The sequence below is a fragment of the Hymenobacter norwichensis DSM 15439 genome (genome assembly GCF_000420705.1).
Classification (GTDB): Bacteria; Bacteroidota; Bacteroidia; order Cytophagales; family Hymenobacteraceae; genus Hymenobacter; species Hymenobacter norwichensis.
In genome coordinates this window covers 803,475-861,026 of sequence record NZ_ATVL01000008.1, presented here as the reverse complement: position 1 = coordinate 861,026, position 57,552 = coordinate 803,475, and the positions used below count along the sequence as shown (strand labels likewise).

The window sequence follows — 57,552 nt, the reverse complement described above, 5'->3', positions numbered from 1 at the left end:
GGGAGCCTTCCTGCACGTGGCAGTAGTAAGAACCCGTCGCTAACCTCGTAGCATCCAGCGGAATCTGGCGCAGGCCGCGGGGCATGGGCCGGTCAAGGAGGCGCACTACTTCGCGGCCCAAGCTGTCGTAGAGCAGCACCTGCACGTGGCCGCCTTCCGAGCTAAACTCCACCGTGGCCCGGTCCCGGACGGGGTTGGGGTATACGCTAAAGCTGGCCACATTGGTAGCGGCCGCCGAAGCCGTGCCGTTCACCACCGCTGGCCGAATGATTTGCATGTAGGGAAACGGACTGTTGGTGGAAGGCAGCAGTGCGTTCAAAGTAGCCTGCGGCACCCGGAACCAATCTTTCAGCAAGCTGGCGTACACCGCCCGAAAGTCGAACTGCATAGCCACTTGGTCGTTGACGCCGGCGTTGGCGGGCAGCACCGGGTTGGTGCCGTGCAGCACTGGGTTCACGCTCGTACCAAACACAATGAGTGGTGCCGCCGCGCCATGGTCGGTGCCTTTGCTGGCGTTGGCTTTGATGCGGCGGCCAAACTCCGAGAAAGTCATGCCCACCACCCGGTCTTGCACATTCAAACGGCGCAAATCGTCCTGGAAGGCTTCCAGCGCCTGCGAGATTTTGCCGAGCAGCGTGGCGTGCGTACCCGTGGTGGTGCTACCGGTAGTGGGTACTTGGTTGGAATGCGTATCGAAGCCACCAAGGTTGCACACATAAATGCGCGTCTGGAGGCCGCCTGCTACCAATTGCGCCACAATCTTAAGCTGGTCGGAGAGGCTATTCTGGCCGGCAGCGGGATAGAGCGGCGAGAGGTTGGTGGCCCGGCCCGCGGCGGCTTGAATGGTGGTGGTGTACACCTGGGTCTGCGAAATAACCTGCCGGATAAAAGTCAGCTCGTGGCCGGCGGGCGTGTTCGGAGCCGCATCTACGCCACCAGAAAGCAGCTGATAGAACGACGTGGTGCTGGCAATGGCCATGCCCATGTTCACGCTAGGTCCCTGCACACAGTTGCTTACCACCGAGCCAATACTGATGGCCAGCGGGTCGGGGTTGGCGGCGCTGGGGTAGCCGGTGGGGTAGTTGGCATACTCGCCGTTGAGGTACCGCCCGGCCCAGCCCGAGGTGATGGTCACGTTGGAATCGGAGCCCGAAGTCCAGATGTCGGTGGCGCGGAAATGCGAGTAATTGGCATTCGGGTAGCCCACGCCTTGTACCACCCCAATTTTGCCGTTGTCGAACAGGTTTTTCACGCCGGCCATGGCTGGGTGAATGCCCGTGGTGGCGCTCAACGGCAGCACTTGCGCCTGCGGAATGGCAATATCGGCCCGCGCATTCATTAGGGCCGAATACTGGTCGGTGGGGATAATCATGTTCAGCCCGTCATTGCCGCCATTCAGCTGAATCAGCACCAGTACCCGGTCGGTTTGGGTGGCGCCTCCGGTGATATCAAAAAGCTCGGGCGAAAACCCGTAAGCCCCAATGGGCAAGCCGCCCAGCAGGGTAGGCAATACGGTAGCAGCGGCCGTAGTCTGAAGGAATTGTCTGCGTTTCATGATGAAGCTATTAGCTGTTAGCCATTAGCTGTTAGCTGAAAACTGCCGCGTCGGCGCCAATCAGGCAACGACAGCCAACAGCTAGCAGCCAATAGCTAACAGCTTGTACATTAAGACAAATGATATTCGGCCAGGCCCATCATGGCGCGCAGCAGGGCGCGTAGCTTGGTTTCGACGGCCGTTTTCTTGGCCGTGTTGTTGGGCGCCGCCAGGTACTCCTGCCATTCCACGGTCCACTCGAAATCAGGTAGGCCGGGCAGCAGGATGTCGTTGAGGTAGGTGAGCTGGTTGGCCGTCAATGGGATGGGCAGCAACAGCTTGGCTAGCTCGGCAATCAGCAGGTTGGGGTCGGAAGCCGTGGCGGGCGGCAGCGTAAGTACCAGCTCCACGGGCTTGATCTTGATGTTGGCGCTGTTGCGGGTGTAGCCGTTGGTGCTGATAAACAGGTCGGTGAGTTGGTTGCGGCGGGGCAGCGTCACGGCGTTGATCCACATTTCGTAATACTGCGGCGTCTGCCAGTAAGCGGCCCAGCCGGCCACGTTGGGCGGGTCGCCGAGGTACTGCTGCTGCACATTCGTGACGCTGTTCAGGTAGTCCCACATGCCGTACTGCGCCACTAGGTTGCTGGCCGCTGGAAACACCATTTGCAGCTGTCGGCAGGTGCCCACTGTGAAATCAAGAGGGCTTTTAATCACGCAGCCCATGTTCACGGCGTCAAAGAAATGCTCACTCGAGAGCAGTACCCTCAGCACCGGTGCCACATTATAGTTGTTGGTAATCAGCAGTTGGGCCAGCGGCTGAATCACCTGCGCTTCGGTGGTGGCGTCAATCACATAGTACACAAACCAGCGGTAAAGCTTGCGGCACAGGAACTCGGCAGTGGCCTGCTGCGCGAAAATCAGGTTGATGAGGGATTTGTATTCCTGGTCGCCGAGGTTGCTGATGGTGGCGTTCTGAAAAGCCGCGCTGAACTGCTTGGTGGTAGTATTGTGGCGCGAAGCGGTGTAGTAGCCGGCAATGGTGGTGGCATTATCGCGCCAGCCGGTTAGCACCTTGGCGGCAGCCTGCACATCGGCTTCGGTGTAAGTGGTGTAGTTGCCCGGCCCGATAAGCGGACCTTTGCCTACTGTAAACAGCTCTAGCAGCTCCCGGCCGTAGTTTTCGTTGGGTGCCGTGGCCGTGCTTTGATTGCCGTTCAAGTAGCGCAGCATGGCCGGAGCCACAGTAATATCCTCAGTAAGCTGCCTGATGTTGCCCAGCGCGTGCTGCCTCAGTAGCGTGCAGTAGTGGTAGCCATAGCGGGCATCGTTGATGTCACCTAACTCAATCACAAAGTGGTTGTGCCAGAACAGCGTCATCTTCTCCACCAGCGTAGGGCTTTGGTCTAATAGCTGGCCCATCCACCACGCCCGTAGTGAGGAACGCCGCACGCCTTCAAAGTTCTGGTCGAATGGCTGCGTCGTCCAGGTCTGGCCCTGCGGCACGCTGGTATCCGTCGCCGACACGTTGAGTGGCGCAACTGGTGCGGCCGGGGCCGTGAGTAATCCATTGACCACCTGCGTCAGCGTTTGGCTTGCAGCCGTGGTGATTTCGGCGCGGGTGGGCCCAAACAGGCAGCGGCGAAGCAAATGCGCGGCCTGGGGGTAGCCCCAGGCCCCGGTGTATGGGTTTAGGCCCGCCAGGGAACGAGCAGCCGTCGGCAACCTGTTGTTGGCGTACCGGCTGATGGTTTCATCGTCGCCTGGCAGGTCGCTGGGGGAGGGGGGAGCTGGTTGCGCCAGCACCGCCGTAAGCGGCTTGGCCAGCGGGGCTGGTTTGCTGAGGAAAGCTCTGCGGTTCATAGGCGGGTGAGCTAGTGTGGTTGATGGAAAAGAGCGCGCGAAATAATCCGGAAGTAACCAATTACTTGCCCCAATAGCAAGCTGTATTCCAATGACTTGATTAAATAGTGAAAGTTTAATGAATTGCTTGTTGGGCCTTGCCTAAACAGCACGATTTCCGGCCCGCGTTGGCTTGCAAAAATGCCCATCAGGGCCTGCAATGGCGATTAATCAAGCTGAACTGTAGCAACAAAAAAAGCCCTGCCTTTTTTCAGGCAGGGCTTCAATAGTAGTAGCAGTGCTAGCCGCTCAGCGGTAACGACGGCGGAGCAGGTTAGCTGTTACCGCGTTTCACTCATAAACTTTCACCACAAACACATAGTCTTGGAGCTTGCGGATTTGCTGAGGGCGGGAGTTGCCGGCCAGCTGGTTGCCGCGCGGCATAGTGTACGAATGACCCGAGCCAACCGCTGCCGACAACGAATCTACAAGGTGCATCAGGTACGACGACTTAGTGGCAAACGCGGCGCTCTGTACGTCCATCTGCCGGCCGCTGATTACGCCAATCAGGTTGCCTCGGTCATCGAGCAGCGGGCCGCCCGAGTTGCCGGGGTTCACCGGAATGCTGATCTGGTAGAAGGCCGAGTCCCCCTCGAAGCCCGACCGGGCGCTCAACGAACCGTCGTTGAACACCAAGTCTTCGCGGGGGTAGCCAATGGTGTACACCTTCTCGCCTAGGTCGGCGGTGCCGCGCTTAAACGAATATGGTAAGCGGCCGAAGCCGTTGAAATCCTTGTCTTTGATGCGCAGAATAGCCAAATCGTGGGCCACATCGGAGAACACCGGCTCGGCGCGGAAGCGCTGTTTGTCGCGGCCCTCAATCAGCAACGAATCGGCTCCCTGAATAACGTGGTAGCTGGTAACCAAGTAGCCATCAGCAGTTAGTGCGAAGCCCGTACCGCTGAACTTGCCATCCTTAACAGGCTGGTCTTCCTGACCTCTGAGGGCCAGGTTCATAGCTCGCTGCGTGCGCTTGATGCGCTCCACCTCACGGCGCAGTACCGTGTAGCCATACAAGGAAGGCTTCTGCGAAGCGCGCCACCACTCAATACCCAACAGCGTAGTGAATACAGCCATTACGGCCACCGATGCGGCTACCATCATAGTAGCGCGGTGCCCCCGCCAAAACTCCCGCAGCTTCTGCTCGGTGCGCGAAATATGCACCGTAGGCATGGTGGGGTGGCCGGTTTCCAGGGTTTCGCCTTCCAGCTTCACGGCCTGCTCGGCATCTATTTCAGCCTGAATGGCGCGCAGCTTATGGCGGGTGTTCAGGCGCTGGCCGTAGCCGCGCAAGGTGCCGCTTACGTCCTCAAACTCGGCAAAGCGCTGCGCTAGCGCCGGGTCGGCAGCCAAGCGGCGCTCCAGATTTTGGCGCGCTGGGGTGTCCAGCTCGCCTTGCCGGTAGGCATCAAATAAAGCGTAGTAATCAGCTTCCGTCATCATAGCAGTAAGGCGGGTGGGTGAGGTCCGCAACGAGTATCATTCAAAAAGAAACAAGGCATGTTGGCTTGCTTCTAAAATTTAGGTTTCCGATTCCTGATAGTTGCTGAAAAAGAGCTTTTTCAGCCGTACCAGGCACTTATACTTCTGGTTTTTGGCATTGTCGGCGTTGGTGTAGCCAAAGTCTGCCGTGAGTTGCTGCATCGACTTGTCGAGCAAGTAAAAGCCTTCTAAAAGTGAACGACACGGCTCCCCAATTAGATCCAGCGCCTCGCTCATGGTAGCAAAGCGCCGGTCCCGTTCTTCGGCTTCCACCAAATCGGCTTCGGCGCCAGTTTCCAGGTAGGGCTCGTGGTCATCGAGCGAGCCGCCGAAGCGGGTTTTCTCGGTGAGCCGCTTCAGCCACAGCCGCCGGCAAACGGCATACAGGTAGGTCTTGATCTGGCAGCTCAGCTCCAAAGAGCCGTCGCGGACCTTTTCATAGAACACCATGATGCCCTCCTGGTACACGTCCTTGGCTTCGTCTTCGGTACCGCTGTTTTGCAGTACGTAGTGCGAAATCATAGGCAGGTGCAGCCGGTAGAGTTGCGCCAGGGCCCGGTCGTCGCCGTTGCGGATAGCCGCCACGAACTCGTCGTCGGTGTAAGAAGCAGTGGCCTTCGCCATTTACTTTAGGTATTAATACGATGAAGGAAGCCCGGTAACCCAGCGGAAAAATAAATTTTCCTGTCGGGTTACCTTTCAAACAGTCCGGTATCAAGGACGTTTTCAGACAAAAAATTTTTCAAACCTACGATCAAATGAACAACCTGCTGAAAGTATCCGCTCTGTTTTTCGCTGTAGCCCTGGCCTCTTGCGAATCGAAGCCGGCTACTACCGAGGGTGCTGCCACCACCGAAGCTACAACTGCTGAAGCTACAGCTCCTGCCACTATGGACACGACGGCCATGGCTCCTGCCACCGCTGATACTACGGCTGCTGCTGCTCCTGCTACCACCGAGGTTAAGTAAGTAGGCGGCCTTTCACAGGCTCACTACCTAATTGCCCGAAAGCCCGGACCTTATCTAATAAGGTCCGGGCTTTTTGTTTAATGCTGGTAAGTAAATCCTAACTGCCTACAGAGCGCGTGAAAGGAGCAAGATGATGTAGCGTTGGAAAAGAAATCAAGGAATATCAAAGTATTTAAATTTAATAATGCAATATTGTAGACACGCCTACGCTAGTTAGGCGGTGCAACTATCCTTGGTCTTTCTCCCCGAATCTTCGTCTTGATTACACGCAGCCTGGGTTTTTCGGAATTGTTGGAGCAATATGAAGGGGCACCCGCCGCTATGCACAATACATGGGGGCACGACCTGCCGGAGCACAGCTTTGTGCTCTCGTTTGTGGTAGTGATAGATGGCCACGTGCTCGGCAGTCTTAACGATATTGCTGTTCAGCTTGGCGGGCACCCTGACATCCGCTATTAAGTATTAAGCAGCAGAGCCAGCAATGCACACTGGAGGGTTAACAGAGTAAGTTGGCCGTTTCCCTGCGCCAGATAACTTAGGCTACAGCTTTTCCTCCAGCCACAGAAAGCCAGCTGCTAGCACAAACAGCACAAAAAACCAAGCCACTGGCCACGGCTCGTTGCGCATCAGGGCCGGCAGGGCTTGGTTGGTGCCCACTAGCCAAGGTTGAGTGGCTTGCTCCCAGCGTTGGGTTTCAGGACCCAGCCAGTCTTTCTCCCCGAAAACGTACAGCCACTGCGCTGGCTGCCCTGTTGCCTGCACTTGATGCCAACCCGTAGCGGTGGGCCAATACGTAGCCGTGCTCCACTCCGGCAGCGTGGCGTCCTGCTGCAAGGGTAGTTGAGTTGGTACCGCCGCCGCTATTGTGGGAGATTTATTAGGGAAATTGCCAGTCCGGCGCAGAACTACGGGCAGGTGTGGACGAGGCCACGGCTCGGTAATTAGCCATGAGGCCGCAGGAGTTAGAGGTGGCGCCGCAGCCGTTAAGAGGCAACTCCAATAGCTGCTATAAGTGGCTGTGGCGTTCTGCAGCAGCCAGGGGTAGGTTTCCAGCAATGCGGAAACCACTACGTTACCGGCTCCGCTGCGCTGGCTGGCCACCACTGCCTGGGTTGCGCCTGTCAGCGTTACCAGCGGCCGCGCCGTACCCGACAGCGCCAAAGTAGTGGGAACCAAGGCTGTGGCTGCCGGTGCTTCAGGCCATGCTAGACGCTGCGGCCGGGCAGCGGCAGCGCCGCTCTGCGCTACTAGCCGTAAGGTAGTTCGGCCAGGAACTGTAGCGGGCAAACTGGCAACATCGGCTAACACTACAAGGCCAATGTTCCCGTTGCGTTGCGCTGCCCGTAGCGCCTGAGCCTCGGCACCCGGCAAAGCGGCCAGTACACCCGCTTCGGCAATCAGCACGTCGTAGCGCACCAGTAAGGCAGGAGTGAGGCGGCTTATGTCGGTGGCCGATTGGTTGCTGAACTCGGTTTGGGTGAGGCCTCGGCTGATGCCCACGCGCCATGCTACGGCGTGCTGACGAGCAGCTAAGTAGTTTTTCAGAAATTTTAGCTCGAACGAAGGCGTAGCAGCTAGCAGCAGCACCCGCAACGGCCGCGTTGGCAGTACTTCGGCGGGCACTGGCTCAGTAACTAGCTCCCGGCCATTCTGCCGCCCAGAAACAGTGGCTACCAGCCTACCAACGGCGCGGGGTACGTAGCGTAGTTGGAACCGCCCCTGGCCGCTGGGCAGCCGTACTGAGTCGCGGGGGGTGCCGGCCACTTGCAGGCGCACCCAGGTTGGCTTCGTCTCACGGCCCGCGAAGTAGCCTTCAACAACTAGAGACTTGCCCAGTTCCAACTGCCGGTTCCAGTGCGCTGCCCGAAACCCCGTGAAGGCCGACCCGCCGTGGCGCACCAGCCGCACCGAATCTAGAGCGGGTAAAGTGGCGGCTGGTACTCCCTGGCCTAGCACATGCAAGCGGCGCAAGGCAGGCATTTGTTCCCGCAAGGTCGTTAAGCTAGCTACTATGGGCGTATCATTGAGCGTTGCCGAATACGTAGCCGGGGCATAGCGCCATATGCGGGTACGCGCCCCAAAGCGCGCCAGCAAGGCCCGTAGCGTATCGGGCTGATAGTGGGTGGTGAGCAGAATAGCCTCGGCCTGGGGCTCCGCCACGCTCCGCTCCGGCGGATAGGCCGTCAGCCACAGTCCTGCAGCCGCTAGAATGCCGGCCAGCAGCCGTGCGCTGCGGCGCCGAGCATCGGGACGCCGCCAGGCCGCCAGCGCCAAGCCCAGGGCCAGCAGTACGCAACCCGCAAGCAGAACATAATAAATAGGAGGCTTAGGCATATCGACTAAGAGCGGCAGATCTTACTGGGTGTTCAAACGTTGGAAATAGCGCTGGCTCAGCCGACCGCCGGGCACCGGACGGGCAGGGGCGGCAGGTGGCACTGGCAGAAGTGCTGTAAGAGCCGCCTCGGCCGGCCCGAAGTCCGTGGAGCGGAGCGGGCGGTTGGCCCGGATATCGGTAGCCAGCCGGCGTAGCGCCCGAACGGCGGTGAGATAGGCGCCAGGGCGTTGTAAGGCGGCCTGAGCTACGGCTTGGCCGGCGCGTTCTAGTGTTACAGCATTAGCAGGAAGAGTAGGCTGGCCGGTGCGCAGGGCAGCCAAAAGGCGCACGGCATCCCGCAACTCGGGCTGGGTGGCGGGCCGGGCAGCCTGATACTGAAGCCGGGGCGGGGCGGCTCCAGCAAGGTCGCCGGAGAGGCGGGCCGTGGCTTCGGGTAGCACGGGCGCTTCAAAGCCAGACTTGCGGACGTAAGCGCGAGTTTGCTGCTGCACTTGCTTGAGCAGGCGCAGGGCGCGGTACTCGAAAGGACGGGCCTCGGCGGGCTTGGCAAGGCGCAGGCGCAACTCGGCTTCCCACATCTGGTTGAGCACGCCGCGCAGCTTGGCTTTCACGGCGGGTTCCAGAAAGTCGGCGGTTTCGGCATCGTCGTGGCGGTGCATGTAGGGTTCCATCAGCTCGGCGGTGGCGCTGGCGGCTTCGCCCTGGTCGGTGAGTGATGGGCTGGCGGCGGCAGAATGGTCGTGGCCGTCGTCGGCGGAGTGGCCGTCAGCTAATTTGGTGGAGTCGGACGCAACAGGGGGAGGAGCTGCGCCGATGCTGTTTTCCGATTCTTCACCCAAAAACTTGCCGTAGCGCAACCGCAGCATCTTTTGGTCGAAGCCCAGGTTGTTGGCTCGCTCAGTGAAAGCAGCGGCCGGTAGACTGGCGCGTTCGGCCATCAGCTTTTCGGTGTCAATGATAATCTGGCGCTGACTGCGGAAGTAGGCCGGCACCACGTTCACGCCGAGCGACATATCCGTAAGCCCATCCTGTACGGTGGTGTCTTCCCACTGCACCAAGTAAGTATCGGAGCGGGTGAGGTGGCGGGCATTGTCGCGGGCTCGCACATAGAAATACACCTCGTCGCCGTAGGTAAGGCCCAGGGCCGGCAGGCGGAGCGAGGTGCTCACCATGGCTTGCCGTGGCTGCCCGTTGAGCTGACCGCTGAGGTTAGTGACAAACTCTTTGAACTTCACCGCCTCACCCTGGCCCTGTGCTACGGTGGCTACCAATTGCGCTTCGGTTAGGCCGTAATCATCGCGCATTAGTACCCGCACCGGTACCATAGAGCTGGCTCCAAATTCAATGAGGGTATAAGGCTTAGGCGTTTGAATTTGCAGGGTGGGCGCCCGGTCGGGCACCACATCAAGGGCGTAATCATCCGACACCTGCCCAGCAAAACGCAGGCGGTACAGGGTGGAGGCCGCTACGGTAGCCTCGGCCACAAACTGCGTTGGCTGGCCCGGTACCACCCGAAACGGAATACGCTTGGTACCCATTTCCAGTACCGGCGGGCTGCTGGCTGGTCGGCTCACCTCTGCCGTCCAGCGCACCCGCGCGCCAGCCGGACAGCTAAACGACAAGCTGGAGGGCGCGAAACTAGCTTGGCGTGTGTATGCTGGCGGCAGCACCAGCAGGCGCGTGCTTAGCAGCTTGGGCGGGGTTGGCTGGCCGGGTTGTACTGGGGTTTCGGCATCCGGAAAGTGCACTGGTAATGCCGCCGAAGCGGTTGTGGTACGGGTTGGCCGTTGCCACCACACGCCGCTAGCTAGCAGCAATAGCAGCGCGGCAGTAGTCAAGAGGGCGGGCTTCCACGAAAACGGCAACAAGTAAGGCTGCTTTGCTTGCCGGGCAGTGAGGCGAGCCAATACTCGTTGTTGCTGCAACTGTTCCAGCAGGTTCAGGGGCGTCTGGCTTTCATTGTGCAGCAACAGGCCAGTGCTATCTTCCAGCTCGGGGTACAGCCGGTCGAGGCGCTGGGTTAGCGCACGAAGCCGGGGCTGCCGCAAACGGTACAGCCAGAAACCAGCCGCCAGTAGCAGTATTGCCCCGCCAACTCCTGAAACTAATGGCCCCGCCGGCCAGTGCCGCGCCCAGGTGCCTAGCGCCAGCACGGCCGCCACCAGCGGGAGCAGCAACGCCACCGTGCGCCGGTTCGCCTCGCGCCGGCTGATGTCGTGCAGCAGTTTCTGGCCAGACACAGAAGAAGTAGCTATAACACTCATGCCGCTGAAATAGAAGGAGTAAGGGCATTCCGCCGATTAGCCAACCACCGTTCCAATACGAATAGCAGCAAGGCCGCCATTACTACCCACGCCCGCAACTCCGTGGTCTGCACGTCTAGGCTGGATTTTCTGGCTACTGCACTTGAAGCGGCGGTACGGCGGCTGGTATCTGGCTGCGCGAAACTGGTAAGCTGATTAGCGTCCAGCTGGCGGGCATCATGCGCGGCGTAAGTAGGCGTCACAACTGAGCGCAGCAACTGCAACAGTAGCTCGGGGAGGGCCGGGCTATCGGGCAGGCCGCTCCAGGTGGACTGCAACCGGGTATGCAACTGATAGATGCCGCCCGCCCCGGTGGGTTGATGCGTGAGTACAGGGCGACCAGTCCCGTCTTGCCATACCAACGCAGTACGGGCAGTTAGTTGGGTAGTGGTATCGAGGCGGGTAATGGCAACGGGCGGCGCAGTGGCTAAGCCCACAAGATCCAACTCGGCTTGCATGGTTGCCCCGGTGCCCGTGGCCTCTTGCCAGAGCTGAGCGCCGCGCTGCACTTGAGTTTGCCAGCTGGCGGGCACCGGCTTTTCGCTGAGCCAGAACAGCCAGTCGGGTGGGGGGCTGCTGGAGAAGGTGGTTGCGGCCGAAGCAGTACGAATTTCCAGCCTCTGAATCAGCCCGATAGAAGCCGCCTGCAAAGCCGCACGCACGTAGCGCCCCGATTCGGCGTGGCTGGCATCGGTATACAGCATCACCCGCAATGGCCCTTGCAGAACGGGCACTGCCGGCTGCCCCGGTTGCCGCAACGTGGCCAGCCGGCCGGCGGTATCCGGCTGATATTCCAGCGCCGGTAAGCCCGGCACGGCCACCGCACTAGCCACTCGGGGTAGCTTCCGCACTACCGTTTGAAACGTAGTGGCTTCTTCCTGGCTCCGGCCAACTATCACCCGTACCGTATCGGGGCCCGACAGCGCCGCGCCGGCCAGCCAAACCACCGAATCGGGGAGGGGAACCGGCTGCCAGGTAAGCTGCGCGGGTAGCGCTGGGCGCGGTCCGGAAAAGTGCCGCAATCCAGTGCCCGCCACAACACGCAACGGCTGATTGGGAAATGAGTCGGCAGCCTGCCGGGCGCGATGCCAATAGTTGTCGGGAGTTGCAAGCTGAAGAGAATCCGAAGTTGCGGCAACTAGCGGTGTTGTCAGTTTAGCTAATGAATCCGGGCTAGCCCAGGCCTGGCTAGATACCGCCCGGAATCCTGGTGCAAACAGCCGTAGCACAAAGCCCTGCCGACGCAACGAATCCACACTGGGGCGCAAAGCAGACAGCACCTCGGGGCGCAATGCCTCGGGCGCCAGCAGCACCATACCCCGCGGCGCGCGGCTGCTCTGGAAGCGTTGCCACAGCGGCCCGGCCACTGCCAGCGCCAGCAAGGCCACAATGGCGGAACGCAGCAACAGCAACCAGAGCTGTTCGAGCCGGAGGTTGCGCAGCCTTCGGTTGGCCCCCGCCACTAGCCACCGCACACTGCCCACTTGCACCGTTTGGCCCGGCCGCCGGTTCCAAAGGTGAATAGCCACCGGCACAAGCAGCCCTAGCAGGGCCAGCAGGCCGGCAGTAAAATTGGCAAGCAGGAAGGAGGTGACGGAGTACAATGCGGCTTGGGTAGGTAATTCAGGCAAGAAAAACGGTGGTCAACTGTCGGCCGTTACGACAGCGCCCGGCGGCGCAGAAACTCCCGCATGGCGCGGTCCAGCGGGTCGGCGGTACTGAGCTGATGGTAGTCGAAGCCGTGGCGGCGGGCTTGCTGGGCGGTGCTGCTGAGCCAGGTTTGCATCTGCTCTTGCCAGGAAGCGCGTTGCTGGTCGGCATCGAGTTGCAGGCGTTGGCCGGTTTCCAGGTCCTCGAACGTGACGGAGCCGCGGTATGTGAACTGCAATTCGTTGTTGGCCAGCAGGTGCAGTAGCAGCACGTCGCCGGAAGTAGCGCGCAGGCGGGTCAGCAAAGCTTCTATCTCGGAATTTTCTTCGTACAAGTCGCTCACGCACACTGTTAGGGCGCGTTGGCGGCGGGCGGTAAGCGGGGCCAGCGTGCCAGCATCGGGGAAGGTGCCAGTAGCTTCAGCCGTTTCCAGGGCGTGGTAGAGGCGCGGTAGCTGGCGGGCGTCGGCGCGGGGTGGCAGATGATGCAGTCCAGCTGGGTGCAATACGGTGAGCCCCACGGCGTCGCCTTGCTGAGTGGCCAGGTAGGCCAGCGCCGCCAGCAATAACTTAGCGTAGTCGAGCTTACGCAGGCCGTTGTCGTCGCGGTGGTTCATGCTGGCTGTGGCATCGAGCAGCAGGTGCACCGTCAGGCTGGTATCCACCTCCGACTCGCGCAGGTAGTACCGGTCGGAGCGGGCCGCCAGGCGCCAGTCGAGGCGGCGCAGGTCGTCGCCGGGCTGGTAGGGACGGTACTGGCTGAACTCCATGCCCACACCGTGCCGCCGGCTGGCGTGCTGCCCGTGCAGGAAGCCTTGCGCCGCCTGCTTGGCTGCCAGCGGCAGGTTGCGCAACGCGTACAGGAGTTCGGGGGAGAGCATGATGTTAGGCTTTGCGAATTAGTGGTAGCTGTCATGCAGAGGCGCAGCCGAAGCATCTCGCGTGGTGTTGGTAACCTATTGTCAGCACGTGAGATGCTTCGGCTGCGCCTCTGCATGACGGCTCTGCTGGTTTTTATATCACACGGCCACTGCCTTCAGCAACTCCCGCACGGCATCGTCGGTGGTGAGGTTTTCGGCCTCGGCGTTGAAGTTGAGTAGCACCCGGTGGCGCAGCACGGCCGGGGCCAGCGCCCGAATATCTTCCAGCGTAGCGGCGAAACGGCCTTGCAGCAGAGCGCGAGCTTTAGCGCACAAAATCAGGGCCTGCCCGGCGCGCGGACCAGCGCCCCAGCGGCCGTAGTCTTTGATGAACTTCACTTCGGAAGTGGCGGGGCGAGTAGCGCGTACCAAGCGGTTCACGAAGCCGAGCAACTCTGGGCTCAAGCTTACCTGCCGCACCAGCTGTTGCAATTCGCGCACATCATTGCCGCTGAGTACCGGGCGAACTTCGGGGCGGGCGGTGCCGGTGGTGCCGCTTAGTACCGCCAGTTCTTCCTGCTCGGTGGGGTAGCCAATGCGGATGTACAACAGGAACCGGTCGAGCTGGGCTTCGGGCAGGGGGTAGGTGCCACTTTGCTCGATGGGGTTTTGAGTGGCCAGCAGAAAAAACGGCTTGGGCAAGGCGTGTTCCTGGCCGGCGTACGTGACGTGGCCTTCCTGCATGGCCTCCAGCAGGGCAGCCTGGGTTTTGGGCGGCGTCCGGTTGATTTCGTCGGCCAGCACGAGGCTGGCGAAAATGGGCCCCTCGTTGAACTTAAACGAGCGGTGCCCGGTGCCGTGGTCCTCCTCCAGAATTTCGGTGCCGAGAATGTCGGTCGGCATTAGGTCGGGGGTGAACTGGATGCGGCGGAACGGCAGGTCGGTGGCGGAAGCCAGGGTGCGCACCAGCAGGGTTTTGGCCAAGCCCGGCACGCCTTCGAGCAGGGCGTGGCCGCCGGCCAGCAGCGCCACTAGCACCTCATCCAGTACTTCGTGCTGGCCTACTATTACTTTGGCAATTTCTTCGCGTAGCGGCGGCAGTTTGGCCAGCAGGCGGGTTACGTCTTGTTCGGTCACGCAGGGAAAGTTGGAAGCGGTTACAAGCTAAAGTCAGAAACGAGAGGGGAAGGCTGCGTAGCGCAGCATATTTCCACGCAAAGCCACTTACTAACGAGGTGCTACAGCACTGAAAACACACGCTAGCAACCGTGGCCCCACCCGAAACGGAGGCTCATAATACGCACCGCTGCCGGGATAATCAGCACGGCCACCTAAATCAGCACCGCCCAAGTGCCAGCAATTTCGTAATCTGGGCTTCATCTGGAAGTGACATAGGAAGCCAACTTTTGCGCCGAACTATCCTTCCAGCTATGCGAAACATTCTTCTACTTTTTAGTGCCACGTGCATGCTAGCCACCAGCGCCTGCCAAGACGACGACAGTACCAGCGCCGCCCAGTACAACACCCTCGACGGCAAAGCCCCGCTGGTTATTGCCCACCGTGGCGCCTCAGGGTTGCTACCCGAACACACCCTGGAAGCCTACCAACGCGCCATCGAACAGGGCGCCGATTTCATCGAGCAGGATTTGGTACTCACCAAAGACCAAGTGCTGGTGTGCCGACACGAACCCATGCTATCGGGCACCACCAACGTAGCCGACTTGCCTCAATTCGCGAGCCGCAAAACCACCAAAATGGTGGATGGCGTGGCCTACAACGACTGGTTTGTGAGCGACTTCACGCTAGCCGAAATCAAGACCATCAAGGCCAAGCAGGCCCTGGCCGACCGGCCCCAGCAGTTCAATGGCCAGTACAGCATCCCTACGTTTCAGGAGGTAATTGACCTGGCCAAAGCGCAGTCGGCGGCCACGGGGCGGGTTATCGGCATCTACCCCGAAACCAAGCACCCCACTTACCACGAAGCGCAGGGGTTGCCGCTCACCCGCAAGCTGATGGAAGCCCTGACGGCGGCCGGCTGGAACAGCAAAGACGCGCCCGTGTTCGTGCAGTCGTTTGAGGTAAGCAACCTGCGCTCCATTCGCAGCCAGTACAACTCCACGGTGCGCCTGGTGCAGCTCTACGACGCATACGACGTGGACGCCAACGGCAACATGGTGATGACTGCGCCCAACGGCCAGCCTTACGATTTCGTGGTGGCCGGCGACCCGCGCACCTACAACGACCTCGCCACCGATGCCGGCCTGGATTTCGTGAAAACCTACGCCACCGGCATCGGCCCCTGGAAGCCCTTCATCCAGCCCTACAAAGCCGCCGACATGGGCAAATTGCCCGCTTCCACGCTGATTGAGCGCGCCCATCAGCGCGGCCTGCTGGTGCACGCCTACACCTTCCGCGACGAAACCCGCTACCTGCTGCCCGCCTACGCTAACGACCCCAAAGCCGAGTACAAGAACTTCTACGACCTGGGCCTCGACGGCGTATTCTCCGACTATACAGCCACCGCCGTAGCCGCCAAACAGCGGCAATAGCGCAGAGTACAGTAAACAGCAAAGCCTCAGCCATGCATGCGCGGCCGGGGATTTTGCTTTGTGTAGCTAGTGAATGTGACTAGCAAACAGGTTGTAACAAACCACAACTTAAAAGGTCGTCATTCCGAGCTTGGCGAGGAATCTCGCGTGCTGAGGTTGCAATAGTAACTCAACCTCAGCACGCGAGATTCCTCGCCAAGCTCGGAATGACGTGCTGTTATAGTTCATTCTTCACTGTTAATCCTCTGACTAGCTCAGGGCTTTGTCTTTGGGCATAATGTCAACCAGCCAGCGGTAGAGCTTTTCGGCGTCGGTTCTCTTAAACAGCTCGGTGCCGGGGTTCATGGTAGCAGCGGTGCCGCAAGCCACACCCATGCGTACCACTTCCCGCATTGATCGGCCGGTGGCCAGCCCGTAGAGCATACCGGCCACCATACTGTCGCCGGCCCCGACGGTGCTGCGCCGCTTCACGGTGGGAGCGGGTACGTGGTCCACGGTGTCTTTGGTGATGAGGCAGGCTCCCTGCGGACCCATCGATACCACAATAATTTCGCATTTGCCGGCCCTGATGAGCCCTTGGGCGGCTTCCCCGACGGCTTCACTATCCAGCTCACTTACGCCAACCATCCGGCTTAGCTCGCCTATGTTCGGCTTGATGAGGTAGACGCCCTCCTGCACCAAGCGCTCCAGTGCCGGGCCTGAGGTATCAACAATTACTTTGGTGTTGTTGGCCTGCGCCATGTGCAGGACTTTCACCAGAAACTCAGGCTCAAGACCGGGCGGCAAACTGCCACTCACCACCAAAAAATCGGGGACGGGATGCAGCGTCTGCAACGTCTCCAGAATCAGGTTCTGCTCGTCGCTGGCAATTTCCCGGCCGGGCATCCCGAAGCGGTACTGCTGGTTGGTGGAGGCATCCACCACAATGAAATTCTCACGGGTCCAGTTGATGGTCGTAATGGGGTGCTGGTCGATGGCTTCCTGCGTGAGCAGATGCTGCAACAGTGTGCCCGCTGGCCCACTGGCCGGGAAAATGGCCAACGAATCCTGCCCAAGCCGCTTCAGCGCCCTCGATACGTTGATGCCGCCTCCGCCCGGCTCGAATTTGGGTGCGTCGCACCGCAGCTTGTGGTCCGGCACTATCTTATCAACAATGGTGCTTTTGTCGACGGTAGGGTTGAGCGTGAGCGTGACGATATAGGCCATGAGGTATGGTATGAGTTGCCAATCAGGAAGTGCGAGGTAGCAAACGGGAAGGTAGCGCCTTGCCGTTGCGCAGGTAATTTCACTCTGTTGTACTTGCCGCACGAAGCTACAGTTGCAAAACCAACTGATTTAGCGTCAGGCTCCTTGGCACTGCGCAAGCAATGGCCAGCAGCCACAGGAAGCGCAAGGTCGACCATAACCCCGTGCCCCCACCCCTGCGTAGGCAGTAGGCAAATGGCAACCTCTCCTTCAACCTTCTGGCGAGTACGCGCAGTCCTGCTGGCACTGCTGCTCTGGGCCCCGGCCACCTTGGCGTGGGCCTGCCGAGTATGCCGGCCGCGGGTGCAGGCCACCATTCACGCCCCTAATTACACGCAGAATCTGCTGCTCGTTCTGCTGCCCGTGGGGCTGCTGCTGCTGCTGCTCGGAGTCGGGCTGTTTTTTGCCTCGTCCTTCACTCGTCGTTTTACCTCGACTTCCCCTGCGCATGGCTGATCAACTGCACCGTTCCCCACTGATTGCCGCCGGCCTGCTGATGGGTGCCGGGCTGGGTGGTTTTGTAGATGGCATTGTGCTGCACCAGATGTTGCAGTGGCACAACATGCTGTCCAACCAACTGCCGCCCGATACGCTGGTGGCTGCCAAGGTGAACATGTTCTGGGACGGGGTATTTCATGCGGCTGTGTGGGTGATGACCGTAATTGGCCTGCGGATGCTCTGGTCGGTAGGTGGTCGGGCCGATGTGCCGTGGTCGGGGCGCACATTTGGAGGGGCGTTGCTGCTGGGCTGGGGCTTGTTTAACGTGGTGGAAGGCATCATCGACCACCAACTGTTGCAGCTGCACCATGTGCAGGAGTATGCCACCAACAAGCTGCCCTGGGACCTGGCATTTCTGGGTTTCGGAGGGCTGCTGCTGGTAGCTGGCTGGGCACTCATCCGGGCCGGCCGCCACGATACAGCAAGCCGTGGCACAGTGTAGTGGTGGTATTTCTCTCTTAACTTTTCTGTGCTATGCCTACCTGGCACGTTGGCTGTTCCGGCTACCACTACCGCCACTGGAAAGGCGTTTTCTACCCTGAAAAGCTGCCGCAGCGCCGCTGGTTCGAGTTCTACAGCCAGCACTTCCGCACGCTGGAGCTGAACGTGACGTTCTACCGCTTTCCGCAGCTGTCGTTCCTGGAAAACTGGTACAACAGCAGCCTTGCGGACTTCCGGTTTTCAGTGAAGGCACCGCGCCTGATTACCCACTACAAGCAGTTCAACGACACCGCCCAACTACTCGCCGACTTCTATGGCACGGTGCAGGAAGGCTTACGCGAAAAGCTGGGCCCAGTGCTGTTCCAACTACCGCCGCGCCTGGCGTACTCCGAAGACCAGTTGCACAAGATCCTCGACAGCCTCGACCCGGCCTTTCGCAACGTGCTGGAATTTCGGCACCCAAGCTGGTGGGAAGGCCACGTGTACCAGGAGCTAGCGCGCCACGGCGTTGCGTTCTGCGGCCAAAGCCACCCCCACCTGCCTGACGAAGTAGTTGCCAACACGCGCCTGCTTTACTACCGCTTCCACGGCACTCCCGAACTCTACAAGTCACCGTATTCTGAGGACTATCTGCGCCGGGTTGCAACCCAAATTCAGGAGGCAACCCACGTGCAGGAAGCCTACCTCTACTTCAACAACGACATCGACGCCTCCGCCATCGGCAACGCCCGGCAATTCGGTGAAATTGTGAAATAGTGAAGTGGTGAGTTTCACGTTTAATTGGCGCGAGTCTGCACAAATGGGGCCATTGGAACATCAAACTCACCACTTCACCATTTCACTACTTCACATCTTACCACGCTACGCCCACCCGGAAGCCAATGGGGAAGTAGAACCCGCTGGCGCCATAGTCGCTCATGCTGCTGGCGTACCGGTTGCCAGAAAGCGTCGAGCGGGAGCTGGATTTGCGCAAACCGAGTCCGGTAAACACATCCAGGAATATGGGTAAGTCGGGCAGGAAAAGCTGACCGCCCAGCACGGCCGCGGCTCCGTACCGGTCGATGGTTTCCTGCTGGCCACGTGAGCGGTACTGATAATACGTCAGGCCGCTGGGTGCTACTTCAGGCTCCCAGCTTAGGGCCTGGAATTGCATCTCGAAGTGCTGGTAATGTGGTCCATAGCTGAAATAGAAACCTTCCAACAGCTTGGCTTGCTTGGTGAGGTAGAGGCGGTGCTGAATGGCCAGGCCGTAACCCCGCACCCGGTTGCTGCTGCCCTCCACCAGCTCAGACGTAAGTGCCTGCACGTTGCCGCGGTAGAACTGAGGCGTAATCACCAGCGCCTGTCGGCCCGCTGGGCCCCACACCTTCTCCAGGCCGAGTTGGTAGCCACCGGTCAGCATTGGAATCAGATCTGCTTTCACACTATACGTACGGGCCGGGGGAGTGGGAGCCTGAGCGTGTGCGGCCGGTTGGCTACCCATTCCCAAGGCGGCCAGCGCTAAAAAACGAAGGTGCATCTACTTGTTCGGCGTAATGGGCAATACACTCAGCGGGGTAAGTACGCCGTTGCGGTAGCGGTACTGGTGCAGCCCGTCGGGCCCGATAGCTAGTAGATGCCCCCGGTGCGGAATTACGTCCGACACGTTCACGTCGAAGGTTTGCAGGGTTTGCAGCGCTGGCGCGTTCTTCGTCCCGAATACTTTCAGCTTGTCTTTGTCGCACACGAATAGCAGGGTGCTGTCCACGCCCAGACCCAGCGGGTGCTGCATGGGGTAGGATTGAGCCAGCCGTGGGGTGCGCAGGTTGGTCAGGTCGATGACCTGGAGCTGGTTGGGGCCGCCGCCGCAGGTGCGGCCGTCGCGCAGGGTCACGTAGGCAAACTTTTCGTCTACAACTACTGGGTCGCAGCTCATAACGTGCTCATAGTAGGCCACCTGCTGAGGCTGCGCGGGCACTGAAGCATCAAAGATGTACATGCCGCGCTGGGTGCCTAAAAACAGATAAGGCGCGCGCGGGTAAATGGTTTCGATGCCGAGATTCAGCGGTACCACCTGTCCGCGGGCCGGGGCCGACGGTGTGGCGAGGTCGAATAGGCGCAGGCTCTGGTTGTCAACTACGTAGAGCGTGTTATTGAGCACCGTGAAACGGGCCAAGGAGCCGCCTTTGCCGTCGCCGGCGGCTTGGTTGGCGCTGGTGGGACTAGCGGCGTCGTTGGCATTACAGGCACCGAGGGCCAAGGCCAGCACGGCCGCCACAGAACTGGTAAGGAGGGTAGAAAGGTAGCGCATAGGTCGAGGTAGGATAGATGAATTATAGTTTCTGCCAACCTACCACTACGGCGTCGGCGGGGCGGTTTGCAAGCTGATATTCAGTGGGAACATCGCCGGTTTCGGGCATGGGCAGTTCCGGTACGGCATCGCGCACGCGGTTGAGCAGCCGCGCCGCCTGCATATTCGACACGTCGAAAGTGAGTAGGTCGGGGCCACTATCGGCGTAGAGCATGTTGCCCTTCATGGCCACATCCACATTGCCCGGAATCCGCAGGAAGGCCACCGGCTGCGGACTGGCGGGATTCTGGTTGTTGATAATGTGCACGCCCTCGTACCGCTCATTGATGAGGATGTACGGGTCGCGGAGGTAGATTTTGCCGGTATTATGCATCTCCTGCGGTGGCAACACGGCCACTGCCTGCTCTAGCTGCGTGCGAGGCATGAGTAGCGGTTTGTACACCGGCACCGGAATCCGGTCAATGGGTTCCACTATCGGGCAAGCAGTTAAGCTTAGGAGCAGCGTGCCGCCCAGCAGGCAAGAGTAAAGTTTATGCATGGTAGGAATAGCTAAGAGTAGATATTCCTTGGAGCCCCCGCACCTCGCAAATGGTTGCATCCTTCCCAAGCTCGGAATGACGGCCTGTTGGGCTCAGGTTCTATTGAGCTTGGATACTCTGGCGTTGCGGTTTGTTGAAATCCGCCTACTGATTATATTCTAATAGCCGCGACCTAGCTGCACGCTGTTTTCCAGCGGTTCGCTTCGCTGAAAGTGGTGCAGGTTGCGGAGCAGGATATCTACTTTGCCTTCGTCTTCGCCGGGTTGGCCGCCGCCGCTATGTTGGGTGAGCAGTACGTTGGGCAGTTGCCAAAGCGGATTGTCGGTGGGCAACGGTTCTTGGCGGGTTACGTCCAATACCGCACCAGCAAGGCGGCCGGCTTGCAATGCTTTCAGCAGGGCGGCTTCGTCAGTGGTGTTGCCGCGGCCCACGCTGGCATAGATGCTGCCAGGGTGCATGGCGTCAATCAGTTCGGCGGAAAAGAAGTTTTCAGCGCTGCCGGGCAGGCAGTTCACCACAATGTCCGTTTCGGGCAGGGCAGTTTGTAGTTCTTCCTTGGAGTGAAGCTGCGCCTTGGGGTCGGTGCGGGCCAGAAAGCGCACGGCGCAGTTAAAGCCGGTGAGCTGCTGGGCCACAGCCTGCCCGATGGCACCGCTGCCCAGAATAATTACACGCTTGTCGCGCAGCAACCCCAATTTCAAGCGAATCGGGGCACCTACCCACTTCTTCTCAGCCTGCAACACGGCCAGTTCCGGAATGTGCCGGTACCAGCCCAGAATGCCGGCCACCATGGTCTCGGCGCAGGGCCAAGCAAAAAAGTCGCCGATGTTGGCTACCTGCGCGCCGGTTTGCACTTGCTGATACCTATCAATGCCAGCCGAGTCTATCTGCCAGAATTGCAAGCCAGCGGGCGGCGTAGTGGTGAACCACTCGGCGGGCGGGTTGCCAAGTAACACCTCGGCCTGCTGAAACGCCGCCGCCTGCTTGGTTTCGGGCAGGTCTTGGCGGAAGGTGGCGGTTATGTCGGCGGGTAGCTGCTGGAGCAGCAAGGCACGGGCCGATTCGGAAAGCGGAGGGTAAACGAAGAGTTGCATCACCTGTTACTATCCGAAAAAGCTTCCAGTAGGTTGCACCATCACATTGAAATGCCACTATTATGCTCGTGGTTAGGCTGCGGCCGCCTGCTTACTTTGCCACTTGTTCTATACTAGTAACCAGCTCCATGACCTCCGATTTTCCCTTCGATACCGAACAGTTCGACCGCCTCATCCGGGCGCGGCGCAGCATTCAGCCCGTGCAGTTTGTGCCCGGCAAAATCATTCCCGATGAGCTGATTGAACGCCTGCTTGAAAACGCGAACTGGGCACCCACTCACAAGCGCACCGAGCCGTGGCGGTTTGTGGTGTTCAGCGGCGAAGGCCGCCAGAAGCTGGCTGATTTTCAGGCCGAGCTGTACCAGCGCACGGCCGGCGACAAATTTCAGGCTGCCAAGTACGACAAGCTGCGGACCTCGCCGCTACTCAGCTCCCACGTCGTGGCCATCGGCCTCAAGCGCCACCCCGACGTGCCCGAAATAGAGGAGGTGGAAGCCGTGGCCTGTGCCGTGCAAAACCTGCACCTTACGGCTACTGCCTATGGGTTAGGCGGTTTCTGGAGTAGCGGCGGTATCACGTATCTGGAGGAAGCCAAGCCGTTTTTCGGCCTCGGCCTCGACGACCAGCTGCTGGGCTTTTTCGCGCTGGGTTACGTGCAGAACCCGCCCGGTAAAAATATCCGCAAGCCTATAGCCGAGAAAGTGACGTGGGTCCGCGAATAAGTGCCTGACATACTCTTTGCGCACAAGACCAACGCCGCACTTCAATTACAAGCAAAAAGCCCCGAACCAGTGTGGTTTGGGGCTTTTGTTGAGGATTATACAACCAGAAAGCTAGTCTTTCTTGGAGTACTGTTGGTACCGCACGGGGTCTTTCTTTTTGTCTTTTTTGCGGCCAATTAAAGCACCACCAACGGCTCCGGCCGCGCCGCCCACAATAGCGCCCGTGGCCCGGTCGCCTTTGCCAGCAATAACAGCCCCGGCTACGGCTCCAGTACCGCCGCCAATGGCAGCGCCTTTGCCTTTCTTGCTCCAGCCTTTCTTGGTTTGCGCGGCCACTTCTGGCGCAGTTACAGTGCCACCCAGCATCAGCACGGCGGACAACATGGCAACATATAGTTTGAACGTTTTCATGTGGGTGATTTTCAGAATGTAGTACTTTAAGCTGAACTGTGTCTTGTAACGCAAAAGCTGAAAATTGGGTTGTACTTAGCAGAGAATAGTGTGTGGTAATCGGCGAAAAAGGACCTAAAACAACGTGGGAATGCGAAGAATAGAAAAAAATAACCTTGAACACCTATAATGTTCAAGGTTATTGGTGGCTTCTGAAACAACCTATTTTACGGCTGCCTGCCCTTCGATTGGCACGGACGAAGTATCCACCGCCGTTGGGTTCTTCACGTGCTTGTCCAGCCAAGTGTTCATCTCCCACAGCATGTGCATAATAGACTCGCGGGCTGCGTAGCCGTGGCTTTCGGCAGGCAGCACCACGTAGCGTACTGTGGCGCCGTGGCCTTTCAGGGCATTGTAGAACCGCTCACTCTGGATGGGAAAGGTGCCGGAGTTGTTGTCGGCCTCGCCGTGAATCAGCAGAATTGGGGTCTTGATTTTGTCGGCGTAGTTGAACGGCGACATCGTGTTATATACCTCTGGTGCTTGCCAATACGTGCGCTCCTCGCCCTGGAAGCCAAACGGTGTGAGCGTGCGGTTGTAAGCCCCGCTGCGCGCAATACCCGCCCGGAACAGGTTGGAGTGGGCCAGCAGGTTGGCCGTCATGAACGCGCCATACGAATGGCCCATCACGGCCACGCGGCTAGGGTCTACTACGCCCAGGCGTTGCCCTTCGTCGATGGCCGCTTTGGCCGAAGCCACCAGCTGCTCAGTATAGGTATCGTTGGGCTCTTTGCTGCCCTCGCCCACTATCGGAATGCTGGTGCCTTGCAGCACGGCGTAGCCCTGCGTCACCCAGTACACCGGGGTGCCCCAGCTGAGGCGCGTGAAGGTGTAAGGCGAGCCTTTCACTTGGCTGGCGTCTTTCTTGTCTTTGAACTCCACCGGATACGCCTCTAGCAGCGTAGGCAGCGGGCCGTCTTCCTTCTTATAAGTGGGCGGCAGATACAAGTTAGCCGTCAAATCCACCCCGTCGGCGCGCTTGTACTTGAGCACCTGCTTTTTCAGGCCGCCCAAGCTGGCGTAGGGGTTGGCAAACTTGGTAAGTGGCGTCAGGCGGCTGTTGCGGGCATCCCGCAGATAATAGTTTGGCACCTCCGTCACCGACTCGCGGCGCGTAACCAACAGGTGCTTGCTAGCATCGAGCAGCGCAACCGGCACCTCATAGAAAGGCGCTTCAGAACGCCACCAGCGGGTGCTTTGCTTGGTGTGCACGTCTAGCTCATCCACAAACGGCCGGTCGCCTTCCGCCGAAGCGCCCGCCCCAAACAGATACACCAGGCTGCTTTTCGAGTCGGTGGCCAGCACCGAGCGGCCCAGCGCGTTGTGCTTCACGTAGGGCGTGCCGGGGTCGGTGTAGCTGTCCTGCGACGACCTATCGAAGAGTACAGTCAACGAGTTCTTGGCGCTGGGGTCCAAAGTCCAGGTAGTTTCGTGGCGGTCCACCCAGCGGTAGCCCTGCACCAGCGCCAGCTTATCGGTGCCCCAGTAGATGCCGGCGTAGCGCATCGGCAAAGCGGCTAGCTCCTGTGGGTTGCCCTCGAATGGGGCCGGGAGGGTAAATACTTTGTCGCGGATGGGGGCGGTGGTTTTGGGGTTGCCGCCGTCTTGGGCTTCCACCCAATACACGGTGGCCGGGGCATCGTCGCGCCAATTGTGGCCGCGCTGCCCGGTGGGTACCGCGTCGAAGCTGGTAGGCACGTTGTCGGCCAGGGGCAACTCGGCCAGCTCCTTCACCACCAAGCCTTCCATACTCAGCACTTCCACCCGTACCGGAAAGCTGCTCACCGGCAAGTTGTAGGAAAACGGCCGGTGGCGGGTTTTGATGAGGGCAAAGCGGCCATCTGGCGAGGGGGCTGCCTGCTGAATAATGCCTGGTGCGCCCAGCGGCTGCATGCGGCCATCGGTGCCCACTTTCACCACCTGGGCTTGCGCGTAGTAGTTGAACAGCCGCTCGTCGGCGGGGCTTTTCAGCAAATCCTGATAGGTGCGGGCGGCGGCCGTGCGGCCCCCGTTCTCCTGAATGGTGGGGCCAGTAGGAGTTGCCGTGACAACTGGGGCTTCGCCGCGCCCGCCTACAATGGCGCGCGCCAGCAGCGTTTTGCTGTCGGATACCCACTCGTACGACGAGCCAAAAATGCCGTTCAAAAACAGGTTAGGCACCAGCCTAGCCGACGCCGCCGCTACGTCTACCAGCCACAGCTCCACGTGGTTGGCGGTGGTGTGGGTGAGGGCAATTTTGGTGTTGTCCGGCGACCAGTTCACTTCACTGATGCGGGCGTTGGTGGGCAGGCCCTGCACCAGCAGTTCTTTGCCATCGGGCAGGCGCTTGAGGCGCAGCGCGGTAGCGTAGCTGACCCGGCTCGGGCCGTTGGTACGCGGGTTGATGCGCAGCCCCGCCAGCCGCAACTCCGGCTGCGACAACTCAGCAATTGTGGGCATGTCCTGCACGTTCAGCATCAGCATCCAAGCGCCATTCGGTGAGATGCTGACCCGCGGGGTTGGCGGCGTTTCCGCCAAGGTAGCAATGGCCTTCGGAGGCATTTGGTACGGCAAGTCCTGCGCCCAACCGGCGACACTAACCGTACTTAATGCAAATAAAAGAAGACGTTGTTTCATAAAACGAATAAATCCAATAATTCAGCAGCTAAGTTCGGTAGAATTTCTGAGCTATAGATAACGTGGATGCTTAATCTAGATACTAAAATATAAGTAAAATGCATTGTAGCGCGATATCAAGTTTCGCGCTACAATGCATTTTAGCTGGTTGCCTAAATAGTAGGGCAGCAACCATAAGAGTTCCGCCTTAGCGTTTGCCGCACCTAGTGATTTATCGGTGCCTCAATCACAATGAATTTGCTTTCGGCAGTACAAGTAATTTCCACCGAAGCCGTTTCCCAAAGCCCGATACTCTCGCGCTGCGCTACCTCTTGGCCGTTCACAGTCAGAGCGCCTTCCATCAAGAAGATAAATACGCCTTTGTTGAGCGGGTTCAGCGTGTAGGTCAGGTTCTGCCCGGCATCATAGAAGCCAAGCGAGAGTTTGGCGTTCTGGTTGATCCAGCAATGCGCCGTGCCTTCCTCATTGCTGACGATGGTGGTGAGCTGGTTGCGGCGCTTCTCGGCCGGGAAATGGCGGCGCTGGTAACGGGGCGTTACGTTTTGCAGCTTCGGCTCCACCCAGATTTGTAAGAAGTTCACCTCGTCGTCGCCGATGTTGTGCTCCTCATGGCGCAGGCCGGTGCCGGCACTCATAATCTGCACCCAATCGGTACTTACTTCCTCCTTGAAGCCCAACGAGTCGATGTGGTTCATGCGGCCCGCCAGCATCACCGAAATGATTTCCATGTTGGCGTGGGCGTGCAACCCGAACCCGTTGCCGGGCTTCACGAAGTCGTCGTTGAAAACGCGCAATAGGCCAAAGCCGCTACGGGACGGATTCGCGTACGGCCCGAAGCTGAGCGAGAAATTGCTTTGCAGCCAGCCGATGTCTTTGAGGCCTCGGTCGGCGGCTTTGATGATGGTGTGTGGCATGGGAAGGTTTGGAATGGGTGAAGAGTGACGGGAGTAGCGTACAGCAAAGGCTGCGCGCTACTTTCGGTTATAGCTTGCCTTCGAAGGCAATTTCGCTGAGGGGTTTGCGCTGCCGCGGGGCTTTCTCGCGGCTCAGGAATGGCTCTTCCAACTGCTCGGCTTCGCCGAGGTAGCCTAGCGCAATCATCACAACGGGTTGCAAACCGTCGGGCAGTTCGAACACCTGCTTGGCCTTCTCCCGGTCGAAACCACCCATGAAGTGCGTGTATAAGTCCAAGGCAGTGGCTTCCAGCGAGAGGTTGCCGTTGGCCAGGCCCAAGTCGTGGATGGCAGCGCCGTTGGGCGTGCCGTCGTCGTTCAGGGTTTTGGCGAGTGCCAGAATCAGGACGGGCGCGTTTTTGGCCCACGGCTGGTTGCCGGGCATCAGGCAGCTTAGCAGTTTCTGGAAATTTTCCTGGTCGGAGTGGTGGGCGTAGAGGTAGCGCCAGGGCTGAAGGTTCATGGCGCTGGCGGCCCAAGAGGCAGCCTCAAATACTTGGTTGAGCGTGTCAGGAGAAACCGGAGTGCTGGCAAACGACCGGGGGCTCCACCGCTTGCGTATGGCTTCGAGAACAGGGTAGGTGGTGGTGGCGTGACGCATGACTTATATAAGTTGTTAGTGCTGGTAGTTGATTGTTGTTCCGAGTACAGCGAGGAATCTAGCGTAGTTATTCTGCTAAACTCAGATTCCTCGCTGTACTCGGAATGACAGCGTTGGTTAGAAATTCATGGGTACTTCCATCAGCAACAGACGAGCGTTGCTGTCGGCTTTAATGGTAAGCGAATCGGTGTCCCACACTCCGAAACCGTCGCGGCGGTGCAGGGTTTGGCCGGCCACGGTGGCGTCGCCTTCCAGCACAAAAACGTACACGCCGTTGCCGGGGCGCTTCACCTGATACTCGGCCGAAAAATTGGCATCGAAATCAGCCATATGAAACCATGCATCCTGATGAATCCAGACGCCGGCATCGTCGGGGTTGGGCGACAGAATCTGCTGGAACTGGTTGTGGCGGTCTTCGGCCTGGAACGTTTGCTGGTCGTAGCGCGAGGGCACGTTGCGCTGATTAGGAAACAGCCAGATCTGCAAAAACTTCACTTGCTCGGTCTGGCTGTGGTTTTTCTCGCTGTGCGCAATGCCGGTACCAGCACTCATCACCTGCACGTCGCCGCTTTGAATGATGCCGTGGTTGCCGGCGCTGTCCTTATGCTCCAAGGTACCCGACAGCGGAATGCTGATGATTTCCATGTTGTCGTGCGGGTGGGTGCCGAAGCCCATGCCACCGGCCACGGTGTCGTCGTTGAGGACGCGCAAGGCGCCGAAATGCATCTGCTGCGGGTTGTTGTAGCCGCCGAAGCTGAAGGTGTGGTAAGAATTCAGCCAACCGTGGTTGGCGTGGCCGCGCGTGTTGGCGGGGTGGAGGAGCGTTTGCATGTCAGGAGGAGTATAATCTTAGGCAAGATTTCCCGCCAAAGGTAGGAAATATATGTACATACATAAATTGGAAAAATAAAGTTCATCTACATCTATATAGAGCTGGGTAAATAGGCGGCGGGAAAGGGCTCCGGTGCAACGAAAGCAGGAGAGAGGGGTCTTAGAAATAGAAACGCTACGGAACGCCCACCTTCACCTTTTCCGGGGCTATTCAACTTCCCATTAACTCAGCAGGCAAGACCACGCCGCATTCCGTAATTTCACCCCTCACTTTTCAACTGCTTAACCATTCCCACATGCTTAGAATGTGCACGCGGCAACTAGCCGCAGTGATTCTGCTTTTCCAAGTGCTGTTCGTGGCGCAAGCCCACGCGCAGTTCGGTCCCGGTACCCAATGGACCAAAGACGGCTACAGCTACATGGACGCCGACGGCGGCGAAATTGTGCAGCTCGATGCCCGCGACAAAGCCAAGCGCACCGTGCTGGTGAGCAAGGCCCTGCTCACGCCGCAAGGCCAGTCGGCCCCAATTGACGTGCGGCGGTTCGCGTTTTCCGAGGATGGCAGCAAGGTGCTCATCCATACCAACACCAAGAAAGTATGGCGCTACGACACTCGCGGCGACTATTGGGTGGCCGATTTGAAGGCCAACACGATGAAGCAGCTCGGCAAAGGCCGGCCCGAGTCGTCGTTGATGTTTGCCAAGTTCTCGCCCGACGGCACCCGCGTGGCGTACGTGAGTGAGCACAATATCTATGTGGAAGATTTGGCCTCGTCGGCCATCAAACCGCTGACTACCGATGGCACCGTGTCGCTCATCAACGGCACCTTCGATTGGGTGTACGAGGAAGAGCTGGACTGCCGCGACGGTTTCCGCTGGTCGCCGAACGGGCAAAGCATTGCCTACTGGCAGCTCGACGCCGCTAAAACCAAGAACTACCTGATGCTCAACACCACGGATCAGCTGTATCCGTTCACTGTTCCGGTGGAGTACCCGGTGGTGGGTGAAGACCCGAGCCGCTGCCGCGTGGGCGTGGTACCAGCCCAGGGTGGCGCTACCACCTGGATGAACGTACCCGGCGACGCTGTGCAGCACTACATTCCGCGCATGGAGTGGGCCGCCAATTCCACCGAGCTGATTATTCAGCAGCTCAACCGCCGCCAGAATGAAAGCAAGCTGATGCTCTGCACCGCCAGCACCGGCGCTGCAAAGCCCATCTACACCGATACCGACAAAGCCTGGGTTGACGCCAAAGCCGAAGCCATTGGCTGGGACTGGATTGAGGGTGGCAAGAGCTTCATCTGGCTGAGCGAGAAAGACGGCTGGCGCCACATTTACTCGGTGGGCCGCAACGGCAAGGAGACGCTCCTTACCAAAGGCAACTACGACGTGATTAGCATGCAGCTCGTGGACGAGAAAAGCGGCCTGATCTACTTCATGGCCTCGCCCGAAAACGCCACCCAAACCTACCTGTATAAAGTAGCCTTGAAAGGCGGCAAAGCCACCCGCGTAACGCCTCAGGAGCTGGCCGGCAGCAACAGCTACGACATTTCGCCGAACGGCAAGCTGGCCTTGCACAACTTCTCGAACAGCGCCACCTTCCCGGTGGCCGATGTAGTAGCGTTGCCCGACCACAAGCGCCTGAGCGGTGGCGAAGTATCGGCGCGGGCTAAGAGCGTGAAGCTGCCCAAGGTGGAGTTCTTCCAGGTGAAAACCACTGACGGCGTAACGCTGGACGGCTGGATGGTGAAGCCCAGCAACTTCGACCCCAGCAAGAAATACCCCATCGTGTTCTACGTGTACGGCGAGCCCGCCAGCCAGACCGTGACGGACCGTTTCGGCACTGGCTTCAACCGCCTCTACTCCGGCAGCATGGCCGACGACGGCTACATCTATGCGTCTTTGGAAAACCGCGGCGCCCCGGCCCCGCGCGGCCGCGAGTTCCGCAAAGCCATCTACCACAACATCGGCAAGCTCAACATCCGCGACCAGGCCATGGGCGCCAAAGAGGTACTGAAAAACTCGTTCGTGGACACCAGCCGCGTGGCGGTGTGGGGCTGGAGCGGGGGAGGGTCCAGCACGCTCAGCTTGCTGTTCCAGTACCCACAGATCTACAAAACCGGTATTTCCATTGCCGCCGTTGACAACCAGCTCAACTACGACAACATCTACCAGGAGCGCTACATGGGCCTGCTGCCCGAAGACAAGCACTACTTCGTGGAAAACTCGCCGCTGAACTACGCCAAAAACCTGCGTGGCAACCTGCTGCTGGTGCACGGCACCGGCGACGACAACGTGCACTACAACAATGCCGAGCAGATGATTAACGAGCTGGTGAAGCACAACAAAACCTTCCAGCTGATGGCCTATCCTAACCGCAGCCACAGCATTTCGGAAGGCGAGGGCACCAGCCGCCACCTGGCCGCTACCTACACCAAGTTTCTGAAAGAAAACTGCCCGCCCGGCGCCAGATAAACTTCTTGTTACAAATGAAAAAGGCCTTCCGATACTATCAGAAGGCCTTTTTTGTGAGTTGCGAGCTGGCTAGAAATCAGTAGGTGCAATCCCGCTACCAGCAAAAGCAGGAGCGGGATGCTAGACAGGCTACTGCTTTAGCAGCCGGCGCGCTACCAGCACTTGCCCTGCTTGATTCATCCATTGCAGCATGTACAAGCCGTCAGGTAGTCCAGCCACCGAGACGGTAGTTTCGGTGGGGGCCGCGGGATACTGCCGCACCAAACGGCCGTTAGCATCGAGCAGGTGCAGGCTGCATGCACCAGCAACCGGCGCTGCCGTGACGGTGGTAGCGGCGGGATTAGGGTGATACAGCGCGGCTTTTGGAGCGGCAGTGGTACTTGTAGCTAGCGGCCGGCATTGCACGGCCGCTATCAGGTAGCGCCACAGGTTGGTATCGAACTCTGATAGCGCTAAGCGTGCGTCGCCGGCTTCTTTGCCTTGGCGCACCACTACTAGCCCCAGGCTGGGCACCACGTAAATCTTCTGGTCGTTTTTGCCGAGGGCGGCAATTAGGTCGGGCGGTGCGGTGGGGACAAGCTGGCCGGGAAAGGTGATTTGCTGCGGACCGGGCAGTTTGTAGGAGGTTTGCCCATTCAGCCACCACAGGTAGCCGTAGCTACGGTTGAGCGTTTGGGAGGGCGTGGTCATCTGGCGGAAATAGGCGGTATCGCGCAGAACGGCGGTGCCGTTCCAGGTGCCGCGGGCCAGCGTCAGCAACCCGAAGCGGGCCATGTCGCGGGCCCGGCTGTAGTACACGTCGTTCACCCACAGCCCATTCATTCCAATGCGAGAAGCTAGCCGCTGATTGGTGTATTGGTTGATGGTAAGCCCGCTGGCCGACGCTACCACGTCTTGCAGCAGGCGGTAGGGGCCGGTGTGGTAGGACCAGCGGATGCCAGCGTCGGCGCGGTAGAGCAGGCAGCTGGCGGTGGTGCTTTCGTTGTCGCAGGGAGTGGGCGGGGTGTCGTCGAGTCCGGTAGTCATGGTGAGCTGGTGGCGTACCGTAATCAACTTCTCCTTGGCCGTGGGTGCCGATGTCCAGCCTCGCCCCAGGGTGCGCGAGGTGCTGTCGGAGAGGCGAAGCAGGCCATCTTGCTGCGCAATGCCCACCAGCGTGGCCGTGAGCGACTTGCCCGCCGAGGCCCAATACCACACCGAATCCTGCGTGTAGGTGCCGTAGTACCGCTCCACCACAATTCGGCCATCTTTGAGCACGATAAACGACTTGGTTTGCTTTCGACCCAAAAAGGCCAGCAGCGAATCAAGCTGTGGCTGGCACCAGCCCAAGCTTTGCGGGGCACTAGTTGCCCAGTTGCCCACTGCTGCCGCCGGTGGGAAGTACAGCGCCGACTGCTGGGCGCGGCTGGGCTGGGCAATGAGCAGGAATAGTAGGAGCAGAACGAGTAGCCGTTGTTTCATACAGGGAAAATAGATGAACTTGTCGGCTTAGATACTGTCTGATTTATAAAGGTTTAAGCGGTTAAGTATTATCCAGTTAGTATTCAAAAAGAAGAGGGAAAACTACCGTGAATCAGCTAGCAGCTGGGAGTCAAGTTGGACTGGCTTCGCTCCTCGTTTGATAATGGACGACTAGGTGCGGTGTCAATGGAGCGAGGATGATGTTAAATTTCCGCCATTCCAACGCCATGCTGCTACCTACTTCCATTCCCGTTGTGTCGCGCTTGGCACCTACGCCCAGCGGCTTTCTGCACCTCGGCAACGCTGTTAACTTCACGCTGACCTGGCTGCTCACGCGCCGGGCAGGCGGCACCCTGCACCTGCGCATCGACGACCTGGACCGCGCCCGGTTCCGCCCCGCTTACCTGGCCAACATCTTCCAGACCCTGGACTGGCTGGGCCTCGACTACGACCACGGCCCCAGCGGCCCCGACGACTTCGAGCAGCACTATTCTCAGCGTCATTTTCTGGCTGATTACGAAGCCACCCTGCAAGCCGCCCGCGCGGCACACCCCGGCCTGTTCTACACGTGTGGCTGCTCCCGCACCGATCTGGCTCGCGCCGCCTTGCCTCTGAGCAGCAACTACCCCGGCACCTGCCGCGCCAAAATCTTGCCGCCAGATGCGCCCGAAACCGCTTGGCGCGCCCACGTTCCTGCGGGCCTTACGGTAGAAGTGCCTGACCTCTGGCAAGGGCCGCTGGAGGTGCCACTGGGCGCGGCGCTGGGTGATTTTGTGGTGCGCAAAAAGGACGGCGCGGCCGCTTACCAAGTGGCGTCGGTGGTAGACGATGTGCGGCTGGGCGTCACGCTGGTGGTGCGCGGGCTGGATTTGCTGCCGAGTACGGCCGCGCAACTGTGGCTGGCTGGTCAGCTGCCCGGTACCGAGTCGTTCCGGCAAACCCAGTTTCTGCACCACGGCCTGCTGCTAACTGAAGACGGGCACAAACTCTCCAAAGCAACCCAAGCTGGCCAGGAGCGTGGTATTGCGGCCGAGGCGGCCCACCCGCGAGTGGTATACGCCGCCGTGGCCCGGCTGCTGGAGTTGCCTAAAGCAGCCGGGGAGTCGTTGGGGGCGTTGCAAGCGGCCATGCAGTAAAGCGGAGGTTCCTCTGCTCTACCTCAATTCCTTCTTGAATTCCTCGGCCCAATGGTCGGCTAGGCGGGTGGGCTCGGGGAGCTTGTAGCCGCGTAGGCAGGCCAACGTGAGGCGGGTGGCGGTGGCTTGGTCGCAGCGGTGGCCGGGGCTCACGAACAGCGGATTGATCTTGTCTTTCGAGCGGATAACCTCGCCCAGCAACTCGCCACTGCGCGCGTCGGTAAGTGGCGTAATGCTGCCTTTCAGAATGCCGGGCTCTTGAAACGTACCCGTCAGCTTCTGCTTGGCCACCCCAAACGTGGGCATGTCGAGCAACACGCCTAAGTGGGCTGCAATGCCCATGCGGCGCGGGTGCGCAATACCATGCCCGTCCACCATCAGAATGTTGGGTTTCTGATGAAGCTTTTCGTAAGCCAGCAGCACGTTGGGCGCCTCCCGAAACGACAGCAACCCCGGAATATAGGGTACTGGCACCGGCCCCACGTTGTACACTTTCTCCACCACTTCCAGCGAAGGAAACCGCAACAGCACGACCACCGACAGGATAGTTTCGGGGGTGGGAAACGAGGAGTCGCAGCCGGCAATGAATTGCGGCTCTTGCGCTAGTGGCTCCTGCCGGACGCGGGTGCGCATATCATCTTGTAGGCGCGTCAGGTCGCGCACAATGAGTGGATCGGGAGCGGGGCCGGGGGGGCGGTAGTAGGCCATAGAGTAGCGGCGTAATGGAGTAACGAAGTAGCTGTTCATACGGTGCAAACCGGCGCGGGTAGTAACTGCCGCCATATAGGCGCTGTTAGCTCAACCATTAACCCACGTACCCATTGCCGCGTTAGGAGACAGAACGCTAAAGGCCTGTTGCGCCTCTCTTTGCCATGTCTTCTAAACCTGAACAACCCGCCGAAACCGGCAGCGGCGCGCATTTCGAGCGGCGCTACTGGGTGGATGTGCAGCACGCGCATCACTCCGCTACTGAACTGATGCAGTATATCCAGTGTAACGTGCCCGATTTCTCGCCGGATTTGCTGGCGGAATTTACAAAATCCAAGGGTACGGGTGCCTGCCTGGAAGTAGGCGACGAGTTTAAAATCAAGATTCTGGGGCCTTGGAACGGCGACGTGCGCGTATCGGAACTGGGGGCCGACTACTTTGAGCTGGTGACGCTGGAAAGCCATCCTGAAGCAGGCCGTATTCGGTTTTCGGTGAGCACCCACGCTTCTTTGCCTAATACCATCCGGTTTGAAATCCATTCCTGGGCCCGATCACGCGACGGCCTGGTGGCCTTCACCTACGACACGCTGGGAATGGGCAAGAAAGTGCAGCAGCAAACCTGGGAAACCTTCTGTTTGCGGGTGGCCTCCTACAGCGGTGGCCTCCAGCTGGGCCCGGTACACGTGGAAACTATCAAGCAAAACGACTCCGAAACTAACGTTACGCAAGATGCCTAAGCCCCGGCCCCTTGATGAGCGGCAAAAAGCCCGCCTTGCCTCCTACGAAAAGGCCGGCTATAACTTCGACCTGAACCGCACCGCCGAGTACACCCGTGAAACCGGCTGGAACGTGGACGACTACGAAACCGAGCTGCCTGCCGAGCAGCCCGGCCCCCCGGAACCGCACGGTGCCTGGGCAGCGGCGCAGGAAGTGTTGCGTAACTACACGTTTCCGCCGCCCAACCTCATTACCGGCATCTTCGTGCCCGACCAGCCGCTGGAACAGCGAGTAATGGTGTTGCGGGCCCAGTTCTTGGGGTTTTCGTTCTGGTTTGGGGTGCGCATCGGGGGCGTGACGGATGAGCGCCGCGCGCTGCCTGAGGGCAGTGAGGAGCAGGTGTGGGGCTACAACTACCGCACCCTGGAAGGCCACTTCGAGCGGGGCCAAATCGACTTCTCGGTGCACAAAAACCTAGCAACTGGCCAGGTATTGTTCCGTATTCATGCCCTGTCCCAAACCGGCCGCATTAGCAACCCATTCTACTGGATTGGTTTCAGGCTGTTCGGCCGGATGCTGCAAAAACGCTTTTCCCGCCAGTCTGTGCAGCGGCTAAAGGCCCAGGTAGAGGATATGCTCCAGAAAGGTTGGCAAGCTCCCGTAGAAGGTGGTTCTACTCCTGTGCAGTCAACTTCCGCGCATGAAGGCGCTAAGCAACAGCTGGATAAGGCCACGTAAGCGGGGAGGTACTTCTGTGCTAATGGGTGCTGTACTGCGTAAGCTACATCGGTTTAAGGCTGCCGTTTCCTAACCCGAAGGTCTCGGAAGAAGTGACCCACTAAACGAAACATATAGAGGAACAGGTAAAACCATAGCGTAGCTACTGCCGCTGATAGGGTAAAAAAGAATACAGCGCCCAACCAATTTACTTCTTGTAGAAACAACACCATCTGTATAAAGTAAGCGGAAGCCTTACTCCTCTACCGGCTTGCCGCCGTGTATCATGTCGGAAGTAATGCCGGGCTCGGTGGTGACTTCGGCACGGAATACGCCTACAATATGGGCCACCACGAAGGCAATAACGAGGTACATCGTGAATTCATGGATTTCCTTTGCGGTGTGCTCGATGCTAGGGAAATAATCTTCGAACACCAGCACTAAGCCTGTTACCACCATTACAGCCAATATCATATAGAAAACCCGGTAGCTGTAGCGTACCCACACGGCCTTGGTTGCACCGGCCTCGCCCTGGGCGGCCCGCTCCTTGAGGCGGGCCAGTTTGGCATCGGTGCGCTGCCCGCCTCGTTGCAGAAAGCTCACCAGCACCCGGTACGCCAGCAGGCAGGCCAGCGCAATACCAATCCAGATGTGCCAGTCCCAGATGCGGTGCGCCACAATGCGCGTAAGGCCGCGCAGGTCGGCGGGCGCCATGGTAACGCCTTTGTCGGCCAGCGCCTTGCTAAACTCCGGGGCTAGTGTTTTTACTTTCACCACAACAAACAGAAACAAGATGGTAGCCAACTGCGCCAGTACCAGCGCCGAGTTCGACCAGTGCCAGATGCGTAGGCTGCGCGAGTTGCGCTTCAGGTTGGGGGCATGCGGGGTAGGAGTAGCGTCGGGTATCATGGCAGTGTGGGGTAGGAGAGGGCGAAGATTCGTTGCTGAGTACAGGTCGGTAAAAGTTCGAGTTTTCTTGCCGCATTCCGAGCATCCCGAAACCTTCCTTTTGAAAAGAGGTTAAACGACTTCGTTCCGCACAATTCTCCAAAACCAACTTTGCTAATGATTGAATCTAAAGGCTATGCCGCTGAAACGGTTAATGCCCCTCTTGCCCCTTTCCAGTTCGAGCGCCGCGACGTAGGCCCACACGATGTTCGTATTGAAATCCTTTTCTGCGGTGTTTGCCACTCCGATGTGCACCAAGTGCGCGACGAGTGGGGCGGCTCCATCTTCCCGATGGTACCCGGCCATGAAATTGTAGGCCGCGTGACTGAAGTAGGTGCGCACGTGAAAGGCTTCAAAGCCGGTGACCTAGCCGGTGTGGGCTGCATGGTGGATTCCTGCCAGCACTGCTCCGAGTGCAACGACGGCCTGGAGCAGTATTGCGACGAAGGATTTATCGGTACCTACAACGCCAAAGGCAAGGATGGCTTGCCCACGTACGGCGGCTACTCCAACAACATCGTGGTAACCGAGAAATTCGTGTTGCACGTGTCGGAGAAACTGGACTTGGCCCGCGTAGCGCCGCTGCTGTGCGCTGGCATCACCACTTGGTCGCCACTACGTCAGTGGAATGCCAAGGAAGGCGACCGGGTAGCTGTAATGGGCCTCGGTGGTCTAGGCCACATGGCCGTGAAATTTGCTGCCGCTATGGGCTGCGAAGTGACGGTGCTCAGCACTTCGGCCAACAAAGAAGCTGATGCCAAAGCCCTCGGTGCCCACAAGTTCGTGGTAACCAAAGATGCGGAGGCTATGAAGTCGGTAGCCAACTACTTCGACCTCATCATCAACACCGTATCAGCTGCTATGGACTTGACGCCTTACGTGGGCAGCCTGCGCCGCGACGGGACCATGGTGCTACTCGGTGTTCCACCAGAAGCCCCACAACTGCACGCCTTCAACCTGATTGCCAAGCGCCGCCGCATTGCCGGTTCGCTGATTGGCGGTATCAAGGAAACCCAGGAAATGCTGGACTTCTGCGCCGAGCACAACGTGATGAGCGACGTGGAAGTTATCCGCATGGACTACATCAACGAAGCCTACGAGCGGATGATAAAGTCCGACGTGAAATACCGCTTCGTGATTGACTTGTCCACGCTGTAAGCAGTTTTGGCGGGACCTAACCCCCAGGCTCCATATCCTGTAAAGAGGTAGAGCCAGCCGACAAAAACACAAGAGCCGCAGCTTTTCAGCTGCGGCTCTTGTGTTTTCATATCTTAAGATAGGTAGTGGGAGTGCGCCAGATTATTCAGCTCCTCCGCTCTCCTAGGAGAAGGGCCAGGGGGTGAGGCCTCCAAAACTGCCTACAGCTTGCTGAACACGTACGGGTCAAATTCCACGTAGTCATTCACGCGCAGTTCCACGGTCTTCACCTTGCCGCCGTCCACAATGAACTTGGCGGGCATTACGCCAAATACGAGGTCGGAGTAAGTGGCGCGGAATTCCTGGCCGTCCATGTAGTCGAGGGTGGCGGTGAGGCCGGGGTGGTTGGGCATCGTAACGAGGAGCTGCTTGCCTTTCTGGCTGACGCTGATGCGGCCGAACAGTGCGTTTTCATACTCGCCCACGTACGCTTTGAGCGGCAATGCCAGCTTGTTCTTTTTGCTCACACGAGCGGCCAGTTCCTTGGTAGGGTCGGTTTGGGTGGCTTCCGCTTGCTGCTTGCGTCTCAGGCCTTGGGCGCTACGGTCCACGTAGGGCACCCCCAAGTAGCTGTCGAGCAATTGGTAGCGCAGCAGCTCGAAGAAGCTTTGGTTGTCGTTGTTGGTAAGTACGGCAATGCCTAGGCCAGCTTCCGGCACAAAACACACGTTGCTGACCTGCCCCGAAGCGCCGCCGGTATGCCAGAAAATCTGTTTGCCGTTGTAGTCGGCCGCTTCTACCCCGAGCCCGTAGGTGATGAAGTGCAACGGGTAAATCGTGGATTTACGGCTGGTGATAATGGTATTAGCGTCGCGGGTTTTGCGTAGCGCTGGCCACGGTACCACTTGCTTGCCTTGGTAGCGGCCACTATCCAGCTGAAATTGCAGCCACTTGGCCAGGTCCGTTACGTTGGATACCATATTGGCTGCGGGCGCCATGTTGTCCCAGTTATCAAAGGCTACTTCCGCCAACGGCCCAAAGGTGTTGGAATACGCGTGGGCAATATTGGGGCGCTGCGCGAAGCCCGCCGAAGCGGCGTAAGTGCTGGTCATGCCTAGCGGCTGCAACAGGTTCTGCTGCACATACGCCTCCCAGGTGGTGCCGCCGGTAGCGGCCGGAATAACCTCACCCGCCGCCACAAAACCCGAGTTGCTGTAGCCATAGTCACGCCGGAACTGGCCGCCGGGCTTCATCAGGCGCATGCGCCGCACAATTTCTTTGCGCTCCAGGTTGGATTTGAAGAAGGTGAAGTCGCCCTGAAACGTCTTGAAGCCGAAGTGGTGGCTCATCAGGTCGCGCACCGTTACCATCTGCGAAGCCAGCGAATCGTAGAGGCGGTAGTTAGGCAGGTACTTGGTTACCTTTTCGTCGAGGTTGATATTCTTTTCGCCATCGAGCTTGGCCAGCGCCGTGCCCGTGAACAACTTAGTGTTAGAGGCAATCATGAACAGCGTGTTGGCATCCACGGGTGCTGGCTTGCCGACCTCACGCACACCGTAGCCTTTTTGTACCACCACTTTCCCATCCTTCACTACCACCACGGCCAGCCCTGGCACCTGCCATTGCCGCATCCCGCGCTGGATGTAGCTGTCGAGGCTGTCGGTGATGAAGCGGTTAGGCGTGGTGGTTTGGGCTAGAGCAGCGGACGCACTGCCAAGCAGCAAGCTAGCTGCCAGCGTTAGGCGGGGCAATAAGGGGAGAGGCATAAGGCAAAGAGTAGCCGTTGAAAAAGGAAAGCTACTCAATGAATGTAAACTGTCATTCCGACGCCGGAGGAATCCAAGTGAATTCTTTCAGCTGGCAAACTCAGATTCCTCTCTCCACTTGATGCGTGGAATGTTGGAATGACAGCAACGCCACTCAATCTTTCTCTACCGGATACCGGAACGCGCCTTCCAACGTCAGGCGTTTGCCGCCGCGGCCCGACTCGCACACGGTACAGCGGAAACTACCAGCCAGCCAGTGCCGCTCCCCATTAATGGCGGTAATGGTCACCGAACCTGGATTGTCGGAGCAGGATTTCGAATAGGCTGCCGTGCTGCCGAAACGGTACGAGGCATCCCGGTTGCGGCCACTCAAAATCTCTTGAAAGCTATAAGTGCCCGTTTGCAGTGGAAACCGGTCGATAATGATGGTCAGGCCCGCGCCGTCGGGGTCATCAGCGCGCACTACGTTGAGTGTGAGTGTTTTTGCTTCACTTAAAAAGAAGCGGGAGCTAATGGTATCGGCCGTTACAGCCTGCCCGTTTACACGCAAGGTAAGCTGCCGTACGAACGAGTGAGGCGCAGCCGTTTGGGCCCGCGTTGGGGCAATACCACTAAGCAACGCAAACCAAAGAAGTGCAACGTGTTTCATGGCTTCAACTTTTGGCAAGAATCAGCCCAACATACGCTTCTTGCCTTGCATAACAGCTAACGCAACGCCCTGTGTCGTATTGCTACCCTGCATGACGTTATAGGGTGAAGACTGGCTACAAAAGTCTATTGATTCACGGCGTCGGCGTCGGCAGTTACTGTAGTAGTTTCAAGGCGGCCGGGATACTGCTGCAAAGCCAGCTCCAGGCAGTCCATAGCCCGGTTGATGGTATCCTGGTTGACCACGTAAGCCAGCCGTACCTGCTGGCGACCCAGGCCCGGCGTAGCGTAGAAACCTGCCGCTGGCGATACCATCAGCGTTTCGTCTTTGTAGTTGAAGGTTTCCAGCAGCCACTGCGCGAAATGGTCGGTGTCATCGACGGGCAAGTGGCAGAGCACGTAAAAAGCGCCGCCGGGGGTGGGGCACACCACGCCGGGCATCTGGCGCAGGCGCGCAACCAGCAAGTCGCGGCGGCTTTGGTACTCGGCTTTGGTGAGGTCGAAGTACGACTCGGGCAGGTCAGTAGCCGCTTCGCCGAGCAACTGGGCCAGGCCAGGCGGACTCACCCGCATCTGGGCAAAGCGCAGAGCGGCCTCTTGAAGCTGCTTGTTTTTGGTAACGAAAGCCCCAATCCGGGCCCCACAGGCACTATAGCGCTTGGAGATGGTATCGAGCAAGACTACATGCTCATCTGCATCCGGCAGGTGCAGGGCGCTGATATAGGGCGAGTCGTAGCAGAACTCCCGGTAGGCCTCATCAGACAGCAAAAACAGATGGTGCTGATGACACAGCGCCAGCACGCCCAGCATTTCCGCCTGGCTATACACGTAGCCGGTAGGGTTGTTGGGGTTGCAAATCATGATGGCGCGAGTGCGCGGCGTAATCACCTGCTCGAAATCAGCCAGCGGCGGCAGCGCAAAGCCGTCTTCAATGTATGACGTGACGGGTACCAGTGTAATACCAGCCGCTACCGCAAACGCCGTGTAATTTCCATAGAACGGCTCCGGCACAATCATTTCGTCGCCGGGGTTCAGGCAGCACATCAAGGCAAACAAAATAGCCTCGCTGCCGCCCGTAGTAACTAGAATATCTTCAGCCGTTACGTCGATGTTGGCGCGCTGGTAATAGTCGGCCAGCTTGCGCCGGTAGCTCAAATGGCCCGCGCTGGGCGAGTACTCCAGCACCCGAATATCCGCCTGCTGCACCGCCGCCAGCACCGCCGGGGGCGTTTCAATATCGGGCTGCCCGATGTTGAGGTGGTGCACCTTGATGCCGCGTCGCTTGGCAGCGTCGGCGAAGGGTGTCATCTTACGAAACGGAGAAGCCGGAATGTTCTGGCCGCGCTGTGATACTTGCAACATGAGTACAAAGGTAGCCCCGCCGTGCCAAAGCCCTAATATTCACCTAGGGAAAGTGCGTTTTAACTTGCTGAGGGCTTGTGGCGACGCGCAAATTAACCGAATAGATACGTGCGTGTTGCCGTGCGTTAGCTGCCCATATATCCGCCTGTTGCGGATATATGGGCAGCTAACGCACGGCAGCTAGTTTGGCGGTCGATAGCACTGCCGGACTAGCCGCTCATTCGACTGCTACAAGGTTTTGTCTGCTGACGGCTCGCGGGCTGGGTCACGCACAATCAGCGTGAGCGTAGTTTGCACATAATCGTTGTTTTTCGTTATCTGGGTTTTGCCCAACGTATCGAAGTCGCCGTTAATGTCGGTAAAGCTGATCACCTGCGTGAACAGGGGTTTGTCCTCCACGTCTTTCAGCAAGTTGCCTACCACCGAGCCTAATTGCAACAACACTTCGGCGGCCCGAGCCGGCCCGTTGGTAATGGCGCCTACCACTTCCGATACCAGGCTGCGGTAGTCGTCGGAGTCGCGGGCCTGGGCCATAATAGCCCCGGTGTCGCGCATGCCTTTCTTGCTTTTTAGCACCGACAGCAGCACGTGCACCTGCGAGGGCACCGGCCCGGCCGGCTCACCTTGCTTCCAGTAATACGCAGTTTTATCAACCGGCAAATCTTCCTCGTCGTCGATGCGGGCAAACCCCGACAAAGTCAGGGTTTGCGGCTCCGGGTTCAGGTTGTCGAACACTACCAGCAGCAAATACACATCAGCAAAGCCGGGGAAAGGAAAGACCTTGGGCGTACGGTTGTTGTTGATAAACACCCGCGACAAACGCACCTCCAGGCCGGTTACAGTTCGGGAGCTAGGAATGCCAGCGGCTTGTAGCAACGTCGCCACCCGCGTTTCTGGCAGCGAAACAGTGGCAATAACGGCATCGGTTGTCAGGTCAAGAGCCATAGCGGATAAGAAAAGTGGAAAGGGTAGAATCGAAGAGAAAACTACTGAATTTCAACCGGACTCCGATGGCAAGTAGCCAGCTGTCTGGGTGGTAGTTCAACTAGCTGCGAAACCATCTAGCCATGTCTAATCCTACTAGCTAACCAGCAACAGAGGTTTCATGAGGATTCCTTGCTAAACCGGATAAATATTGCTGCAACTATTAATACAACAGCCTGGTCCTGAGGGCATAGCAACGGTAAGCGTAGTTTCGATGTGCCAACGCCTAACCGGCTGCGTATAGTGCTCTGGGCTCCTGTGCTGTTTGATCAAATGGCTGTTGCAAAAGCGGGGCTACCAGATCGGCGCAGCGCCAGCCACACAGGCGCCACTCTCCCAGTTGCGCTACCCCGCTAAACAAGCGTACACTCACTCCCGAGTTAATGGAAAAATTATCGAGTATCCTGCTGGTTGGTGACGATTCGACAAACAACTTCCTCAATGAATTGCTACTCAAACAGCTTGGCGTCACCGATCATTTGGTGACTGCGGAAGATGGCGCTCAGGCCCTGCCTGGGGTTGCTAACCAAACCCACCGACCCCCTCAAGCCGGCGCTGGTGCTGCTGGACGTGAACATGCAGGGCATGAACGGTATCGAGTTTCTGGAAGCATATAAACAGCTTCCGCTGGTACAATCCGCGCCCACCGTAATCATCATGCTGACCACCACAATGGATGCGCGCGACCTAAGCCGCCTAGACGAGCTAGGCATTGCAGGCTTGGTTAGTAAGCCACTTACTAGAGAGAAAATCAATGATATTCTTCAGCTACATTTCCGGCGCACCCTAGCTGAATAGTGCCAGCATTTTCTTGAGCGTGCCAACGCAGCAAACACCTTTCAGCAAATAAGCCGAAAGACGCCATCTAGCAAAGCCACCGCTGAGTTGGCCTAAGCCGCAACCAATAGGGCGTGATGTTGGTGGTCGGCGGCCGGAAACGACCCTACGAACAAGCCCCCAACAAGTACGGCCTGGCCTTTATTCAGTGCCGCTTTGCCTTCTGCGTGCGGGATGGTCCGGCCATCAATAGTCGTGAAATCGGGAAGGGCTTGCGGGGTGGAAGCCAAGAAGAGGGCAAGGGCGGTGAGTTCCATAAAGCAACTAGGTGTGGGTGGGAGCGGCAACTATTGATGGCGTTTATGCCATCAAAGGTCGAGATGGGAGCTACTGAGCGAAAGGACATTATAGCTAATTTTGAGACTGGTATTATAGTGAGATAATATAATTAAAATTGTAGGGAATAGCCCACTGATAGGGTATTTAGCGAGTTTAAGCCTGAGTGTTTTTGGGCTGGATTATGCTTCAATTGTGACATCTGTGGTGCCGGAAATAAAATCTGTGCTGGAGGCCTTATCAGCCCGCGTGGCACAGTGGAACGACAAATCCAGTTTAGGCGAGCCAACAACAGCGCCAAGTTTAGGTTACCTATACATGACTACTCCCGCTACACCACAGCCCGAGTTCTGGCTGCGCGGCCCGGTTCCTGCAGTGCCGCCCCTACTGCAACCCGTGGCGCATGCGCTGCTGCAAGCCCGCCAAGAGGTGGAAACTGCCCTCCAAGACTTTCCTGATTTGCTGCTAGCGGCGCGCCCAGCCGGCGTGGCGTCGGTGGGGTTTCATCTGCGCCATCTAGCCGGCGTCCTCAACCGGATGCAAACTTATGCCTGCTATCAGCCGCTCTCGGCAGCGCAGCTAGCTTATCTTGCCGCCGAAAATGACGTGCCCACCACGCCGGGGAGCTCAATAGCCTTGATGGCGCACTTTTATGCCACCGTGGGTGCGTTTCTGGAGTATTTGTCCACCGTGCCTGAAGCCACGCTACCCGAGTTTAGGCCGGTGGGGCGGGCAGGGTTGCCTAGTACGGTTGTTGGGCTACTAGTACACGCTGCCGAGCACACTACGCGCCACGTGGGGCAGTTGCTGGTAACGGCCCGTGTGGTACAGGCAGGACTGATATAAATAACGCTCCATGTTCCGGAAACTAGTATCTCTGCTGATGAAATCAACCCCAGCCCCGGTACCTGTTCCGCCGCTCGCGCCACTTTGCAACACCAGCGAGGAGTGCCAGCACCAATTACTAGCCAAACTGAAAAGCGGCCAGTTCGCGCTATATTCTTCCGACAAGGAAGGCTACCGAACGCTGTGTTATTACCACGCAACATTCCTTTTTGTGGCGGTGGGAGATGATGGTACTAGCGTCCTGCGGCTGCCCACCGACGAGGTGCTGCTAGGCTATGTGTGGCGACAGAGTGCTTACAAGCTCGTGCTGGTGGATGGGCAATATAAGTGGAACTATGACCTGACAGAAGCTGAAAAGCTGGAAACGTGGCAGGGGATTTTGGAGCGCCTGTCGCCTTTCACTGAGAGTAAACAGCGTTTCGTGGCTGGTACCTTGGCGGAGTTTGCTAAGCTGGCCGCACCGCAATAATCATCTTCTTCAAGCTGAAAAATCAGTTTTTTAGCGCTGCGCCAAGCTTAGAGCGGAAGAAAACCGGCCTGCCTGCATCCCAATTCCACACTAGCTTAGGTTCAATAAAATGTTTCAAAAGCCAGAAAGCGCGTTGCCTCTCACGAGTAGAGGTAACGCGCTTTCTGGCTTTTAATGGTGGCTAGGTTAGGGTGCCGACTATCGGCCGATGGTTATTGTGTCGGTAGGGGCTGCGCCGCTGGTGGTAGTGGCCTCCGGGGTTGTTGGCGCAGTGGTAGTGCTGGCGCTTTCGGGGCTGGTGTTGCCTTCCAGCCCGGTTGAATCAGTAGCAGAGCTACTTTCGGTGGTTGTGGTAGCTTCGGTGGTGTCGGGGCTGCCGCACGAGGCAAAAGAGAAAGACGCTACCAAGGCGAGAAACAATGCTTTTTTCATGTATAAGTGTTGTTGTTGAGCAGGCAGCTGTTGCTACGGCACCACTAAAAAGAGCGTCTTCAGGATTAATACTCAACGCCAACGCAGGTAACCCAATTCTGCCACAACACGTGACTAGGCTTGCACAGATTGCTGCTAGTGGTCTATTTAGCCAACTTGTTGCCCATTACTTAATCTACTACATGAGCCATAGCACCCGCTCCGATATCGAGACTGAAGCCGATGTACAACTGTTGGTCGACACGTTCTACCACAAGGTCAACGCTGACGCGTTGCTGGCCCCCGTGTTCAACGACTTTGCCCATGTTGATTGGCCAACTCATCTGCCGAAGATGTATGACTTCTGGAGCGGCCTGTTGTTGCATACCACCCGCTACCAAGGTCGGCCTTTTCTCAAGCACATTCCCTTGCCTATCAATGACTCGCATTTCGAGCAGTGGCTAAGCCTGTTCCTTCGTACAGTGGAAGAATTGTTTGAGGGGCCAGTAGCAGAAACCGCCAAGCTTCGAGCTGGTAGCATTGCGCAAGTGTTTAGCGCCCGCCTACGACCCAACAGCCTTTCCATCCTGTAATTAGCTTTCTAGCTGCTAGAGGCGCTTTGCCATCTTCTGGCAATACCAGGCATCAACGAAAAAAGACCGATTAAAACCAGCGGCACTTCAGGTGCTTGGGGTTTCAATCGGTCTTTTATACAGCTGTAGAAGAAGGATTCGAACCTCCACGGTGTGGTTAGCCGGCCGCCGGACCAGTTTTTCCCGAATCACCACCCCCGAGAGAGGAGGGTATGTCTGCCAGTTTCATCATTCTACAAGGTCTTCCGAACGCCACTTGCGTTCGGAGAATTACAAAAGTAGGCTTTAAAATTTAAAAGGCAAAATAGTGGAACTAAAAAGCAGAAAAAATATCACTGTAGCCGTGTATTGTAGTAATTACTCGCACGTCAAATCAGCTGAGGAGCTGTATACTCATTATTCATTGGAATAGTCTTTTGTGAAGAGAGAGAAGCATTTAGTTAAATGTGTGATGCTTCACTTAACTACGTTGAGAGTCGCTAGGCTTGCTTCAAATAAAAAACGATGGCACCAGCATGTTCGCAAAGCTAATTCATGGTGGCACAGTGTTTGGAACTTGCTGAATACCATTCCCACTATCCGCCTCCATATGAAACACTCCTTACGCCTGTTCTTGGCCGCTTTTCCGCTGCTCGCCGCCTGCCACGACAACAACGAATTACCACAACCTACGCCACCAGTTGTTGAGCAAGGTCAGGTCCGTATCGTCAACAATTTGGCTATAGGAGCCGGTCAGCAGCTGGTGCCAGGTGGCTCTATTCGCTTAGTTGTAGATAGCAAAGAGCTAGGACCAGCCGCGGTGGCAGGCGCGGCTGCACCGTACCAAGCGGTGACGGTAGGCAAGCCAGTGGTGCAGATACTGCTGCCTTATTCTACGGGTAGCGGGTGGGTGCAAATCAATTCGCTCGTCGTGGCCAAAGACAAGCGTTATTCCCTTTTCACGTACAGTGCCGGCACGATGAGCCAAGCTCGGCTGGTGGAAGAACAGGCTCTACCTACTCCCGTTGCCGGCAAAGCCTACGTCCGGGTGCTGAACGTGGCTGCTGAACCGACGCCGGTGCGTATCGAGGAGCCGCAAGCCAGCGCGCCCTTGTACTCGGAAGTGACTTGGGGCAACGTCACGAGCTATCAGGCCGTGGATGCCCGCACGTATACGCTGCAAACTACCCGTACCAATAGTACACAGGCGCAACTGTTCACCCAATCAACTGCTCTAGCGTCTGGTAAGGCCTACACCCTGGTATTGCGCGGGAGCACCTACCCAGATGCCGCCGTCTCCGAGAAGCTCGCCTTTGATGTGGTGGTAGATGAATAGCTGTCTTTTTATCTAGACGCAGAGCGGGCAGCCCCTATGAGTTGCCCGCCCTGCGTTATGGTGGCATGCGGTATGTTAGTATAGTATATAACCAGTGCTAGGCATGTTTAGCGAAGCGTGGCTCGTAACAGATAAATCAGATACGGAAAATGGGTGGTAGAATTTTGCTGGATGCTTATTCAAGCAAAACCCCGCGTCAGCCTTATAGCCAACGCGGGGTTTTATTGTTTAAGTGGCTACTGCCAAGCTACTACATCTGGTTGATAACCTCGTCACCGAACTCGCTGCATTTCAGCAGGGTGGCGCCTTCCATCAGACGCTCGAAATCATAAGTGACGCGCTTGGAGGCAATGGCGGCTTCCAGGCCCTTGTAGATCAGGTCAGCGGCTTCCTGCCAGCCCAAGTGTTCCAGCATCATGGCACCAGAGAGGATAACCGAGCCGGGGTTTACTTTGTCCTGGCCGGCGTACTTGGGTGCCGTGCCGTGGGTGGCCTCGAAGATGGCGTGGCCGGTGAGGTAATTGATGTTGGCACCCGGTGCAATACCGATGCCACCCACAATGGCGGCCAGTGCGTCGGAGATATAGTCGCCGTTCAGGTTCAGGGTGGCTACCACCGAGTACTCGGCGGGGCGGAGCAGAATCTGCTGCAAGAAGGCATCGGCAATGCTGTCCTTAATCAGGATTTTGCCACCGTCGAGAGCGGCTTTCTGCTGGGCATCGGCTACTTCCTGGCCCTGCTTGGCCAACACTTTATCGTACTGGCTCCAGGTGTACACTTTGTCGCCGAACTCCTTCTCGGCCAGCTCGTAGCCCCAAGTTTTGAAGGCGCCTTCCGTGAACTTCATGATGTTGCCTTTGTGCACAATCGTTACCGATGGCTTTTTGTGCTCAATGGCGTACAGGATAGCCGCGCGCACTAGCCGCTCGGTGCCTTCCTTGGAAACCGGCTTGATGCCAAACGACGACGTTTCAGGAAAGCGGATTTTCTTCACGCCCATCTCGTCTTGCAGGAATTCCAGCATTTTCTGGGCCTGCGGGGTGCCGTTCATGTACTCAATACCGGCGTAAATGTCCTCGGTGTTTTCGCGGAAGATTACCATGTCGGTCAGCTCGGGGTGCTTCACGGGTGAAGGCACGCCCTCAAACCACCGCACGGGCCGCACGCAGGCATACAAGTCCAGTTCCTGGCGCAAGGCCACGTTCAGGCTCCGAATACCGCCGCCTACCGGCGTGGTCAGGGGGCCTTTAATGCCCACCAGGTATTCGCGGAAGGCTTCCAGCGTTTCGTTGGGCAGCCAGTTGTTGGTTTGCTTGAACGACTTTTCACCGGCCAATACTTCTTTCCACACCAGTTTGCGCGAACCACCATAGGCTTTTTCCACGGCTGCGTTGAACACTCGCACAGAGGCAGCCCAAATGTCCGGACCCGTACCATCACCCTCAATGAAGGGAATGATAGGCTGGTCAGGTACATTCAATTTGCCGTTTTTGATGGTGATTTTTTCTGCCATTTGGAAAGGTGTCAGTTGTAAAGTGACGGTTACTGGTGTTTTGATAGTTAGTTTTTAGGGCATAGTGCGTAGTACCTGCGGCTTAGTCGATACAGTAAGCTGTTCTGGTTTCAAGAAACAGCCTAAGCACCAATCCCGAGGTACTACGCACTAAAAATCAGTAGCCGAAAATCTCTTTCAGCGTGAGTTGCTGAAGCTGGCCGTATTTGGCTAGCTCCTTGAAATTGAGGCGGTCTTTCGAGCCAATGACCAAGATGGTCTGGTTCTGACCTTTCACGCGCGCCTGCTGGAATTTTTGCAGGTCGGCGAAGCTCATGTTGGGGGTTTGGTCATACACGTCGCGGCGCAAATCGTAGTCGAGGCCGAGGCGCTTGGCGCGCTCGTAGCTGAACAGGACGTCGGACTTGGTGATGCGCTCCGTGGCAATGCTGTTGCGGATGGCGTTTTTGGCGATTTGCAGGTTGGCTTCGGCCACCGGCATGTCATTGAGCAAGGTGTTCATGCCCGCCATAGCCTCGGGCAACTTGTCGCTCTGCGTACCGATGTAGCTCATGTTGTAGCTGCTGCGGCCCACCTTATCTGCATTAGCAAAGCGCGACGAAGCCGAGTAGGCCAGCGCCTTCGATTCGCGCAGTTCCTGAAACACGATACTGCCCATGCTGCCGCCGAAATACTCGTTGTAGAGGCTGGTAGTTGGCACAATGGCTTTGTCGTAGACGGGGCCTTTGCTCAGGAATAGGATTTCGGCCTGCACCATATTGTAGTCCACCCAATAGACCTTACGCGAGTTCATAGGTTGCTCCGCGAAGTCTTTGTTGGCTGGTACCGGCGTGAGCTTGGCGGGCACGCGGTGCGTAGTGTTCAGCGTAGTTGTGAGGCCATCGGCTGCACGCGGCCCATAATACAGCACGCGGTGCTGATAGGTCGGGATACTCTTGACGAGGGCCGTAAGCTGCTCAGGTTTCAGGGCCTTCAGCTCTTTCTCGCTGAGCTGGGTAGTGAACGGGTTCTTGGGGCCGTACTTGGCGAAGTTCACCATGGCCTGACTCAATATCACCTGCTTGTTGAGCTTGGCATCCTGGCGCGACTTCAGCACGCCGGCCACCATGTTCTTGAGGGCAGCGGCATCGGGCTTGGGCGCGTTCAGCACGCTTTCGAACAACTGCAACGCCGGCTCCATGTTGCTGTCGAGGCCACTGAGGCTCACGTAAATCCGGTCCTGGCCGCTGCTTACCGCAAATGAGCAACCCAGCTTGTAGAACTCCTGCTGCAACTGCTCGGCCGAGTACTTATCGGTGCCGAGGTACTGGAGGTAGTCGGCGGCGAGGCCCAACTTGGGGTCGTTGTTGGTGCCCAGGTCGAGCAGGTAGTATAGGTTGAAGAGGTTGTTTTCGGTGTTGCGGGTGTAGAACACCGGAATGCCCGAAGCCAGCTTGGTTTCCTGAATATCCTTCTTGTAATCCAGAAACACCGGCTGCAGGTCAGGGGCGCTGAGGCCAGTTACCTGCTTGTAGAAGTCGGAGGCCACTTCGCGGTTCACGGGCACGGGCGTAATGGCGGGCTTCACCACCTTCACCGCGTTGGGGTCTTTGCCGGTCCGCTTGTTGATAACAGCGTAGCCGGGGCCGTAATACTGGTTGGCCACGCGCATCACTTCTTCCTTGGTAATGGTGCCGAAGTCGTTGATTTGCTTGAGGTAATCCTGCCAGTTTTGCCGCGCCACAAAGGCATCAACGAAGGCACCGGCGCGGGCTTCGTTGCTTTCGTAGCTCTTGGTGCGTTGCAGCTTCTCGTTGTTGATGATGGCTGGAATCAGCCACTCCGGAAAGTCGCCTTTTTTCACTTTGTCGAGCTGCGCCAACAGCAGGCCGCGCACCTCTTCCAATTTCTGGCCCTGGCGTGGGGTGGCGTACAGCACGTGGGCGCTGTAGTCGTTGTTGAGCATCGTGAAAGAAGCCGCCTGCAATACCTTCTGCTGCTGGTTAAGGTTGAGGTCAATCAAGCCGGCCTGCCCGTTGGTCAGAATCTTGTCCATCATGCGCAGCACCAGCGCCTCGCGGGAGGTAGAGCCGGGGAAACGGAAGCCGAGCATCACGTTTTCAGCATCGGGGCCCACTATTTCCTTCACAATGGGCGCCGTAATGGGCGCTTCTTGTGCTACCTCAAACGCTGGCACCGGCTTGCTTTGCAGCTTGCCGAAATACTGGTCGATGATGCGGATGGTCTGGTCGTAGTCCAGGTCGCCGCTGAGGCATAGCGCCACGTTGTTGGGCACGTAGTACTTCTCGAAATACCGCTTAATCTCCGTAATGGACGGATTTTGCAGGTGCTCGATGGTACCAATGGTGGTTTGGGTGCCGTACGGGTGCTTCAGGAACAAGCTGCCGTTCAGCGCCTCAAACTCCTTCGAGAAGTCGTTATCGAGGCCTCGGTTCTTCTCCTCGTATACGGCCTCCAACTCGGTGTGGAACAGGCGCGGTACCATCTCGCCTAGCCGCTCACTCTGGATGGCGGCCCACTTCTCAATCTGGTTGCTCGGAATGTCTTCCTGGTACACCGTCTGCTCGACGGAAGTGTAGGCATTGGAGCCTTTTGCGCCAATGGCGCCCATCACCTTGTCGTACTCGCTGGCCACGGCGTACTTGGCCGCTACGCTGGAAATCGAGTCTATTTGATGGTAGGTGCGCTTGCGAGCGGCGGGGTCGTTGCGCTGGCTGCGGTACTGCTCGTACAGCGCCTCAATCTTGTCCAACTCGGTTTTTTCGGCGGCCCAGTTTTGGGTGCCTAGCTTGGACGTACCCTTGAACACCATGTGCTCCAGGTAGTGCGCTAGGCCGGTAGCCGTGGCAGGGTCATTCTTGGAGCCGGCGCGCACCGCCAGATACGTCTGGATGCGCGGGGCGTCTTCGTAATCAGAGAGGTAAACGGTCAGGCCGTTATCCAGGGTGTAGATGCGCGCTTTGAGTGGGTCGCCTTCTACGGTTTGGTACTTGTAGTCTTTCTGCTTGGCCGGAGCTGCATCAACGGTGGGGGCGGTGGTAGTGGCCGAGGCGCTGGGCTTGCTGGTTTGGCACTGCGTGAGGCCGAGAGTTGCCAGCACTGGAATGAGAAGCAGAGAAGTTTTTTTCACAAGTTGGCTGGCGCGGCAGTAAGCAGTTTAGAACGGGATTAAGGAGTCAAAGATAGGCGGACCCCCTGGGAATAAAAAGCTCAGCTTAGCCCTAAATCCCCCTCCACGGCCTCGAAGTGGGAAATTTTATGTATGAGAAGCACGAATCCAGTAAGAACCAGGAGCTCGTTGGCAAGCTGTGCCGCAAACGTTTGCCTTATACTAAATAAACCAGCTACGCTGAACAGGTTTCAGCATAACCGGTAACTGGTACGGGTACACATGTCGCGCCGGGCGGCGCTTTTAGTCGGCATCCAGGCCCAAGCGCTGCTTCATTTCGGCCAGCATCGGGAATTTCTCCATCAGGTATTCCAGCTTGTCGGTGGCGGTGTAGAGCTTGCGGCCGGTGTCTTGTTGCTCCACTACCTCGGCCTGCACGTTGAGGCGCGGGTAGCCGGTGCGGCGGCGCAATTCTCCTAGGAAGCCCGCCCGGAATTCGTTGAACTGGTCTTCCTGCACGGGGTTGTCTACGCGCAGCTGAATCATATGGTGCGCGTCGGCCGCTATGGGACGGTTCAGAACACCAAATTCACTCATGCTGTGCGCTTTGCGTTCCTCAGTCAGCTCTTTCCACACGCGTTGCAACAAGGCATCGTCGATGGGCGGCAGGCCGGTAACGGGGCCGCTGGGCTCGGTGTCAGCAACCACTTTGCTGGCGGCGGCTTGCTCGGCCATCTGGGCCTGCATGTCTTTGAGGCTACCTAGGCCGGGCAGCTTGCTGGTAAGGCCCAATGGCTTGCCCATGAGCGGCATACCCGGGCGGGGCGGGAGCGGGGCCGCCGTTACGGGCGTCTGGCCCGGCTCGTGGCCGGCTATGCTGGGTTTGCCAATCTCAACGTGCGGTACCGTGTCGCGCAGCTTGCTGGTGGTGGGCACCTCCGTGGCGGCCTCGTCCTCAATGCTGGGCGTGTCGTGCAGCTCTTCCACGCCGCTTTCTACCGGCACAATCGGCTCGGGGTCGGCGGGGGCGTGGGCTAGCGGTTCGTTGCTTGTTGCTTGTTGCTCGTTGTTAGCTTTTTGAGCTGCAACCGGTGGTGCCGCGCCATTTAGAGCGCCGTAGGCGGCAGGGGCTTCGGCAGTCCCGTCAGCAACGAGCTGGCCGTTGGTGGTCGGCGGGGGCGGGGCCGGCGCTGATGCGGCAGGCGGCGCTACGCTACTTTTTTTTTTCGCCTCGCCGTTGCTAGGCGAAGCGCTGCCGCTGGCGGCGGGGCCGGCGCTCAGGTCGCGGGCAAACTGCACGGCGCCGTTGAGGTAGGCCAGTTTCATGAGCGTCAGCTCGACGTGTAGGCGCTGGTTTTTGGCCTGCTTGAATTCCCGGTCGCAGAGGCTCACCAGGTTCAGGGCCGACAGCAGAAACGACAACGATGCATCCTGCGCCTGCTGCACGTAGCGGCTCCGGATGTTGTCGGATACTTCCAGCAACTGCACCGTCACGGGGTCTTTGCACACCAGCAGGCCGCGCAAATGCTCGGCCGCGCCCACCACGAAGTTGTGCAAATCGAAACCGTTCTGCATAATCTCCTCCAGCAAGAGCAGCGTGGCCGACAGATTCTCGGTCAGCAGGCCGTCTACCAACCGGAAATAGTACTCGTAATCCAGAATGTGCAGGTTCTGCACCACGTCCTTGTAGGTGAGGTCATGGCCCGAGAAGGTCACCATCTGGTCGAACATGCTCAGGGCGTCGCGCAGGCCGCCGTCGGCCTTTTGGGCCAGCAGGTGCAGGGCGTCGTCTTCGGCCTTGATGTTTTCCTGGGTGGCTACATGGCGCAAGTGCCCTCGGATATCGTCTACCCGAATCCGGTTGAAATCGAAAATCTGGCAGCGCGACAGAATGGTGGGTATAATCTTGTGCCGCTCGGTGGTAGCCAATATGAATATGGCGTAGCCCGGCGGCTCTTCCAGCGTCTTCAGAAAGGCGTTAAAGGCCGCATTCGAGAGCATGTGCACTTCGTCGATGATATACACCTTGAAGCGGCCTTGCTGCGGCGCGTAACGCACCTGCTCCACCAAGCTGCGGATGTCTTCCACCGAGTTGTTGGAAGCGGCGTCCAGTTCGTGCACGTTGAACGAGGCGTTTTCCTGAAACGCCCGGCACGACGAACATTTGCCGCAGGCTTCCAGCTCGAATGGCGTATTGTCGGGGTCCTGAGTTGTGAGCAGCGCATCCGGCACGATGTCGGGCTGGGTTTCAATCAGCTCGGAAACCGGCCGGCTTTTGCGCACGTGCTCCTCTACGAATTCGCAGTTGATGGTTTTGGCCAGAATCCGGGCGCAGGTGGTTTTGCCCACTCCCCGCGGACCACAAAACAAGAACGCCTGCGCCAGATGTTGGCTGGCAATGGCGTTTTGCAGGGTGGTGGTGACATGCTGTTGGCCGACCACGCTGCGAAACGTGGCGGGACGGTATTTGCGGGCTGAAACGACGAAATTCTCCATAGCTACTAGCTACAAAGATATCCCGAAAAGCCGGGGTTTGGAAGGCTTTTGGCATCCGGCTGAGTGCCATCAGCTCTGAGTAATTTCACTCATGCAAGGCCACTGGCACCCTGGTAGCTTTGCGACCGGCCGGGGCTGTACAAAACCTAGAACCACTAGAAAGCCCGCCGCTTACCAGTACTGATTCAATGATATGGCGCACTTCGGTTACGATAATGTAGCCTATATATTTAGCAGTTAGTTCTTGTAGTAGTCTTGTCTTCAGTGTTTAACAGTAGTGAGTGGTTGGGCTGATGCCGGCTGCTTTTTTCGATTCGCGCCCTAATGTTCCACCGTGCTGTTGCTCTGTACTGCTGCCTGCTACTGGCCTTCTGGGGGCTGGGCACCGGCGCGCGTCCGGCAACGGCGCAGTCCTTGGCTTCGCGGGTATACACCTTGGCCGATGGGCTGCCGCAAAGCACCGTGTATGCGCTAACCCAAGACAGCCAAGGGCAGCTATGGGCGGGTACACAAGGCGGGGCCAGCTGGTTTGACGGGCACCGATTCCAAACACTGGACACCCGCAGCGGCCTGCCCGACAACCACGTAACGGCGCTGGCGGCTGGTCCGGCTGGCGGCGTATGGCTGGGGCATTACTATGGGGCGGTGTCGGCGGTGAATGCGGCCGGCCGGGTGCGCGCTGTCGGCCCTCAGGGCTGGCGAGCCCGCGGTACGGTGCGGCAACTGTTGACTGTTGGAACTGCCGCGCAGCCGCTGCTGTGGGTGGCTACCGCCGGTGATGGTCTGTATGCTCTTGATTCGCGCTTGAACCGCCAACTGCTGCACCGCACCCGCCGGGAGGGCCTGCCCTCCGATTCAGTGAATCAGCTCTGTTTATTGGCTTCAACCGGCCAGCTGTGGGTGGCCACTACGCGTGGCCTGAGCGTGCTCGATGCGGCAACCGGGCAAGTACTGCCCGCCGAGAAACTGCCGGCCGAAGTGACCCGCCAACCCGTAAATTCTGTATTTCGGGTGACAGACAACAACGTGTGGTGCGCCACCAACAACGGACTGTTCCACCTTACTCGGCCGCCTGGTGCCCCCTGGCGCGTGCAACGCCTTAGCACCGCCGAAGGCCTCTGCGACAACCGAGTGCTGCGCGTGCTGCAAGACCGGCTGGGGCGCGTGTGGTTACTAACCCCAACCGGTATTGGCGAGCTGGAAAACGGCCAGCCCCGCTGTTTCCGCGGCCCATTGCTGCAACGCCGAGACCAGCTAACAGCCGATATGCTAGAAGACCGGGAAGGCAGCGTATGGCTGGTGCTCGACGACGGAATCCTGCAACACATTCCCGACGAGCGGTTTGCGCTGTTTGGGGCCGCCGATGGTTTGCCCGACCCCGACGTGCGCAGCATCTTGCCCCGCCCCGGCGGCGAGTATTGGGTGGGCACGCGCGGCGGCTTACAAATCCTGCAACCTGCCGCCCCAGACGGCCAACGTTTCCGGCCGGGGCACCGGCGGCCGGGCGGCAGCGACGCCAATTTCGTGCAGGCCTTGTTCGAGGACTCGCGTGGCCGGGTGTGGCTGGGTTGCCGCGCGGGCGGCGCGGTGTGGGAGCCGGCCACGCAACGCTGGCGCGAGCTAAGCAACCTGCGGGGGCTGGCCCGGCAGCACATTCTCAGCTTTGCCGAAGACCCGCGCGGGCGTATTTGGGCGGCCACTCGCCGGGCCGGTGTCAGTGTGCTAGGTGCGTCGGGTACCGAAGTGGTCCGAACTTATGATGCCGCTTCCGAATTAGGCACCGCAGCCCTGTGGAAAGTGTTCCGCGACCGGACCGGCACGCTCTGGCTGGGTACCGACGATCGGGGCCTGGTGCGCGTAACGCTGGCCGCCACCAACCAGCAGCCCGACCGATTTCAGCGCGTGGATGGTAGGCCGGGGCGGCTAAGTGTCGGGTCTATTTCCGAAGGCCAGCAGGGGCGGCTTTGGCTGGGGAGCATTGGGGAAGGGCTACTGTGTTTCGATGGCAACACCACCCGCGGCTTCGGCCCCGAAGCCGGTTTGCACTCCAACAATCCATATTTCGCCCAGGCCGATGCCACGGGCCACGTGTGGGTGGGTACCAACCTCGGCCTCGACCGGTTCACTCCGGCTACGGGCCGCACCGTGAGCTACGGGCCGGCCGAAGGTTTTCTGGGGCAGGAAACCAACCAAAACGCGGTGGTGCTGGAACCAGGTGGGCGCTTGTGGATAGGCACCGTGAACGGGGTGATGCGCTACGACCCTACGCAGGCGCGGCCCAACCGGGTGCCCCCCGCCACGCGTCTACGCGGGCTGCGCATTTTCATGCAGGATACGGTGGTGCCAGCGGGCGTGATGCTGCCCCACAGCCTCAACCACCTCACCTTCGATTACGTGGGCGTGAGCCTCACCAACCTGGCCAAGGTACAGTACCGCTACCGCCTCGCGGGCTTTGACCGGCGCTGGACGGGGCCGCTGGCCGCTACCTCGGCCACTTACACCAACCTACCCCCCGGCGACTACACCTTCGAGGTGCAAGCTGCCAACAACGACGGGGTTTGGAACCCACGGCCCGCCACGTTTGCCTTCACCATTCGGCCGCCGTGGTGGCGCACGTGGTGGGCATATTTGCTGTACACAGGCATGTTTGGGGCGGTGCTTTACGGGGTGCGGCGCGTGACGCAGCAGCGGGAGCGGGAGCGGGCCAACCGGCAGTTGGAGAGGCAAGCGCTAGAGCATTTGCAGGTGCTGGACCGGATGAAGTCCGACTTTTTTGCCAACATCAGCCACGAGTTCCGGACGCCGCTTACCCTCATTTTGGGCCCCGCCGAGCAGCTCGCCGACAACCCGCCCACCGACCCGGCCCTGGTGCGCAAGCAAAGCAGCTTGGTGGTGCGGCATGCCCGCAAGCTGCTGCGCCTCATCAATCAGCTGCTGGACTTGAGCAAGCTCGAAGCTGGCGCCTTGCAGCTCAACCTGGTGCCCGCCGATGCGGCTACATTCGGTACCCGGCTGCTGGGCTCGTTCACTTCTATGGCCCACTCTCAGGGCGTGGCGTTGCAGCTGCGCACGCCTGGCAGGCCCGTGCCGCTTGTCTTCGACCCCGAAAAGCTGGAAGATGTTCTTTCCAACCTGCTGGCCAATGCCCTGCGTTTCACGCCTACCGGGGGCGAGGTGACCCTGGAAGTCCGGGAAGACGCTGCCAGCCCCGCCGCTCCTTTGGGAGCCGTCAGCTTTGTGGTCAGCGACACGGGTACCGGTATTGCGCCTGAGCATCAGGCCCGACTTTTCGACCGGTTTTACCAGGCCGCCAGCTCCGACGCCACGATGCCCCGCACGGGTACCGGCCTAGGTTTGGCGCTGGTGAAAGAGCTGACCGAGCTGCACGGCGGCACCGTGGCTGTAGCGAGTGAAGTAGGCCAGGGGGCAGTATTCACGGTGCAACTGCCCCGCTATCAGGCCCCAGCTGCGCCAGAAGTCACGCCCGCACCACCCGCCGAAGTTCACCCCCAGCTACTCGCAGCTGCTACACTGGAAATGGCAGACTTTGAGGTAGCGGACAGCGTGGCCGCGGTGAAGGATACAGACGGAGCTGCGGAAGCCGACGTAGTACTGATTATTGAGGACCACCCCGATGTGCGCCAGTTCATTCGCGAATCGTTGGCGGAGGATGGGTACCAGTTGTTGGAAGCCCCCGACGGTACGGCCGGCGTGCAACTGGCCCGTGATACCGTGCCCGACCTTGTTCTTTCCGACGTGATGATGCCG

General features: G+C 58.7%; 49 protein-coding genes (2 of these 49 running past the window's edge). 18 read left to right on the top strand and 31 right to left on the bottom strand.

The window, feature by feature from the left end:
- The 4 genes from G536_RS0114570 to G536_RS0114555 all read right to left on the bottom strand — a co-directional run.
- Positions 1-1,555: the 5' portion of a DUF1501 domain-containing protein gene (locus G536_RS0114570; RefSeq protein WP_022824341.1), read on the bottom strand. The gene continues 32 nt to the left of window position 1, outside the view; 1,555 of the gene's 1,587 nt are visible here — the first part of the coding sequence; the start codon lies at positions 1,553-1,555; the stop codon falls past the left edge of the window.
- A 110-nt stretch (positions 1,556-1,665) separates the two neighbouring features.
- Positions 1,666-3,396 (bottom strand): DUF1800 domain-containing protein, encoded by a 1,731-nt coding sequence (locus G536_RS0114565; protein ID WP_022824340.1) that lies wholly within the window; start codon positions 3,394-3,396, stop codon positions 1,666-1,668.
- Positions 3,397-3,726: 330 nt separating this feature from the next.
- Entirely contained in the window at positions 3,727-4,878 is a 1,152-nt protein-coding gene (locus G536_RS28030) for a S1 family peptidase (RefSeq protein ID WP_084708628.1), read from the bottom strand.
- A 78-nt stretch (positions 4,879-4,956) separates the two neighbouring features.
- Entirely contained in the window at positions 4,957-5,541 is a 585-nt protein-coding gene (locus G536_RS0114555) for an RNA polymerase sigma factor (protein WP_022824338.1), read from the bottom strand.
- Positions 5,542-5,675: 134 nt separating this feature from the next.
- Here G536_RS0114555 and G536_RS0114550 point away from each other — a divergent pair, with 134 nt between their 5' ends.
- On the top strand, positions 5,676-5,885 hold the full coding sequence (locus G536_RS0114550) for a hypothetical protein (RefSeq protein ID WP_022824337.1): 210 nt from the start codon (positions 5,676-5,678) through the stop codon (positions 5,883-5,885).
- Between the two features lie 258 nt (positions 5,886-6,143).
- Entirely contained in the window at positions 6,144-6,344 is a 201-nt protein-coding gene (locus G536_RS0114545) for a hypothetical protein (RefSeq protein WP_022824336.1), read from the top strand.
- 81 nt (positions 6,345-6,425) lie between these two features.
- Here the strand turns inward: G536_RS0114545 and G536_RS0114540 are convergent, their stop codons facing one another.
- From G536_RS0114540 to G536_RS0114520, 5 genes are all read right to left on the bottom strand, one after another.
- Positions 6,426-8,219, bottom strand: a complete 1,794-nt coding sequence (locus G536_RS0114540; protein WP_022824335.1) for a hypothetical protein — start codon at positions 8,217-8,219, stop codon at positions 6,426-6,428.
- 21 nt (positions 8,220-8,240) lie between these two features.
- Positions 8,241-10,484 carry a hypothetical protein gene (locus G536_RS0114535; protein ID WP_169515103.1) on the bottom strand — a complete coding sequence of 748 codons (2,244 nt, stop codon included), beginning with the start codon at positions 10,482-10,484 and terminating at the stop codon, positions 8,241-8,243.
- Positions 10,481-12,154 (bottom strand): BatA domain-containing protein, encoded by a 1,674-nt coding sequence (locus G536_RS0114530; RefSeq protein ID WP_084708627.1) that lies wholly within the window; start codon positions 12,152-12,154, stop codon positions 10,481-10,483. The genes G536_RS0114535 and G536_RS0114530 overlap by 4 nt, the downstream gene beginning before the upstream one ends.
- A 26-nt stretch (positions 12,155-12,180) precedes the next feature.
- Positions 12,181-13,053: a DUF58 domain-containing protein gene (locus G536_RS28025; RefSeq protein WP_022824332.1), complete on the bottom strand. Its 873-nt coding sequence runs from the start codon at positions 13,051-13,053 to the stop codon at positions 12,181-12,183.
- Positions 13,054-13,191: 138 nt separating this feature from the next.
- Positions 13,192-14,169: an AAA family ATPase gene (locus G536_RS0114520; RefSeq protein WP_022824331.1), complete on the bottom strand. Its 978-nt coding sequence runs from the start codon at positions 14,167-14,169 to the stop codon at positions 13,192-13,194.
- A gap of 293 nt (positions 14,170-14,462) precedes the next feature.
- On the opposite strand from G536_RS0114520, the gene G536_RS0114515 reads away from it, so the two are divergent.
- Entirely contained in the window at positions 14,463-15,581 is a 1,119-nt protein-coding gene (locus G536_RS0114515) for a glycerophosphodiester phosphodiesterase (protein WP_051166961.1), read from the top strand.
- Between the two features lie 249 nt (positions 15,582-15,830).
- Here the strand turns inward: G536_RS0114515 and G536_RS28020 are convergent, their stop codons facing one another.
- The gene (locus G536_RS28020; protein WP_022824329.1) at positions 15,831-16,787 is read right to left on the bottom strand and encodes a 1-phosphofructokinase family hexose kinase; all 957 of its coding nucleotides are present in this window, start codon (positions 16,785-16,787) and stop codon (positions 15,831-15,833) included.
- A gap of 234 nt (positions 16,788-17,021) precedes the next feature.
- Here G536_RS28020 and G536_RS0114505 point away from each other — a divergent pair, with 234 nt between their 5' ends.
- From G536_RS0114505 to G536_RS0114495, 3 genes are read left to right on the top strand one after another with little or no spacing between them, the layout of a single operon-like run.
- Positions 17,022-17,282, top strand: a complete 261-nt coding sequence (locus tag G536_RS0114505; protein ID WP_022824328.1) for a hypothetical protein — start codon at positions 17,022-17,024, stop codon at positions 17,280-17,282.
- Entirely contained in the window at positions 17,275-17,766 is a 492-nt protein-coding gene (locus G536_RS0114500; protein WP_022824327.1) for a DUF2243 domain-containing protein, read from the top strand. Before G536_RS0114505 ends, G536_RS0114500 begins: the two co-directional genes overlap by 8 nt.
- Positions 17,767-17,798: 32 nt before the next feature.
- Positions 17,799-18,521 (top strand): DUF72 domain-containing protein, encoded by a 723-nt coding sequence (locus tag G536_RS0114495; RefSeq protein ID WP_022824326.1) that lies wholly within the window; start codon positions 17,799-17,801, stop codon positions 18,519-18,521.
- Between the two features lie 97 nt (positions 18,522-18,618).
- Here G536_RS0114495 and G536_RS0114490 read toward each other — a convergent pair whose 3' ends face one another.
- From G536_RS0114490 to G536_RS0114470, 4 genes are all read right to left on the bottom strand, one after another.
- Positions 18,619-19,284, bottom strand: a complete 666-nt coding sequence (locus G536_RS0114490; RefSeq protein ID WP_022824325.1) for a hypothetical protein — start codon at positions 19,282-19,284, stop codon at positions 18,619-18,621.
- Positions 19,285-20,055 (bottom strand): LVIVD repeat-containing protein, encoded by a 771-nt coding sequence (locus tag G536_RS0114485; RefSeq protein WP_051166960.1) that lies wholly within the window; start codon positions 20,053-20,055, stop codon positions 19,285-19,287. It abuts the gene before it with no gap.
- A gap of 22 nt (positions 20,056-20,077) precedes the next feature.
- A complete protein-coding gene (locus tag G536_RS30745) occupies positions 20,078-20,593 on the bottom strand; it encodes an LVIVD repeat-containing protein (protein WP_051166959.1) in 516 nt (171 codons plus the stop codon).
- 159 nt (positions 20,594-20,752) lie between these two features.
- A complete protein-coding gene (locus G536_RS0114470) occupies positions 20,753-21,688 on the bottom strand; it encodes a D-2-hydroxyacid dehydrogenase (protein ID WP_022824323.1) in 936 nt (311 codons plus the stop codon).
- A gap of 128 nt (positions 21,689-21,816) precedes the next feature.
- Here G536_RS0114470 and G536_RS0114465 point away from each other — a divergent pair, with 128 nt between their 5' ends.
- Entirely contained in the window at positions 21,817-22,410 is a 594-nt protein-coding gene (locus G536_RS0114465) for a nitroreductase family protein (protein ID WP_022824322.1), read from the top strand.
- A gap of 111 nt (positions 22,411-22,521) precedes the next feature.
- On the opposite strand, the gene G536_RS0114460 is transcribed toward G536_RS0114465, so the two are convergent.
- The 5 genes from G536_RS0114460 to G536_RS0114440 form a co-directional block, all read right to left on the bottom strand.
- Positions 22,522-22,821 carry a YMGG-like glycine zipper-containing protein gene (locus tag G536_RS0114460; RefSeq protein ID WP_084708638.1) on the bottom strand — a complete coding sequence of 100 codons (300 nt, stop codon included), beginning with the start codon at positions 22,819-22,821 and terminating at the stop codon, positions 22,522-22,524.
- Between the two features lie 201 nt (positions 22,822-23,022).
- Positions 23,023-25,401 carry an alpha/beta hydrolase family protein gene (locus tag G536_RS28010; protein WP_245575832.1) on the bottom strand — a complete coding sequence of 793 codons (2,379 nt, stop codon included), beginning with the start codon at positions 25,399-25,401 and terminating at the stop codon, positions 23,023-23,025.
- Positions 25,402-25,679: 278 nt separating this feature from the next.
- Positions 25,680-26,390 (bottom strand): pirin family protein, encoded by a 711-nt coding sequence (locus tag G536_RS0114450; protein WP_022824319.1) that lies wholly within the window; start codon positions 26,388-26,390, stop codon positions 25,680-25,682.
- A 67-nt stretch (positions 26,391-26,457) separates the two neighbouring features.
- Complete coding sequence (locus tag G536_RS0114445; RefSeq protein WP_022824318.1) at positions 26,458-27,030, bottom strand: nitroreductase family protein; 573 nt, start codon at positions 27,028-27,030, stop codon at positions 26,458-26,460.
- Positions 27,031-27,147: 117 nt separating this feature from the next.
- Complete coding sequence (locus G536_RS0114440; RefSeq protein ID WP_022824317.1) at positions 27,148-27,861, bottom strand: pirin family protein; 714 nt, start codon at positions 27,859-27,861, stop codon at positions 27,148-27,150.
- A 296-nt stretch (positions 27,862-28,157) separates the two neighbouring features.
- Here G536_RS0114440 and G536_RS0114435 point away from each other — a divergent pair, with 296 nt between their 5' ends.
- Entirely contained in the window at positions 28,158-30,335 is a 2,178-nt protein-coding gene (locus G536_RS0114435) for a S9 family peptidase (RefSeq protein WP_425402138.1), read from the top strand.
- Positions 30,336-30,464: 129 nt separating this feature from the next.
- On the opposite strand, the gene G536_RS28005 is transcribed toward G536_RS0114435, so the two are convergent.
- Complete coding sequence (locus tag G536_RS28005) at positions 30,465-31,796, bottom strand: serine hydrolase domain-containing protein (protein WP_022824315.1); 1,332 nt, start codon at positions 31,794-31,796, stop codon at positions 30,465-30,467.
- 227 nt (positions 31,797-32,023) lie between these two features.
- Between G536_RS28005 and G536_RS28000 the strand changes: the two genes are divergently transcribed.
- The gene (locus G536_RS28000) at positions 32,024-32,932 is read left to right on the top strand and encodes a glutamyl-Q tRNA(Asp) synthetase (RefSeq protein WP_022824314.1); all 909 of its coding nucleotides are present in this window, start codon (positions 32,024-32,026) and stop codon (positions 32,930-32,932) included.
- Positions 32,933-32,950: 18 nt separating this feature from the next.
- On the opposite strand, the gene nfi is transcribed toward G536_RS28000, so the two are convergent.
- Entirely contained in the window at positions 32,951-33,715 is a 765-nt protein-coding gene (gene nfi / locus G536_RS0114420) for a deoxyribonuclease V (protein ID WP_245575830.1), read from the bottom strand.
- Positions 33,716-33,804: 89 nt separating this feature from the next.
- Between nfi and G536_RS0114415 the strand changes: the two genes are divergently transcribed.
- Both G536_RS0114415 and G536_RS0114410 read left to right on the top strand, forming a co-directional pair.
- Positions 33,805-34,377: a DUF1990 family protein gene (locus G536_RS0114415; protein ID WP_022824312.1), complete on the top strand. Its 573-nt coding sequence runs from the start codon at positions 33,805-33,807 to the stop codon at positions 34,375-34,377.
- Positions 34,370-35,095 carry a DUF1990 domain-containing protein gene (locus tag G536_RS0114410; protein WP_022824311.1) on the top strand — a complete coding sequence of 242 codons (726 nt, stop codon included), beginning with the start codon at positions 34,370-34,372 and terminating at the stop codon, positions 35,093-35,095. Before G536_RS0114415 ends, G536_RS0114410 begins: the two co-directional genes overlap by 8 nt.
- Before the next feature lie 234 nt (positions 35,096-35,329).
- Here the strand turns inward: G536_RS0114410 and G536_RS30740 are convergent, their stop codons facing one another.
- Complete coding sequence (locus G536_RS30740; RefSeq protein ID WP_022824310.1) at positions 35,330-35,983, bottom strand: cytochrome b/b6 domain-containing protein; 654 nt, start codon at positions 35,981-35,983, stop codon at positions 35,330-35,332.
- 156 nt (positions 35,984-36,139) lie between these two features.
- Here G536_RS30740 and G536_RS0114400 point away from each other — a divergent pair, with 156 nt between their 5' ends.
- On the top strand, positions 36,140-37,180 hold the full coding sequence (locus tag G536_RS0114400; protein ID WP_022824309.1) for an NAD(P)-dependent alcohol dehydrogenase: 1,041 nt from the start codon (positions 36,140-36,142) through the stop codon (positions 37,178-37,180).
- Between the two features lie 200 nt (positions 37,181-37,380).
- On the opposite strand, the gene G536_RS0114395 is transcribed toward G536_RS0114400, so the two are convergent.
- From G536_RS0114395 to G536_RS0114380, 4 genes are all read right to left on the bottom strand, one after another.
- On the bottom strand, positions 37,381-38,925 hold the full coding sequence (locus G536_RS0114395; RefSeq protein WP_026880192.1) for a serine hydrolase: 1,545 nt from the start codon (positions 38,923-38,925) through the stop codon (positions 37,381-37,383).
- Positions 38,926-39,079: 154 nt separating this feature from the next.
- On the bottom strand, positions 39,080-39,574 hold the full coding sequence (locus tag G536_RS0114390) for a hypothetical protein (protein ID WP_022824307.1): 495 nt from the start codon (positions 39,572-39,574) through the stop codon (positions 39,080-39,082).
- A 125-nt stretch (positions 39,575-39,699) separates the two neighbouring features.
- On the bottom strand, positions 39,700-40,935 hold the full coding sequence (locus G536_RS27990; RefSeq protein ID WP_022824306.1) for a pyridoxal phosphate-dependent aminotransferase: 1,236 nt from the start codon (positions 40,933-40,935) through the stop codon (positions 39,700-39,702).
- Between the two features lie 228 nt (positions 40,936-41,163).
- Entirely contained in the window at positions 41,164-41,880 is a 717-nt protein-coding gene (locus tag G536_RS0114380; RefSeq protein ID WP_022824305.1) for a hypothetical protein, read from the bottom strand.
- Between the two features lie 558 nt (positions 41,881-42,438).
- On the opposite strand from G536_RS0114380, the gene G536_RS0114375 reads away from it, so the two are divergent.
- Positions 42,439-42,717 carry a response regulator gene (locus G536_RS0114375; RefSeq protein ID WP_026880191.1) on the top strand — a complete coding sequence of 93 codons (279 nt, stop codon included), beginning with the start codon at positions 42,439-42,441 and terminating at the stop codon, positions 42,715-42,717.
- A 92-nt stretch (positions 42,718-42,809) separates the two neighbouring features.
- Here the strand turns inward: G536_RS0114375 and G536_RS32220 are convergent, their stop codons facing one another.
- A complete protein-coding gene (locus G536_RS32220) occupies positions 42,810-43,013 on the bottom strand; it encodes a hypothetical protein (RefSeq protein WP_157530633.1) in 204 nt (67 codons plus the stop codon).
- A gap of 337 nt (positions 43,014-43,350) precedes the next feature.
- Here G536_RS32220 and G536_RS0114365 point away from each other — a divergent pair, with 337 nt between their 5' ends.
- The gene (locus G536_RS0114365) at positions 43,351-43,878 is read left to right on the top strand and encodes a DinB family protein (RefSeq protein WP_022824303.1); all 528 of its coding nucleotides are present in this window, start codon (positions 43,351-43,353) and stop codon (positions 43,876-43,878) included.
- Positions 43,879-43,915: 37 nt separating this feature from the next.
- Positions 43,916-44,347, top strand: coding sequence for a hypothetical protein (locus G536_RS0114360; protein ID WP_022824302.1), 432 nt, complete (start codon positions 43,916-43,918; stop codon positions 44,345-44,347).
- Positions 44,348-44,545: 198 nt separating this feature from the next.
- Here the strand turns inward: G536_RS0114360 and G536_RS27985 are convergent, their stop codons facing one another.
- Positions 44,546-44,779, bottom strand: coding sequence for a hypothetical protein (locus tag G536_RS27985; protein ID WP_022824301.1), 234 nt, complete (start codon positions 44,777-44,779; stop codon positions 44,546-44,548).
- A 182-nt stretch (positions 44,780-44,961) separates the two neighbouring features.
- Here G536_RS27985 and G536_RS0114350 point away from each other — a divergent pair, with 182 nt between their 5' ends.
- Together G536_RS0114350 and G536_RS0114345 are read left to right on the top strand one after the other, a co-directional pair.
- Positions 44,962-45,351 carry a group III truncated hemoglobin gene (locus G536_RS0114350; RefSeq protein ID WP_022824300.1) on the top strand — a complete coding sequence of 130 codons (390 nt, stop codon included), beginning with the start codon at positions 44,962-44,964 and terminating at the stop codon, positions 45,349-45,351.
- Positions 45,352-45,940: 589 nt separating this feature from the next.
- The gene (locus G536_RS0114345) at positions 45,941-46,666 is read left to right on the top strand and encodes a DUF4397 domain-containing protein (protein ID WP_022824299.1); all 726 of its coding nucleotides are present in this window, start codon (positions 45,941-45,943) and stop codon (positions 46,664-46,666) included.
- Between the two features lie 250 nt (positions 46,667-46,916).
- Here the strand turns inward: G536_RS0114345 and icd are convergent, their stop codons facing one another.
- The 3 genes from icd to dnaX form a co-directional block, all read right to left on the bottom strand.
- Positions 46,917-48,179 carry an NADP-dependent isocitrate dehydrogenase gene (gene icd, locus G536_RS0114340; RefSeq protein ID WP_022824298.1) on the bottom strand — a complete coding sequence of 421 codons (1,263 nt, stop codon included), beginning with the start codon at positions 48,177-48,179 and terminating at the stop codon, positions 46,917-46,919.
- Positions 48,180-48,336: 157 nt separating this feature from the next.
- Positions 48,337-51,309, bottom strand: coding sequence for a M16 family metallopeptidase (locus G536_RS0114335; protein ID WP_022824297.1), 2,973 nt, complete (start codon positions 51,307-51,309; stop codon positions 48,337-48,339).
- A gap of 282 nt (positions 51,310-51,591) precedes the next feature.
- The gene (gene dnaX, locus G536_RS0114330; protein ID WP_022824296.1) at positions 51,592-53,784 is read right to left on the bottom strand and encodes a DNA polymerase III subunit gamma/tau; all 2,193 of its coding nucleotides are present in this window, start codon (positions 53,782-53,784) and stop codon (positions 51,592-51,594) included.
- 324 nt (positions 53,785-54,108) lie between these two features.
- Between dnaX and G536_RS0114325 the strand changes: the two genes are divergently transcribed.
- On the top strand, positions 54,109-57,552 hold the 5' portion of the coding sequence (locus G536_RS0114325) for a hybrid sensor histidine kinase/response regulator transcription factor (protein WP_022824295.1). 669 nt of this gene lie beyond the right edge of the window; 3,444 of the gene's 4,113 nt are visible here — the first part of the coding sequence; the start codon lies at positions 54,109-54,111; its stop codon lies beyond the right edge, outside the window.

Excerpts from the sequence above, each read along its gene's own strand:
- G536_RS0114565 (WP_022824340.1), bottom strand. The coding sequence starts at position 3,396 with ATGAACCGCAGAGCTTTCCTCAGCAAACCAGCCCCGCTGGCCAAGCCG.
- G536_RS28030 (WP_084708628.1), bottom strand. The coding sequence starts at position 4,878 with ATGATGACGGAAGCTGATTACTACGCTTTATTTGATGCCTACCGGCAA.
- G536_RS0114555 (WP_022824338.1), bottom strand. The coding sequence starts at position 5,541 with ATGGCGAAGGCCACTGCTTCTTACACCGACGACGAGTTCGTGGCGGCT.
- G536_RS0114550 (WP_022824337.1), top strand. The coding sequence starts at position 5,676 with ATGAACAACCTGCTGAAAGTATCCGCTCTGTTTTTCGCTGTAGCCCTG.
- G536_RS0114540 (WP_022824335.1), bottom strand. The coding sequence starts at position 8,219 with ATGCCTAAGCCTCCTATTTATTATGTTCTGCTTGCGGGTTGCGTACTG.
- G536_RS0114535 (WP_169515103.1), bottom strand. The coding sequence starts at position 10,484 with ATGAGTGTTATAGCTACTTCTTCTGTGTCTGGCCAGAAACTGCTGCAC.
- G536_RS28025 (WP_022824332.1), bottom strand. The coding sequence starts at position 13,053 with ATGCTCTCCCCCGAACTCCTGTACGCGTTGCGCAACCTGCCGCTGGCA.
- G536_RS0114515 (WP_051166961.1), top strand. The coding sequence starts at position 14,463 with ATGCGAAACATTCTTCTACTTTTTAGTGCCACGTGCATGCTAGCCACC.
- G536_RS28020 (WP_022824329.1), bottom strand. The coding sequence starts at position 16,787 with ATGGCCTATATCGTCACGCTCACGCTCAACCCTACCGTCGACAAAAGC.
- G536_RS0114505 (WP_022824328.1), top strand. The coding sequence starts at position 17,022 with ATGGCAACCTCTCCTTCAACCTTCTGGCGAGTACGCGCAGTCCTGCTG.
- G536_RS0114500 (WP_022824327.1), top strand. The coding sequence starts at position 17,275 with ATGGCTGATCAACTGCACCGTTCCCCACTGATTGCCGCCGGCCTGCTG.
- G536_RS0114495 (WP_022824326.1), top strand. The coding sequence starts at position 17,799 with ATGCCTACCTGGCACGTTGGCTGTTCCGGCTACCACTACCGCCACTGG.
- G536_RS0114490 (WP_022824325.1), bottom strand. The coding sequence starts at position 19,284 with ATGCACCTTCGTTTTTTAGCGCTGGCCGCCTTGGGAATGGGTAGCCAA.
- G536_RS0114485 (WP_051166960.1), bottom strand. The coding sequence starts at position 20,055 with ATGCGCTACCTTTCTACCCTCCTTACCAGTTCTGTGGCGGCCGTGCTG.
- G536_RS30745 (WP_051166959.1), bottom strand. The coding sequence starts at position 20,593 with ATGCATAAACTTTACTCTTGCCTGCTGGGCGGCACGCTGCTCCTAAGC.
- G536_RS0114470 (WP_022824323.1), bottom strand. The coding sequence starts at position 21,688 with ATGCAACTCTTCGTTTACCCTCCGCTTTCCGAATCGGCCCGTGCCTTG.
- G536_RS0114465 (WP_022824322.1), top strand. The coding sequence starts at position 21,817 with ATGACCTCCGATTTTCCCTTCGATACCGAACAGTTCGACCGCCTCATC.
- G536_RS0114460 (WP_084708638.1), bottom strand. The coding sequence starts at position 22,821 with ATGAAAACGTTCAAACTATATGTTGCCATGTTGTCCGCCGTGCTGATG.
- G536_RS28010 (WP_245575832.1), bottom strand. The coding sequence starts at position 25,401 with ATGCCTCCGAAGGCCATTGCTACCTTGGCGGAAACGCCGCCAACCCCG.
- G536_RS0114450 (WP_022824319.1), bottom strand. The coding sequence starts at position 26,390 with ATGCCACACACCATCATCAAAGCCGCCGACCGAGGCCTCAAAGACATC.
- G536_RS0114445 (WP_022824318.1), bottom strand. The coding sequence starts at position 27,030 with ATGCGTCACGCCACCACCACCTACCCTGTTCTCGAAGCCATACGCAAG.
- G536_RS0114440 (WP_022824317.1), bottom strand. The coding sequence starts at position 27,861 with ATGCAAACGCTCCTCCACCCCGCCAACACGCGCGGCCACGCCAACCAC.
- G536_RS0114435 (WP_425402138.1), top strand. The coding sequence starts at position 28,158 with ATGCTTAGAATGTGCACGCGGCAACTAGCCGCAGTGATTCTGCTTTTC.
- G536_RS28005 (WP_022824315.1), bottom strand. The coding sequence starts at position 31,796 with ATGAAACAACGGCTACTCGTTCTGCTCCTACTATTCCTGCTCATTGCC.
- G536_RS28000 (WP_022824314.1), top strand. The coding sequence starts at position 32,024 with ATGCTGCTACCTACTTCCATTCCCGTTGTGTCGCGCTTGGCACCTACG.
- nfi (WP_245575830.1), bottom strand. The coding sequence starts at position 33,715 with ATGGCGGCAGTTACTACCCGCGCCGGTTTGCACCGTATGAACAGCTAC.
- G536_RS0114415 (WP_022824312.1), top strand. The coding sequence starts at position 33,805 with ATGTCTTCTAAACCTGAACAACCCGCCGAAACCGGCAGCGGCGCGCAT.
- G536_RS0114410 (WP_022824311.1), top strand. The coding sequence starts at position 34,370 with ATGCCTAAGCCCCGGCCCCTTGATGAGCGGCAAAAAGCCCGCCTTGCC.
- G536_RS30740 (WP_022824310.1), bottom strand. The coding sequence starts at position 35,983 with ATGATACCCGACGCTACTCCTACCCCGCATGCCCCCAACCTGAAGCGC.
- G536_RS0114400 (WP_022824309.1), top strand. The coding sequence starts at position 36,140 with ATGATTGAATCTAAAGGCTATGCCGCTGAAACGGTTAATGCCCCTCTT.
- G536_RS0114395 (WP_026880192.1), bottom strand. The coding sequence starts at position 38,925 with ATGCCTCTCCCCTTATTGCCCCGCCTAACGCTGGCAGCTAGCTTGCTG.
- G536_RS0114390 (WP_022824307.1), bottom strand. The coding sequence starts at position 39,574 with ATGAAACACGTTGCACTTCTTTGGTTTGCGTTGCTTAGTGGTATTGCC.
- G536_RS27990 (WP_022824306.1), bottom strand. The coding sequence starts at position 40,935 with ATGTTGCAAGTATCACAGCGCGGCCAGAACATTCCGGCTTCTCCGTTT.
- G536_RS0114380 (WP_022824305.1), bottom strand. The coding sequence starts at position 41,880 with ATGGCTCTTGACCTGACAACCGATGCCGTTATTGCCACTGTTTCGCTG.
- G536_RS32220 (WP_157530633.1), bottom strand. The coding sequence starts at position 43,013 with ATGGAACTCACCGCCCTTGCCCTCTTCTTGGCTTCCACCCCGCAAGCC.
- G536_RS0114365 (WP_022824303.1), top strand. The coding sequence starts at position 43,351 with ATGACTACTCCCGCTACACCACAGCCCGAGTTCTGGCTGCGCGGCCCG.
- G536_RS0114360 (WP_022824302.1), top strand. The coding sequence starts at position 43,916 with ATGAAATCAACCCCAGCCCCGGTACCTGTTCCGCCGCTCGCGCCACTT.
- G536_RS27985 (WP_022824301.1), bottom strand. The coding sequence starts at position 44,779 with ATGAAAAAAGCATTGTTTCTCGCCTTGGTAGCGTCTTTCTCTTTTGCC.
- G536_RS0114350 (WP_022824300.1), top strand. The coding sequence starts at position 44,962 with ATGAGCCATAGCACCCGCTCCGATATCGAGACTGAAGCCGATGTACAA.
- G536_RS0114345 (WP_022824299.1), top strand. The coding sequence starts at position 45,941 with ATGAAACACTCCTTACGCCTGTTCTTGGCCGCTTTTCCGCTGCTCGCC.
- icd (WP_022824298.1), bottom strand. The coding sequence starts at position 48,179 with ATGGCAGAAAAAATCACCATCAAAAACGGCAAATTGAATGTACCTGAC.
- dnaX (WP_022824296.1), bottom strand. The coding sequence starts at position 53,784 with ATGGAGAATTTCGTCGTTTCAGCCCGCAAATACCGTCCCGCCACGTTT.